Genomic DNA, 57671 nt, shown 5'->3' on the forward strand with positions numbered 1-57671 from the left:
GTAGGACGAGCTAGGCTGGTGAGGGATCACCGCCCCCGCACCGGCAGCAGCGTCGCAATCTGCGTCTGCCAGTCGGCAGCAATCGCGCCTTCGGCGGTCAGGCTGGCTACCGTCACCCCGGCGCGCTGGCGCCCGGCGAGGATCGCCTCGGTGACGGCAGGCGCCAGGAAGGCCAGCCGGAGCACACGCGCGACATAGGAGCTGGTCACGCCTTCGCGCGCGGCAAGCTCGCTCGTGCTGATCTCGCCGCCGCGCAACATGCCCCACCAGCGCCGCGCCTGGACGAGCACGCGTATCAGCGAGCGGTCAGGCACAACCTGCGCGGTAGCACCGCTGTCCTGCACCAGCCGCAATGCGCGACCCGACCGGGTCAGGCGGGCAGCACAGCCGACCTCGATGGTGGCTGGCGCATCGGCCTGCTGATCCATGCCAAGGGCGTGGCCAAGCGCAGCGGTGTCGCAGGTGAGCGTCACCGTGGCGTCGCCGACCTGCACCCTGGTGACGATGGCAAGAAGGGCAGGGGAGCGGCGTGCGCCGAACTGCTCGGCCAGCGCCTCACAGCGTACGTGCAGGTCTGCCACCTGGTGAACCTGCACGTCGAGCGCCGCCAAGGTCGCGAGTTCGAGCGGCTGGTGGACAAGCTGCTGCAACCGCTCGGTGACGAGCGCCTCGATCTCGCGGGCCGGGATGCGCAGGCCGGTGTCGCTGGTCGCCTGTTGGAGCGCCCGGCTGACATAGTAGCGATGGCGCACCTTGTTCTTGGTCGCGTGCGTCGCGACCAGCGGCTCGCCGTTTCCATCGACGATCCTGCCCGCCAGCGGGCTGGTCTCGACGGCACCGGCGCGGGTGCGGTGACCCTGAAGGTGGTCGGCGAGCATGGCTTGCACGGCGGCAAAGGTTGCCTCGTCGATGATCGCCGGGTGCAGCCCCGGATAGATCTTGTCCTTGTGGCCGATCTTGCCGGTGTAGATGACGTTCTTGAGGATCTGGTAGAGCTGGCCGCGGGTGAAAGCGCCGCCGCCGAGTGACTTTCCGCCGATTGTGGTTCTAGCCGGTACCGTCACGCCGCTTCGTGCCAGTTCCTCCATCAGCCGCCGCACGCTGCCGAGCGCCAGATAGCGGGTGAACAGATGTCGCACGAGCGTGGCATGCTCCTCGACGATGACGAGGCTGCGGTCATTGGGGGCGTAGCCCAGTGGCGGCGTCCCGCCCATCCACATGCCGCGTGCTTTCGACGCTGCGATCTTGTCGCGGATGCGCTCAGCGGTGACCTCGCGCTCGAACTGCGCGAACGACAGCAGCATGTTGAGGGTCAACCGCCCCATGCTGGTCGTGGTGTTGAACGACTGGGTGACCGATACGAAGCTCGTGCCCGCGGCATCGAACGTCTCGACGAGCTTGCCAAAGTCGAACAGCGAGCGGGTTAGCCGGTCGACCTTGTAGACGACGATGATGTCGACCCGGCCAGCGGCCACTTCGGCGAGCAGGCGCTTGAGGGCAGGGCGTTCCAGCGTGCCGCCGGATAGACCGCCATCGTCATAGATCTCCGGCAGTGCCGACCAGCCTTCACTCGCCTGGCTGAGGATATAGGCGGCGCAGGCCTCGCGCTGCGCATCGAGGCTGTTGAAGCTCTGCTCCAGTCCCTCGTCCGACGACTTTCTGGTGTAGATCGCGCAGCGTATTGTCTTCATGCTGCTACCGCCTTCTTCTTGAGGCCGAAGAAGGCAGGGCCCGACCAGCGGGTGCCGGTGATTGCGCGGGCAACCTCGCTGAGCGAGCGCCATTCGCGCTCGTCCCAGCGGATCACCTGATCCTCGCCAACGGTGACGACATGAACCCGGCCGTGCCACTCGCGCACCAGCCGCATGCCGGGCGTTGCCGCCTGTGTCCGGGTATGGCCGCGGCCAAGCTGGTCGAGCGTCTGGCCGGTGGTGCGCGCCAGGCCGGCGGAGGCGCGCGCCTGGATCTCCCAGGCGAGCGCCAGCCGCAGCATCTTCGGGCTGATCCTGGGCGCGGGGCTGCCGACAAGACTGCGCCATCGCTGGCGCAGGGCATCAGAGGAGAGCGTATCGAGCTCCGCGAGGGTGGCGGCCACCGCCATCACGCCGCCCCGAGGATGCGGTAGCAGGTCATGCCATCGCGTTTGATCCGCTGGATGCTGTGGCCCTTCTTGCGCAGGCCGGTGATGGCGGCGCGGATGGTATGCGGCAGCCAGCCGGTAGCCGTCATCAACTCAGCGATCGGGACACCATCTTTTCGCGCCAGCAGCGCCAGCACGGTTGCGATCTTGGTCGGGGCTTTCTCGACGTCGACGATCTCGGAAAGCTGCGCAGCGACGGCCTGACACGCATCCTCGTCTTCCGCGCTGACCCCGATTGCAGCCATACCGGCCGCGGTGATGAACACGCCGAAGCGCAGGTCGCCGTCTGTACGGTGCACGGCGGCCTGGTCGGTGGTTTCGCGCTCCACCACCAGCGCCTGCCGCACAAGCCCTGCGATGGCCTTGGTGATGCCGCCGCCGCGCTTGATGCTGGCGTGGAATGGCAGGACGCTGCCGTCGCCACGCTGGCAGGCGGCGGCAAGCAGGATGCGCTGGGTGTCACTCAATGTGGTCATGATGCTGTTCTCCGGCTCGGAGCAGCACCGATGCTGCCCCACCAGCCAGAGCCCCGGTGAGCAGCTCACCTGGGGCGATGCGGGGCGGCATTGTGCCCCGCGGTTCATGTGATGACGCTGTCGCTCTGGTGCGCCATGAAGTCGAATGGAATGTGCAGCGGTCACGCAGATTGTCAGCGGTGAGTGCAGCTGTCCCGCAAGATCAAATCTGCCACGTCGCCTTGCGCACGGTTAGCCGCTAGGTGGCCGCTCCACCTGGAGACATGCACCATGAATAACGCCGAACTCGCTGAAACCCTCGTTGCTGGCCATGCGATGTCCAAGGCCGATGCGCGCAAGGTTGTGGATGATCTGTTCGCTGCCATCGTCGCTGCCGCGCATAAGGGCGATGAAGTGTCGCTCTCGGGCTTCGGCAAGTTCAAGGTGAAGGACAGCCCGGCTCGCGAGGGGCGCAATCCTGCCAATGGCGAGACGATTCAGATCGCCGCATCGCGCAAGCTCGCCTTCGTACCTGCGAAGGCGGTCAAGGACGCCCTGAACGCTTGATGCGATGACCACCGCAAGGCCGGCCTGACGGCCGGTTCTTCATGGCAGCTCGACCTCTCCGCGACGGAGATGTCGAGCCTGGCCTTAGTGCGACCGCATCAAGGATGGTGGATCAAGCCTCGGGATCCCCATGACAGGGAAGGCACCGACCGGTCATCCCATATACATCTGCCGTGACACAGCGTGCTGAGACAGGATCTTAACGACGGGTGGACCAGCAATCATGCAAGAAGCTCTGACGTGTCTACTGACGGCACTCGAACTGCTGGATGCGCATGAGCAGTTTGCGGCTGCAGCGCAGCTTGATCACGTCATCCAGCAGGTTCAGGCAATCCTTCTTGCCCCACCGGGCAGCGTGTAAACCGCCGCCAGCATGGCTTCTACCTTGTCGATGCCGGCCTGGGTCAACAATATGCTGAGCTCGGCGTCGGTCGTAGTTTCGATGATCCCCCGCTGTTGCAGCACCTTCAACCAACGCCGTGCGGTAGATGGCGCGATAGCCGCATAGGTTGCGATTTCGCCAAGCGCGATGTTCCGGCCCTCGGCTTCCGCCAGATAGGTGCCAATAACGATCGTCCCGACAGGGTCTGAACTTAGATCGGGGCCGAATAGCGTCACGCGTGCATCGTGGATATGAGCAACCCTGAGCGCGGCTTCCCACAGCTCCGCCGGCGGCAGCGGGCGTCCATCGTCGTGCCAGAACAGAGTGCTGATAAGCCGATCAGGATTGGAAAAGCGGGTGACAAGAAGGTTTGCCGGAATGCTGGTGCCATCTGGTCGTAGATAGCGCTTCTGCAGCCGAACCGGTGCTGCGCCTTCCTCCAGGGCTGCCAGCATCTGCGCACTTCGGCCCAAGTCGTTCGGATCGGTGATCGTCTTATACGATGCGCCGATCAGTTCGCTCTGCGAACGCTGCAGCATATCCAGAAAGCTCTGATCTGCGTGCAGTATGATCCCCGCCAGCGACGAGACGCAATGAGCTGCTGGCATCGCTCAACCCCTTTTATGCGTCTGTTAATCTAGATCAAAGAAGCGGCCGTGCAAAGGCGTTGACGGCCGTGCGGCGCTGATCCCGCTGGCGCTGGATAAGCTGCTCGATCGTCGGTGCACGTCTGCTGATGCGCTCGTCCGGCAGTGGCACTCAAGCGATTTTGCATTGCGCAGGCGTCACGCCCATGGATGCGTCTATGAAGACGCTTCTCGATCCCGATCGCGCCCTTGCTGATGGGCTCACGCAAATTCGGACCGAGTTCCAGGTCCCCGACGGCTTTCCTCCCGCGGTTCTGGCCGCCGCAGAAGCTGCAGTTCGACGTACACCCACCCAGCATGTCGATCGCACACAGATGCGGTTCGTCACGCTGGATCCTGCCGCTTCTACCGATCTTGATCAGGCATTTGCGATCGAGCAGGCGGGAGCGGACCTGCTGCTGCATTATGCCATCGCCGATGTCGGCTGGTTCGTCGAAGATGGCGATCCACTCGATGTGGAAGCCTGGACTCGCGGCGAGACGCTTTACCTGCCCGATGGCAAGGCGGGTCTCTATCCTTCCATCCTGAGCGAGGGCGCAGCCAGCCTCCTGCCGGAGGTCGAGCGCGCCGCCGTCATTTTCGCCGTCCGCGTCGCGCCCGACGGCAAGGCCCGACTAGATGGCGCCGAGCGGGCGATCATACGGTCGCACGCGAAACTCGGCTATGAGACCGTGCAACCAGCGGATCTGCCAGCACAGTTTGAGGAGCTTGCCCGTCGAACCCAGGCTACCGAGCGCGCCCGTGGCGCTGCACGGGTGGATCCACCTGAACAGGAGGTCGAACGTGAAACTGACGGTCGCCTGCGGCTAGGCTTCCGGCCTCGTCTCGCATCGGAAGCACAGAATGCTGCGCTGTCACTCGCGACCAACCTTGCCGTGGCCGATGCGCTGCAGGCGCATCAGACCGGGCTGTTTCGGGTCATGGACGGACCGGACGATGCCGCAGTTGGTCGGCTTCGCCACATTGCACATGGGCTGGGACTAAGCTGGTCAGCCGATGCTTCGCTCGATCAGTTTTCACGGTCGCGAAATGCAAATGATCCGACGGACGCTGCCTTCATGCTCGCCATTCGCCGAGCCGGAAACGGGGCGTCCTATGCGCCCTACAGAGAGGGCGTGGTGCCATGGCATGCCGCTGTTGCGGCGACCTATGCCCAGGCGACCGCCCCACTCCGCAGGCTTGCCGACCGCTACGTCATCCGGGCTGCCCTCGCAGTTACGACCGGTCAGCCCGTTCCTGAACAGGTGAGCGCGGCATTCGAGGCGCTGCCGAAGGTCATGAGCAGAGCCGATGCTCGCGCCGGTCAGATCAATCGTGCGGTCATTGATGTTGCCGAAGCGGTGCTGCTTTCGGGACGTGAAGGAGAGGTGTTTGCCGCTACGGTGGTTGACGCTGACGAGCGCGGTGCACGCATCCAGCTTGCAAACGTACCGGTGGTGGTACGCCTGGGGGGTACCGGCTACCAGCCGGGTGACACGCTCGACGTTGCTTTGAGCGACGTCGACGTCACTCGCCGAACGATAAAGTTCGTCGCCGCCACCTGATCGCGCTGCACCAGCCGACCGGCGCTTATCATCGGCAGGAGCAACACACGCAAAGCTTGAGAACGGCGCGATTACTAACGCTCCGGTAACCCTCGTCCGGTAGCGATCTCCGGTGATGGAAGCGAACGTCGATAGCGAAATAGAGACAGGGCCCAGTGCTGGCTATTGTCGTGCAGCATGGATGGCGGTCTGCCGCTCACAGGCCGTTGCCGAGTTCGATATGGGCGGGCGGGTGACATGGGCTAACGACCAGTTCCTGCAGCTAGTCGGCTGGCGCTTGTCTGATGTGATGGGCAAGCACCACCGCGTGTTCTGTGACGAGGATTACGCAAGCTCGGATGCATATGTAGAGTTCTGGCAGTCGCTCCAGCACGGCAAGTTCATGCAAGGGGTGTACTCGCGTAAGGACTCCCGCGGGCGGGCCTTATGGCTTCAGGCGACGTATAGCGTCATCTACGATCCAGAGGGCCGACCACAACGCGTGCTGAAGCTTGCAACAGATGTCACGCGCGAGGTTGAACTCGAGCAGGAGCTGCAAAGCCGAGGCCTCTCGTTACAAGGGACCATGGATCAGCTGGGCACGGTCGTCGACTCGATCATGTCGATCGCTGCGATGACCAACCTCCTTGCGCTGAATGCCACGATTGAAGCTGCGCGCGCTGGCGACGCCGGCCGAGGGTTTGCTGTCGTAGCGTCGGAAGTGAAAAAGCTGGCTACCGACACCAAGCAGGCAACGGAACATGCCCGCGCGATGCTCGGGCGTCACGGGCAGGTGCGTTAGCTCCAAGGTTTCCGGGTATTACGTCTGTCGGCTCTGTCCAAACCGGGTGGATATCGGTCAGTCCGCTTTGGGGGCGTCCAGGTGGCGTAAGCAGACGTTCGTTCATGAAGCCAACAGCGGCAGCTATGCGCCTCAATTTCAGACGTCGAGCGCGCGATCTGTGATTCCTGGGAGTGGACGTAGCGCGGTTTACGGATGATGATTATTGGCCAATCCGTGACCCATGCTAAAGTGTCGTATGGCCAACGCCAACGAACAGCCCGAGGCAAAGCCAAACGATGCGGATCCCCGCATCCGGTGCTTCGAACGTCCCGTGGACGATGAAGCTTTTGACAGATCGCTCACCGCGCTTATGGGCAGGCTGCAGGAAAAGACGCGCCAAACATTCGTCAGTGACCACAACGTGCTGCGAATGAACCACGGAAGCAATTGGGTGCATTCGGCACGCGATCCGGAACCCGATACGACGATGCACTCCATCTCGGCAGAATGGACGATACCGTTCAAGGACATCGCCGACAACGATCTCAGTCTGATCGGTCGAACGATCTTCCCCATCAGCGAGGAGATGGACAGGCAGTTCGCGCAGAATATGTATGGTGTAGTGGGGGCGGCAGCGCAGAAGGTCGGCAACGTCGTCGATGCCAAGACCACCGGATCGTTCGCCCAGTCGATGCTGGAGATGTTCCGCAAGCTCGAACTCGGGGTCGATCGCGAAGGGAACGTCAGCATGCCCCAGATGCACGTTGGCCCCGAACTATACGCCCGGCTGCCCGAGGAGATGAGCAAGGTGCCCCCCGAGCTCAACGCCGAAATCGAGCGTGTGAAGGCCGAGAAAATCAAGGACGCGCTGGACCGCGAAGCCGAGCGGAAGGGGAAGTTCAAGCGGGCTGCCGGATGAGTGGACGTGCCCTGCTGGCGATCGGGTGCAACGCCTACGACCATCTCAATAGCCTGACCTGCGCGGAGGCGGATGCCGACGCCCTGTTCAGACTTTTGATCGAACCGAGCATCGGCGACTACGATGCGGCGCGGTCGCGCCTACTCCTGTCGCCGACGCTACAAGACGTTCGTGGCGCACTTGCGACCATGCTCTTCGAAGGCGAGGCGCTGGACACGCTGACCATCACCTTCGCGGGCCATGGCGCGGCAAGCAGCGGCAGCTTCTACATGGCGTTGCGGGATGCGCGGCTGAATGCCCTTTCCGCCACCGCGCTGTCGCTCGCCGACCTGTTCCGGATGATTGCGGAAGCGGCTCCGAAGCAGACGTATCTGGTCATCGACGCATGCCAATCCGGCGGTCTCATCTCGGACCTCAACGTGATCCTCAAATCGGAGGTGATGGGCGAGTTCGGCACACCCGGCGTCACCTTGCTGGCAACCGCGGCATCCAACGAGATCGCGATCGAAACCGGCGGCCACGGAATCGGCACCGCGGCGCTGCTCGATTGCATCCGAGGCGACGTGTTCCTGCAGGATGGCAACCCCGCACTCGACCTCGTCGAGATCGGCCGCGCGGTATCGGAACGCGTCGGGGCCACCGGCGCACAGACGCCGGTGGTCTGGGGCCTCAACCTCTATGGCCCGTCCAGCTTCTGCAAGAATCCGCATGCCGGCAGGGGTGACGCCCCCTTGCGCAGCGTGTTGGCCGGGTGGCCGGACGCCGACACCGCCACCGCGATCGGCGCGGGGTTGCCGCGACTGTGGGAACCCTATGTCTCGGTCCCGACGCGGTGGGATCCGCGCCAGTTCCTCGATCGGCTCGCACCGATGATGGATGCGCTCAAGGGCGAACCCGCCGTCCTGCTCAACCTCATCCAACGTGTATCGGAGACCTTCGCCGCGCGCGCTCGGGCATCGCAGGACCGGTTCCGCGAGATCGAGGTCAGGGCGGCGTGCACCGTAGCACTCCTGCCGTTCTGCGACGAGCCCGCGGTCATTCGGAATCTCTCCGCCCAATGCATCGAGATAGCCGGGTTGGTCGAACTGGCCATCGGCGACGTCGTCGATGCCGTGGACGCCTATCGATACGCGCTCGTCACAGGCGGCCTTGGCGATCTCTACCATCTGCCGATCAGGCTGTCGAAGCTGATCGGATGGGCGGGATTCGCGATCCACACGCCTCGCCTCATGGGTCGGGACACGGATCCGGCCGCAGGCAGGCTCGCTTCGCTCTTCGATCGCATCTTTGACACCTATTCGCTCTCGCTCGTGGCGATGAGTGATTGCCAGGCACCCTACGTCATGTCGGCGATGACGGCGTGCGCGGCGGCGGGGATGACCGATGCCGCCGAACGGGTTCTGGGACACATGTTCGCATCGACGGTCGCCTGCGCAGGACGGGTCGCGCGGTGCGATCTCGATGGCTCGAAGACACTGGCCTATCTGGTCGCGCGGGGAAACCAGCCTAAGCAGCTGACCGCCGAGATGGCCGCGCAACCGACCGAACTGGTCCTCGCGTTGCTGCGCCTTTCCAGCCTGTTCGATCTGGCCGAAGAGTTCGACGCCTCACTCAGTGATCTCGACCACCTCCCGCTGAACGCCTACCTCGCTGACGACTACCGGCAGTTCGGCCAGAATCACATCATGGGCGGCATGAACGCAGTGTTCGTGATCGGCCACGACTTCTGGACGATCGCGGGGCTGGAGGCGGCGTGGCCGAGCCTTCCGGCTCCCGATCAACCGGCGGTAGCGATGACGGTCCTGCTGGCAAGCCTGCTGCTCCCCGACAGATCGCCCTGGTTCCTTCTATCAGCACCGGCGCGGATCGAGGCTCAGACCCGCCAGGCTATCTGAACTGCGGCCCGCCGCCGCTCGTCCCGATGAAGGCGATGCAGCACCACACAAGGGTGGCCGAGTTGACGGTGGACCATCGTGCTCAGGTACCGCAGTATGTCGGAATGAAGATCGATCGACCGCAGAACGTAGTAACGCCTCACGCGTGCGCGCACGCCGTCGTGACTGTCGCGACGCGGCTGGTCGCGGCGGAATGACTTCCCGTCGCTCGTCGTGGGCGGCGTGATGGCGCTCGCGCCGAACGACACTGTCCCGCTGGATCGCCGCTTCGAGCGAGCGACTACCTCCGACTCCGCCGAATACTGGGCGGAGGCGCTGGCGGACAAGCCGCGGGATTGGAAATGGCTGCGTGAGCGCTCTCGCGTCGTGGCGCTTTTGGCCCAGGCGGGGTCGGGCAAGACCGTCGAGTTCATGCGGCAGGTGGACCAAGTCCGCAGCGCGAACCGGGACGCATTCTTCTTCCGGGTCGAACGGCTCTGCTCGGGGCCTTTGGAGGGCGCGCACGAAACGCCGGACTGCAGGGCGCGCTTCGAGGAATGGGTAAAGGCCAACCGTCCGGCGGAATTCTTCCTCGACGCCGTCGATGAGGCGAAACTTCCACAGGCGCGGACAGCCCGCCCACTGCGGGATGCGCTCCGTGCGCTGAGCTTCGCGCTCGGACCGCACTTCGGTCGGATCTCGATCTTCGTGTCGTGCCGGAGTTCCGAATGGTTCGACGACGTCGAGCAGAAAGCTTTGGACGAATTAGCCGCCGCGATGAGCGCGGCGCGGACCGATCCCGAGCCGATCTCCGTGTTCAACGCCACCTTCGCCCCGCTGGACGGCACTCGCGTACGCCTGCTGGCGCAAGACCGCGGCGGCGATGACGCCATCGCCTTGCTTACAGAAAGCGAGGCGATCGCCGACATCGTGACGCCCCTCGACGCGATCCTCTATCTCGACACCTATCTCGAGTTCGAAGGCACGCCCGACCTCGCGGCGCGGTTCTCGTCACGCGGCGGGCTGCTCGACACCTCGGTCCGCCGCCGCCTGGCCGAGCAGGGCGGCGACACGCGTCGGTCGCAGCTGGACCTCAGCACGGGTGTCAGGGCCGCCCGGTTCCTCGCCTTTGCCACGATCGTCGCGCAGACGATGGACATCGCCGTGGGGGCGGCGAGGAAGGACTGCGTCGATCCCCAGGAACTGCTGGCGGGCGGACACGCTGCTCTGTCGCCGGACGGCATCCGTCAGCTGCTGGCCTGTCCATTGTTCGTCCCGGCCGGGCAGGCAAGGGTCCGCTTCTATCGTCGCGAAGCCCGGGACCTGCTGGCAGCGCAGTGGCTGCGCGACCGCATCGACGAGGGCGCGTCGGCGCTGTCGATCACGGATCGCTTCATCAAGAGCGCCTTCGGCGAACCGCGAGTGCCGATCGTCTACGGCAGCATGCTCGCCTGGCTCGCCTCCTATGATCCGACCACGCTCCGCAGGATGATCAACGCGGCGCCGCATTGGATCATCGAGGGCGGCGATCCGAGAAGCCTGGCGCTGGAGGACCGGGTGGCGGCGCTGGAGCAGCACTTACGACTGGGTCCGGGACGCTTCCACGGCGAGTTCATGTTCGAGGTCGGCGAGCTGCGCCGGTTCGCGCGACCCGAACTCGAAGACGCCATCGTCGGGCATCTCGCGGTCCCGCCCGCTGGCGACCTGTTCGACCATCTCATGCAGATGGTCGAGGCGGGCCGCTACGCGTCCGCGGTACCGAAGTTGGTGTCGATGCTCTGTGACTTCTCGCGTAGTTCGGGCGATCGGATGTTCGCGATGCGGGCACTGCTCGCCTGCGGCGGGAGCGACGACCTTCGCGCTTTGGCCAAGCACTTCATCTCCACCGGCGGCCCCACCGTCTCGAGTGACGAGGCATTCGGCAGGAGCCGCAACGATCACTTCCTGCTCGATCTGGTCACCGCCGCCTATCCGAACGCGATCGGCGTCGCCGACGCGCTAACGCTACTGAGCCAGATCCATGGCAAGGATTACAGCCACGAAGCGAAGTCAGTCGCCCGCTGGCTGGCCACAAGCGCGCCATCGGCCGACCTCGCGGACTGGCTGGTCGGCCTAGACCGGCTCTGCTTCGATGTGCCCGATCCGGACTATAGTCCATTCGGGCACGCCATCCCGAAGATGCACCGTCGGGCGACTGTCCTGCTGCGCGGGCTGCTCGAGATCACCGCCCGCTATCTCGCGGAGACTTCCCAGTTCGACATGGAGCGCGATCTGCTCATCTACGATCGCGTCCGCCACGCGAACAAACTGGGTGCGTCGTTCTCGATGTCGCGCCGCGGTTCGCCCGTTCCGGCGGCGTTGACCTCGAACGCCGAATTCCGCCACGCGCTCTATGAACGGCTGGCGACCAAAGAGAGGCGTAAGCATAGCGCCTTTGCCTATATCGAGCACATCGACTGGTCGGTCTACCGCGCGGGCGTGGACCGGGCGGACCTGCGATGGTTCCTGGAACGCTATGGTCAGAGCGACGGCGAGGAGCGACGCGACTACGCCCAGTCTGCCGTCTTCGTCGCCGATCGCTTCGCCAAGGCGGACCGGATCAAGGCACGGCTGACCATCGCGTGGGTGGCGACGAAAGATGGCAAGCGCGACTGGTCCGTCGTCAGGCAGGTGACGACCGACCCGCTGCTAGCGCCGTGGCGCCGATACCGCGCACGCCGATCCTGGAGGAGATACGATCCGGACGCAGGGGGCCGCGGGTTCTTTAACCGAATGTCGGCCGCGATGCGCCTTCGCCTGGACATATGGCTCGGCTGGGCATCGCTGCGCCGAGGCACCGCTTCCGCATTGCTCACCAGCCTCGTTCTGGGCGAGCGCTACGATCCGCCTTTCGAAGCCGATCTCGTCAGACGCTTCGGCGAGCGCCTGGGCGCGGTGCTGATCGACGGTGCGCGCGCATACGCGCGCACCTACCGGCCCGTCGATCGCGGGCGACGAGTCCTCGGAACCGACATTCTCGCGCAGGCAGGCTTCAAGTACGCATGGAACGCGGATCGGTCGATGCCCGGCGTCGACCCCACCGCGGCGATGCGGGCGGCGCTTCTATTCGCGACCGACTGGCCGGAGTGGGCAACCGGGCTGGCGCTCGCAAACCCAGGAGCGTGGAAGGATCTGGTCACGCCGCTTCTGGCCGACGAGATCGCGTCGGCAACCCACAGTGAAGCGGGATCATACAGCCGGTTCCTCTCCACCGTCTCTCACCTGGACGAGGAGATCAGGACGCCTCTATCCGCACCGCTGTTCGCCGCCATCGCGTCATTGCGTGTGATAGATGGCATCGACATCGAGCGGATCGTCCGGATCCTGCGTGCCGACCCTAAGATCGAGGAGCTGCTCCCCGCCTTCGCGGCGCGGCACGCGCGCGAGGCATGGCATGAGGATTCGGTCAAACGCGCACTGAACTGGCTACCCGTCTGGGCAGAGAAGGACGAAGGTGCTCTCCGCTCGCTGCTCTGCTGGATGGCGCTCGATGCGTCGATCGTCGCCGACGGACTCGGGATCTACTCTCGGCTGTTCGACAGGGAAACCAAGGCCGCTCCCGCCTCGCTCGAAATCCGCTACCGCTTTGCCGACCTGGCCTACTCCCATGTCGCACCCGGCGACGACCCTCCCATGAAGGAAGGCCCGCATTCGGTGGGCGAGCGCGACAATCTCCAGCATCTGCGCAGCAGCATCGGCGAACTGCTGAGCGCCGACTTCGACACCGCTGAGCGCGATGCACTGGAGCGACTGCTCGAGGCGCATGTCGTCCCGGAATCGTCCGAATGGGCCGATCGCTGGCGCCACCGTTACGGTCAGCAGGCGGTGAAGCCGCGCCCCTGGACGCACGCCACGATAATCGGAATGGGTGGCGATCTCGCCGAAGCCCCAGCATCCGGCGACGAGCTCCTCGCCCGAATCAGCGCGATGGTCGCCGACCTGGAGCAAGAACTCGCGACCGCGGAGTTCGATCGCCGGGGTCTGTTCCCGACCACCATCCTCGAATCAGACTTCCGGGCCTGGCTGGGCCATGCGCTGGACAGCCGGCGGCGGACCTGGTTCTCGATCGTGCAGGAAGCCGAGACGTCCAGCGCGACCCGAACCGACCTCCGCGTAGAGCTGCGCAGCAATGGCAGCGCGATCGTCGTGATCGAGATCAAGCTGTTACACGGCTGGAAATATGAGGAGCTGCTCGACAAGTTCCGTTCGCAGCTGGTGGACCAGTATCTCCTCACGCCGCGCGTCAGGCACGGCATCTATCTGATCGTCGATCTCGGGAAGAAGGCGAAGGGCGCAATGCCGGACGGCTCCACGCCGACCTGCGAGGACATCGCCACGAGGCTCAACGCGACGTCTGCCGACATCGCGGCAAAGACCGGAGCGATCGTGAAGGCGCAGACCTTCCGGATCGCGCCCAGCAAACGCAATCGTCGTCGGGACCAGTCTCAGTCCACATCACCTAAGCAAGGCCCCATCGCCAAGCACGCAAGCTGAACTAACGCCCCAAGTCGGTTGGCCTGTAAGGAGCCTGAGTATCGGCTTTTGGGTTTTCGCGGCTTCGGGCTACGGGCAGAACATAGGTCCGCTTTCCTGAGATCGACAGCCGAAACCCGCCTGTCGGCAAGCGGCCCACTTTCAGCCGTTCGCGAAGCCCGACGCTACAATAGCAGCTACTGGGCGGGTTGCGGCTTGGCAGCTTCCGGGCGCCAGATCGGACGTAGCGGACGTGGAATCGAAACGCTGATCGAGCGGTTAGGCGCACATCTAGCCGACGCCACGGCGCTCGCCCTCCATACGAGGCGTGGCGCCCGCCAGTGCTTCAGGCTATTCCAGCACGACAGCGAAACAGATTCGCTCTTTCGCAAGACCCGAAAGCGCAACGAGCATGAGACTGCAAAGCCAACCCGTCTATTTCACGCGCTTGGAGCTCGAGAACATCCGCTCGTTCGGCGCGCGTCAGTCTCTCGACTTGCTCGACGACAAAGGCCGCCCTGCGCAATGGACCTTGATCCTCGGCGACAATGGCGTCGGCAAGACGACGTTGCTGCAATGCCTCGCCCGCATGCGCCCAACCGTCAACGAAGCGCCCGATGAGGACGATGGCGCGGTCCCCAATCCGGTCGAACCGGAACTGGTGCGCGAGGAGGATAATGCGATCCTCAAGGCCTATGCCCGCTCGGGCACCGACCGGACCGCTTCGCTCCGCGCCGAGCTGATCGCCGGGGCGACCTTTGACGGCTCGGGGCGCCGCAAGCGCCGCGAGATCTTCACCTCGGTCGAGATCACTCGCTCCAAAGGCCGCATCAAGGACGTCATTCCCGACGCCGGATTTCCCGGCAAGCCCGTCGAGCCGCTGGTCCTGGCCTATGGCGCGGGGCGTCATATGGGCCGCGCCAATCTCGAACGCTCAACAGGAGGCGAAGGCACCGACTCGCTGTTCAATGCCGCCGCTGAATTGTTCGATCCCGAAGAGACGCTGTCGCGGCTCGATTATCTCCGGCTCAAGAACCGCGAGCATGCCAAGGCCAAGCTCGCCAGCCTCAAGACGCTCCTCGTCGAAATCCTGCCCTATCTCGAAAGCCCCGACGATATCGATATCCGTGGGCCGCGGTTGCCCGGAGACGATGATGAGGAAGGCGGGGTGTGGATCAAGACCCCGTTCGGCGTCGTGCCGATCAGCCGGATGAGCCTTGGCTATCAGACCGTCATGGCCTGGACCGCCGATATCGCCTGGCGGTTGCTCAACCATTATCCCGATTGCCCGAACCCGCTGCTCGAGCCGGCGATCGTCATCGTCGACGAAATCGATTTGCATCTCCACCCGCAATGGCAGCGCTCGATCCGCCGCCACCTCACCGCGCATTTTCCCGCCGTCCAGTTCATCGCGACGGCACATAGCCCGCTGATGGCGCAGGACGCGCTCGAAACCAATTTGGCGGTGCTGCACGACAATGACGGCGAAGCCACGATCGTCAGCGATCCGGCGGTCGTCAAGAATTGGCGGCTCGACCAGATCCTGACCAGCGAGCTGTTCGGCCTGGAGTCGGCGCGTCCTCTCTCGGTCGAGCAGGCGATCGAGCGGCGCAACGCCTTGGCGATCAAGTCGCGGCTGAGCGAAGACGAACGCGCCGAGCTGAGCCGGCTCAACGCCTTCGTCCACCAATTGCCCACCGCCGAGCGCGAACAGGATCAGCGGGCGATGGACATCTTGAGACGTGCCGCGGCAGCGATCGGCCAGTCCGGCGCGCAATGATCCGCGTCGTCAAGCCGGATGCGCCGGCCAAGCTTCTCGAAGGGGTCCAGCCGACCGCGGCCGATTGCCTGCTCTATGACGGCGACGCCGCCGCCTTTGATGCCGGCACCGCCAATTTCGAAATCAGCTCGGCAATCTATGGCCATGCCCAGGTCAAGGACGTGCTGCGCGCCGCCCAGCACAGCAAATGCTGCTTTTGCGAGGGCATGTTCGAGGCCAATGCCGCCGCCGATGTCGAGCATTTCCGGCCCAAGAAATACGCGCAGCAAGGCCGGCGCCACGCCAGGCTCTATCCCGGCTATTATTGGCTCAGCTATGTGTGGAGCAACCTCTATTATAGCTGTCAGGTCTGCAACCGCAGCCACAAGAAGAACTTTTTCCCGCTTGGCGACCCGGCGACGCGCGCGCGCAACCATCACGGCGATGTCGCTGCCGAAGCGCCGCTGATCCTCGATCCCGGCGGTCCGCTCGATCCGCGCGAACATATCCGCTTCAAGGACGAAGTAGCGGTCGGTGCGACGCCCCAAGGCAAGGCGACCGTAGACTATGTCGGGCTCAATCGCTTGCCATTGACCGAGGCGCGCTTGGAACGGTTTCAAATTCTCGATCTGATGCGCAGCGCCGCGGCAATCCCTGAGGAAGGCGCTACGCCCGAGACGCTTCAGACCATCGCCGACGCTCGAGCCTTCCTGGCCGAAGCAGTGCTGCCGACCTCGAAGTTCAGCGCGATGGCCGAGGACATGCTGGCAGGCGCCGCATAGCCTGGGCTGCCTGGGCAACGCGGACACCGGCGAGCCAGTCGAATACCAGGCGCTTGCCGGGCGCGGTAAGCGCGGGAGATGCCGCCAGATCGCTGAGGCGTTCGACTTCCTGCCCGATCTCGCTGCGCCGCCGCGCAGCGTAGTGGGCAATGTCCCTATCGTGCGGGTGGTTGGCGCTAAGCGCGCCCAGCCAGTCGAAAATCACTCGGAAGACGAATAGTCCGTGGACCAGTCCGCCGATCGGGCGCTCCGTGTCTTGCCAGGGCGAATAGCCCGTCGCGGCGCGCTCGCCTGGCTGGGGCTGGCGCACCAATGGCTCGTGCGCCTCGACCAGGCTGAGCTGCAGATGCATTGCTTCGTGAAGGATCGATTCCGCCAGCCGCAGCGCCGCCGCTGGTTCCCCGTCCGGGATCGACACGAAGATCGAAAAGGGCAGCTCGGGGTCGGAATGGCTGCTGTCATAGCCGGGGCCGCGCGGCACCAGAGGGTGTGCGCGCTGCACCAGCGCCTCGACCGCTTCGCGCAGGCCGGGGCCGGCTGCCAGCAAGTCGAACGCATCGCCGAAAAGCGCCGCGGCGCCCTCACCAGGGAGGGCCTTGGTCAAAGTGAGTCCAAGCGCTGCATAGCGCTCGCGCGCGCGGCCACGTAGGATTTCGAAGCGCGCATGCGGCAGACCGGGGATCGGGGCGGTACGCGCGTTTGCGGCAGCAACGGCGTTTAGTGCTGCAACGGAGCTGGTTTGCAGCGTCGCGGCGGCGCCGATGTTTAGAGCTGCCGCCGGGTCGCCTTGCTGGCCTGCCGCGCTGTCGAGGCCGAGCCACGCGGCACTGCCATAGTCTGCAGCACGATACGTGGCATGCGCCTGCGCGAACGCGGCCACCAATTCCTTCGCTAGGCCGGGCTGCCATGCCCGGCCGGGGTCAGGGTTACGGGACGTCGGTGGCATGGAATGAATAGACCAGCGTGTAGCGTTCGCCGCCGTGCATGCGCGAAACCGCATGGTGCGAGTGGGGGCCGATCTCGAAGCCGATCCCGGTGCCGCTGACCGGGCGCAGCACCCTGTGGACATCGGCCGCGTCGAAGCTGTTGAACAGCATGAAGAAGCCGCCATCCGCATCGTCGAGCCCGCGATTGAGCTGGACGGTCAGGCGGTGCGTTTCGCCGCCATCGAGAAAATCATTGTGAATGGCGATGCGCTGCCCCGCGACGAGCTTGTGCGCGACCAGCTCGACCCTCGGGCCCAGATGCTTGCCGAAATGGTCGCCGATCGCGAGGCGCAGCGCGCCGAGCGCCTCGGCCGACACCAAAGCCACGGCGATGCCTGGGGGAGGCGCATCGAACAGGCTGAACTCATATTGTTCGTAGAAATCATGCTCGACGAGACGCCAGGGCGCATCGCTTTCGAACCAGTCGAGCAGGGCTGCTTCGACCCCAGGCTCGAGGCACCGTTCGGCGACGAAATAGGGAAAGGGCGTCTTCGCATGCCCGCTGATCGCGAGCGGCGCGGGTGCAGACGCGGCGCCGGTCACTGCATCGCCCTTTAGCGGTTATGCCGGTGATAGGTCCGGTTATAGACCGTGGTCAGCGTCACCGGCGCCTCGTTGCGGACTTCCTCAACGAGGCGGCGCAGCGCCACGCTGTCGGCCAGCACCAGATCGAGCGGTGCGGGCGAGGCGTCGGCCAGGTCACGGGCGGGCGTATCTAACATGAAGGTCCTTTTCAGGCAGCTTGTGCCGCCATGCGCGCCAAGACGCCACGCATTTCGGCAATGAGGTGGCGCTGATCGGCGCAAAAGATCGTCGGATTGTCGAACCCGGCGACCGCACTCCAGCGATGCGCGACCATGCCGCCACCGCAAATGCCAAGATCGGGGCAGGCATGGCATTGATCGGCGAGCGTGCGCTGCTGGCGGTAATATTGGTCGAACGCCTCGCTTTCGAGAAAATCCTCGAGTGGATCGAGGATCGACCATTGCCGCTCGAACCGGTCGGCTCCCGGATGCGCGACCTTGAGCGTATCGTTCTTGTCGATCCGCCCATCGGGTTCGATTACCAGGATCCCATAGTCGGTGTTCCCGACGCCTTCCTTCTGGCTCTGGCCGCCCATCAGCAGCCGCATCATGTCGTCGAGAATGCGAATCCGAGGCGGCGCAGGGTCTGCGAGATAGAGCGCGAGCAGCCTGCTGAGCCAGCCGCCATATTCGATCGAGCCAGGTCCGGCTTTGCCAAAGGGCAATTGGGACCAATTGCCGTCGCGGACGAGGAAGTCGAGACTGGGCGCACCGGTCGCTTTCAACGCGGCGTAGACCTGGGCCGGATCACTGGTCGGATCGATAACTGCGAGCACGCCTGCGAACAGCGGAAGCGCATCGCTTCGCGCGGTCAGCCGCGCGATCCCCGCCGCGACGCGCGCGTGCGAGCCGGCCTGGGCGTGATCGGTACGGAACCGGTCATGGACGCTGGCCGGGCCGTCGATGCTGATCGAAATGCCGACATCATAGGCGACCAGCACATCGATGATCGCATCGCTCAGTAGCACGCCATTGGTCTGAGCATGGATACCGCACGGATGCGGAAGCTCGGCGCGCAGCATGCCGCATAATGTGGCCAGGCGCTCAGGCCCCAGCATCAGCGGCTCGCCGCCATGCAGAACGACACTGAACGGGGTTTGCTGCCGGTGATATTGGGCGCCGAGACTAGCGGCGACCCGCGCGGCGATCTGCTCGGACATCAGCTTGGGCTGGCTGCGCCAGCTATCGTCGCCCATGTGATAGACATAGCAATAGCCGCAATCGAGATTGCAGCGGCTGGCTACTTTGAGAAGGACCGTGTCGACGGTCCTGAGTGATCCGCCGGTCGGCTGCGCCGTCACCGATTATGTCGGTTGTGCGTACGGTTATATCCTCGCACCGCCGACATCGTCCGTCCGCCCGCGACTTCTTCGACCAGCCGCTGGAGCGCGACGCTCGTGACGGGTAGGTCGAGGCTGGCCGGACCAGCCATGCGGGGCTTGATTTGCATCGAAATGCCTCCTGTATCTTAGCGTCTACGATAGCAGCGATCCTAAACGCCTGCTACAAGAAAGATCGGCGTTCCAAGGCTGTCGCCCATTGTCCGGCCAGCAGTCCTCCTAGTGCGATCCGGATTGCTTGGCATAACAGGCAAAATGTTTCGGCTGTGATCTACGCCGGCAGATAGGAAATTATTGATATGTTTCTCGAGCGCTCTTCAAGATATTTTTGGTTGATCGAGACAATCGCGCTACATGAGCGACTAATGGAGCCATCTGAATAGTAATAAACGTGGAATCGTCTGGCCGATACTGGCGAGAAGGGAGATGTTGAATGACTGCGCTTTCGTCTTTTTGTCCCGACTGTGGCGGCAGTGGCCGCTGGTTCGATATGCCAGAAGAGAAGCGCCGCATTGGCTATGGCGAGATGGGCCCTTCGGACTGTACAACCTGCGACGGATGGGGATTAGTGCCGACGTCGGAGGGCAAGCCGTTCTTTGATCTGGTTCTCGCTATGCGCCGGAGCCCTAGGTGGCGGTAGGCGGCGGGCCTCGCATACAGCCGGCTATTCGGGCGCGTAGCTGCCGTATGATGTTGCGATGAACGAACGGCCGCTTCTGGCGCGCGGACATTACGGTCTGAATGGCTGGGTTTGGGTCTTGAGCAGCAGGCAATTTTGAATGAGCCGGAGTATTTACGCCATCGACTTTTTTCCACCGATACATTGAACCAAGGAGCCAAAATGCAGTCTCTAGACATCGCATTGCTCAGGCGCGCCCTCGACGACAACTACGTTCTTGTGCTCACCACCAATTCGAATGAACGCAAGGCGGTCGCGAACGTTCTTAGTCCCTCGGCGAAGGCGATCGTCAGGATCGAGAACGATGGCGCCCGTCTTGGTGTCTGCGGCGAGCAGTTGATCCTTCATTTGACGGGTACCTCAGGTGGTCAGGCCGACAAGGCTGTGGGACGGATCACCCGCCAAATTTTGTCCAATCCTCGCATGCCCAAACCTAAGGCGGTAATCTTATTGGGCATTGCTTGGGGAGCACCAGGTGCCTGCAGCCTTGGAGATGTAATCCTGTCGGGCGAGCTTTTGGCCGTTAATCAACTCCGTTTCGAGGGCGGCCAGATAAGGCACGTACCCATCTCACGCATAAGTCCTTGGCTAACTGAATTGGCCGACCTCAGTGCGGAGGTCTCCCAGCGTTCGAAGGCGCCCAAGGTCGGCGTCCTTGCATCAGGTGAGCAGTTCTTCGCGGCCGACGAGGCGCGCGATGCGCTCTTGGTAGCCTTTCCTCACATTATCGGGGGCGAGATGGAAGGCTGGGACTTGGTCCCGGATCTAAAGGATCTCCCTTGGATTCAGGTTCGAGGCGTCTGTGATTTAGCCAGCACGGGTCTCAGTCGGAATTATCAGATCGCTGCGGCGGAATGCGCAGCGGAGCTGCTCGTCCCTGTCGTATCTGCGCTGCAAGCGCGTGGTCGGCTTCCAGAGATAAGGCGGGATCCCGCTACGGTCGGGCTGCTTGAGGTGCTGGCAGGCGATTCTATGCACATCACCGATCCTGGTGACAACATGAGCTTCGACGATCACCTGAACTACCGGATTGGTCCTTCGCTAATATGGCGGATTGCCCAATATGGCATAGGAGCACCGACGGCTGCGTCATTGCCGCGGCTGTTGACGGATCTGCTGCTAGAAATGGCGCAGAACGCAATAAAGTATGGGGGCGCGACCATCGCAACGCTCCAGTTCGGAGCAACCTCCATGACCTACAGCGACAATGGTCGGGCGTTTGACCTTTTCAGTCTTGCCGATAATCCGAACGGACGTGGTGGCCGCGAGGCGCTCGCGGAGGTTTTGGGCTACCTAGTTGCAAGAAACTACCTCGAACTCCTTGCGGATCCTCAGCACTCATCGAGCGCCAATAGGTACCGCATTTATTTCCCGATGCTTTCAGCGCAGATGCGAGAGACAAGGGAGAAATGCTCGGTCGAGGTCCAGTTTAACGGGCATTCGATGTTTGATGCGTCCGAACGCCTTGTCTACGATAATGACTGCGACATCCTGTTTTTCGATGCCAGTGAGCTTCTAATGTATTCGCGCCGCTTCGATGTCGTGGAAAGCCTTCAAGTAATTGTTGATAGTGGTCGCGACCTGATCATCAAGTGTGACAACGAGCGCGAGAAGGTGTTTTACGAAGATTCCCTCACCATCCCCGATGCCAGAAGGCTCACCGTGATTGTGGCTCCGATGGCGCTGTTTGCCAGCGGATAGGCGTCGTCGCTTACCGCCTTGGACAAGTAGGTTTCGACATGAACGAGTGGCAGGTTGTGGAGCACGCCTGACGATCGCTGAATGTCCGATTGTGGGTCTTGGCGTCAGCTGCCTGGAGCTACACGGCTAACCGCGCGGCCTTTTTCGTCAAGGAAGGTAACCGAAGCGGCACCGGCGGGCTCAACACGCAGCACAAGGCGCTTCCGCCCGTTGGCATCGCGAAGCGATAACTCGGCGCTGCGATCAGCTGCGCTCCCAAGGTAGACCCGCTGCGTGCCGACCATGTTAGCTTGGCGAACCGCCGCGTCTTTCGCGGGGCCCGCCTTCATGGTTCCCAACCTACCAATTTGATCGAAACGCATCGGCTCATCGGGTCGGTCATTGACGATGAAGGCCGCGTGGCGGCGTGCACCGTCCTCCTCCGACGTCATCTGTATGGTCTGATCCTGGTGCCAGCGATCGAACGTCAGGCTGCCGGCATTGACGGGCTTTCCGGCGACGATCTTGCCGTTGAACACCAGACCGCCATTCTCTGCACCCTCGTCATTGAAGAAGATCATGCCTGCCTCCGTGCGGTTCGGATGCGGATACTCGTTTTTGCCGATGACAATGCCGCCGATGTTGTCGCGTCCGGCGATGATCATCCGAAGGGTGCCATCGTCCTCGCGGACATTAATCCGCCGCACATCGATGGTGTTGAACTTCGCTGGAGGAGCGGTCGCGCCACCGAGAACGACGTAACCGGCAATCGCGGTCATGACGGCGGCATAGGCGCCAATCGCACGAGACGGGTCGATCTTAAACATGGCTCAGGCTCCAGGTTTAGACTGCCCCGCAGGTATCAGGCCTGGCGGCCGTCATGTCGAGGCGGGTAGTTCTGAACGAATGTCAGTTGCTGAGCAGCATCGAAGCTACGTCAATGACCGGATATGGGTCACTCGACTTCGGGTCCGTGCGGCCACGATATGCCGCAGCCCGGAAGGTCCCGAGCGGGCGTGAGCACCAAGGGAGCCTCGCCCCTTCGTCAGCGCACCTCGATCGCCCGCCACCGCGCGGGTAGAAGCCATGCCGCGCTAGCCGCGCCTCGACCATACGGCGGGAGAGCGGCAGGTACGCTTTCGCGTTGAAGTCGAAGGCTGGCGCGAGCATGTTGTGGGGGCCACCCCCCAACACGAGGCGCGAGGGACCGCTGGCGAGAAGCCGCGGCATCAGCACCGTCTGCACGACAAGGCCCGTTGAGCCGGCGGTGCCGACCAAAAACCGGTATTCGGCCGCGCCGACCTTTCCCGGACGGAAGGTGATCTCGCGAGCGCCGACCGCCACTCCTTCACCCGCGGCACCCACCCCGATCGCGCAGGCCGCCTTGATCGCGGTGACGTGCTGTCGCATCAGTCCCAACTTCTCGCGCCCGCCGCGAACGTTGACTATGCAGAACGGCGCGCCGGTGACGAGCGACAGACCGACGTCGGTGATAAGCAGCTCGATGCGTGCACCGGACTGCAAGACCTTCAGACCTGCCGCTCCATTAGCTGCACCAATCACAGTGTAGCCCTGCTCGTCCAGCACCTCGTCAATCGGGTATCGGTTGATAGCGTAGTCATCCACTCCGGATTGACCGCACTGATCACCCCATCGAAGCCCGCCACGAGCACGTAGCCGATGTGAGACCCACTGATTGCAGCGGCATCATTTCGCCATTGGTCCAGAAGCGCGTACCGTCCTTCTTCAGGTGCCAGCGTTCATCGGTCGCGCTCTCTTTTGCCAGCGAGCAGCGCATTTCGACACCTGCATGGTCGGCTGGCTGACCGCAGATATCCTCTGCGGTCCATCCAGGGGCCCGTTCGGCACCGCTGTTCCAGTCGGTAATCAGACCATCATTACCAAGGCCGATGATCGCGAAATCAACCGCGCTCCCGAAGATCGCCTGCTATCGAACCCCGTTTCCTGCCGCTTCCTTGATATTAACTCACCTGTCCGACGAGCGTAATAGTGCGCCACTTACATGGATTTAAGCGACGCAGGCTCACTCCGCATTCATTCCCTGCGCGTACCTCGCTCTTCAATGCAGCTGACGATTCCCACTGCCTTCGATCCGCTATGTCGCAGCGTAAGCTTTGGCACGCGCCAGCACGCGCTCGATGGTGCCGCCCTGCACGATGACGGAGAACAGCACGACGATGTAGGTGGCGGCCAGCGCGATCGATCGCGCCGGGCCGTCCGGTAAGCCGAGGGCGAGGGCGACCGATATGCCGCCACGCAGGCCGCCCCAGATCAGCGTCAGGGGCGCAAGGCGTCCAAGCGACAGGATCGGCCGCAGGACGGCGAGGGGCGCGACAACCGCGATCCCGCGGGCGAGCAGCACCAGCGGCACGGCCGCGAGGCCGAGTGCGATCAGCCGCGGGTCCCAGGGGATGGTCACGACCTCGAGCCCGATGAGCAGGAACAGGACGGCGTTGAGGATATCGTCGATCAGCGCCCAGAACTTCAGGAGGTAATCGCGCGTGATGTCGCTCATCGCGTCCGCCACGCCCTTGTTGCCGATCAGCAGGCCGGCGACCGCCATCGCGACCGGGCCGCTGATGTGAAGCTGCGCGGCAAGCGCATAGCCGCCCATCACCACCGCCAGCGAGATCATCACCTCGACATTGTACTCGTCGATCGTGCGCATCGCCCGGTAGCCGATCCAGCCCGCCGCCAGCCCGAGGAGCACGCCTCCGCCGGCCTCCTGGAGGAACAGCGCCGCACCGTGGCCGAACGACAGCGGCTCGGTGCCGAGCGCGGCTTCGAGCAGGATGGCGAAGACGACGACACCGACGCCGTCGTTGAACAGGCTTTCGCCGGCCACCGTCGCCTTCAGCGTCGGCGACACCTCCGCCCGGCCGAGGATGCCCATGACGGCGACGGGGTCGGTCGGGCTGATCAGCGCGCCGAAGACGAGGCACCAGATCAGCGGCACGGCAAGACCGAGCCAGCCGGCGATCAGATGGAAGCCACCGCCGATGATGAGGGTCGAGAGCAGCACGCCAACGGTGCTGAGCACGACGATCGGCCAGCGCCCCCGGCGCATGTCGTCCCACTTCACGTGCAGCGCGCCGGCGAAGAGCAGGAACGACAGCATGCCGTCCATCAGCGTGGTGTGGAAGTCGATGCCGGCGATGAAGCCGACCACCTGTTCGCCGACCTGGCTGCCGGGCAGCAGCTGGTCGATCCCGACGACGAGCAGCGAGGCAACCGCCCCCATGATCGTCAGCCCGATCGACGAGGGCAATCTCAGAACGCGGTGATTGAAATAGCCGAGCACCGCGGCGAGGACGATCAGGATCGCTGCGGCGTCGAACGGGGTCAGCACGATCTGGTCAGTCCTTGCTGTCGCTGGGCGAGATGGTCAGCGCGTTGATGTGGCGCGGTTCGGGAACATTGTCACCTGCCGGCCAGCCTTTGCGCTGGCGTCGACGATCGCCATCGCCTGCCTCTTTCTGATCGTGGAACAGCACCTGCGTTGTGGGGAACGGCAGATCGATCCCGGATCCCGGGCGGGTGGATGGCCTTGGGCGAGGGAGTGTTCATCATGCTGTTCCTCAGGCCGTGCCGGAGAGCCAGGCGGTGCCGTCACGCAGGCGACGCTTGTAGTCGGGTTGGTCGAGCGCGGTGCGGAGCTCGGCCGTGCGGGTTCGGACGCGGGTCAGGTTGAAGCCCTTCAGCGCCTCACCTGCCAGTTCCTCCAGCCTGTCGGCATAGAGCCGGATCGTCGTCAGCCGGTCAGGCTCGTCACAGTCGAGCGACACCTCGCCCAGTGCATTCAGGTAGCGCAGGCTCGCCACCATGTCGGCCGCGCAATATTGCGCGAGAGCGCCGAACGAGCGATCCATCAGCGATGCGAAGGTGGTCGGATGCGCGATGACGCGGAGGGCGCCGTCGTCGTCGACGCGAAGGTGTGACGGAAGCGATCGTCCGGCCAAATCGGACATCGCAGCGCTCAGCCAGTCGAGGCACGTTACGGCCGTGAAGGGATCGTTGACGCCGGGCGACAGCGCCCGTGCCGCGATCTCGACCAGTTCGTCGACGAGGAAGCGCAGGTCCTGCAAGGCCGAGCGCCGCGAGCCGACGGAGAACGCATCGCGCAGATCGTCCGCACAGGCATCGTCGCATTTCTCCGGCGGCCAGACCTCGACCAGAGCGCGGCCGACGTGGACGAAGTCACCTGGCTGGTATTGCAGACGCAGCACGAGGTCATGCCTGGATGCGATACGCAGGACCGCCTCGTCGTCGAGGAACTGGATGTACCCCGTATCCCTGGCCACGACGATACGACGCTGCTCGCCGACGCTCGCACTGGCATCGTCGCGGAAAGTGTCGGGGATGTTCGTAGCCGTCCTGGCATGATCGTCGGGCGCGCTGCCGACGAAGCGCGGGAAGCGATCGTCGATGCCGCGCAGCAGGCGGTCACCGACATCCTCGATCACGCTGTTGATGTGGATTTTGCTGGGTACGTGATGGATGAAGTAGATCAACACCGCGATCGAGCAGAGCGCCAGCAGCACGCCGACCAGCAGCGCAAGATTGGGCACGAACCCGTAGCCGCCCGACTCGTCGGCCGAGTGGATCGTGCGCAGCACCAGCAGGCAGTAGAGGAAGGTGGCGATGAAGGTGCCGAGCGTCACCTGATTGCCGCGGTCGCGCATGAAGTTCGTCAGCAGGCGCGGCCCGTACTGGCCCGAGGCGTACACGACTGCGGCTATGGTCACCGAGAACACCGTGCCGGCCACGGTGATCATCGATCCGCCGACCGACGACAGCACCTGCCGCGCGCCATCCGGTCTCGAGGCGTATAGCCAGACGTAACCGTCCATCCAGGACGAGCCGACGAACGTATCCAGTGCGACCATGCCGCCCGCCAGCAGCACGGCGGCGATGGCCATGATGGTCGGCACAAACCAGTAGCTGGAGCCGAGATAATCGGCGAGGCGGCGGAACCCAGCGGTCATCGGCTAGGGTATCGGACTGGGCGTTGCTGGCATCAATCGATAGCGCTGTCCTGCCGCAGCGGCGGGCACGGGTGTCAGGCCCCGGGCTCGCAAGACGCCGGCGATCGCAAGGGCGCGACGTTGCGTCAGGGAGGGGCGGGCAGGCGCTTCGATGGGAAGACCGGGCACGGCGAGCGACGGGATGTTCCATCGCTTTGCCGCCCAGATCGTCGTCGCCAACGCAGCCTGCGCGGCAGTGTCGAGTGCGTCGACGTTGTCGGCAAACGCAATCTCCGGCAACGGCTCCTGCGGCGGGATCACTGCGACCGACCAACCGTCGGTCTCGTTCGTCGCCCGCGCCTCGAGCATCCGGTAGGTCGACAGAGTCGCGCCCGGTAAGGGGGTGGCTGCGGCCGTAGCACGACGATGGTCACGATCGATCGTCACTTCGTCGGCGGGGATGCCGGTGACCAGCGCAATCATCTTTGCGAGTGCTGCCATGCGCTGCGTTTCGGCGCTTGCACCGTCGCCCGCCTGCCTCAGCTCCTCGCGCTGTACTTCGAGGGCGCCGGCACCGGGGTCGAGCAGGATCTGGTCGAGATCCAGGCGTATCGGCCGCCCCAAGGTCTCTACGAGCACATCCTGGATGGCAGGGGTCTTCTTGGCGGCGGCTCTCGGCGTGATTACGACAGCCCTGACCAGTAGAGGATCGGCTGTGAAGTCGAGGTCGAGCTGCGTCACTCGCGCATCCTCGCCGAATTTCGCGGCAAGAAGAGAACGTGCCTGCGCGGTCGCAACCGCCTCGCGACCGATCCGATTGAGCGAAATCCCAAGCGGCACCGCGAGCGCTACAAAAACAAAGACCAGCACAATGGTCTGCATCCAGCCCTGGCGTCGCGAGAGGTGGTGCCCAAAGCCGTAGAAGCGGGCCATTGCCGTTGCAGAGAGCGCTATCGTGATGAAGTTCGTAACGAAGAGCGCTAAGGCACCCGCCCCAACGGGCAGGTTGCGGGTCGCGATCCCATAGCCGACCACTGCCAAAGGCGGCATGAGCGCGGTGGCGATGGCAACACCGACGATCGTCTCACCGCGCCCGCGTATGATCGCGAAGCTGCCTGCCAGGGCGGCGAACAGCGCAACGGCAAGATCGAATAAATTGGGTCGCGTTCGTGCGACGATCTCTGCGGTTGGTGCCTGCAGCGGTGAGATGGTGACGATCAGGGCAGTAAACGCAACTGCTGCGGCCGCACCGATCGCCAGCGCTTTCAGCGAGCGTCGAAGCTCCGCAAAGTCGAAGAGCGCAAGGCTGAAGCCGAACCCGAGGATCGGACTCATCAGCGGCGAGATCAGCATCGCCCCGATGACCACTGCCGGCGATGACAGGAGCAAGCCGAGGACGGCGATCCCCGCCGACATCATCGTCATGAAGGCGTAACGAGGGGACCAGCCGCTGTCCTCGACGATCCGCGCCACGACTGCTTCGTGATCGACAGGACCGACGATTGACCGACGCCACCATCGATAGAGGGTCAGCCGGGCCAGCCCGGTTCTCAGCCTATCCCGGCCGGCGTCAACGTCGCCCATGCTATCCACCTATGCCTCATCCTCCGACCGGTCGTCCTTGGCGCTGCGCGCGCCGCGACGGGGACGAGGCGGATGGCTGCCGGCCGGCCACCCTTCGCGCTGCCGGGTTCGGTCCCCGTCGCTCTCCTCGGTCTGGTCATGGACCAGGATTTGCTGCGTCGGGAACGGCAGGTCGATGCCGTTGTCGGCTGCCGCCTGCCAGATCGCCAGGATCACGCGCGCGCGCAGGTGAACGAGGTTGGTGCGCTTGGACTGCGACCACCAGCGCGCGCGCAGCGTCACCGAGCTGGCATCGAGGCCCCATGGCAGCACCTCCGGCGCAGGGTCGGCCTCGACGCCGTCTACCCTGGCGATCGCCTCGGTGAACACGACCATCGCGCGATCGGGCTTGTCGCCATAGCCGATGCCGATGTCGAACTGGTCACGCCTTACCGGGAAGGCGGTGTTGACCACGACGGGCGACGTGTAGACGTCGGAATTGGGGATGATGACCCGGCGGCCGTCATAGGTCTTGATGAGCGTCGCGCGGCTCTGGATGTGCTCGACCGTACCCTCGAAATCCTTGACCACGATCTGGTCGCCGCGGCGATAGGGGCGGTTGATGAGCAGCAGGATGCCGGCGAGGAGGTTCTGCAGAATGTCCTTGAAGGCGAAGCCGATCGCGACCGATCCGATGCCGAGGCTGGAGATGATCGTCGCCGGTTTGACGCTCGGAAAGATGATGACCGAGGCGATCAGGACGGACGCCGCGACCACGAGGCCGAAGGTCAGCGATGCGAGTACGCCGCCGAGGTCGACCAGCCCCTTGTGGTGAAACGCCTTGCGAACCCCGTTCGCGATCAGCTTGCCGACGAACCAGGCGACCAGCACAAAGATGATGCCGCCGACGATATTGGGAAGCTGCAGGAAAAAATCGTTCGAAGCGACGTGAAGCTTGGCCATGATGAGGTCGAGCGGGTTCTTCACCGGCGGTGGCGTGACAGGCTGCATCATCGGCGAACGGGCCGTTCTACCGGTTGTTCCGGAGCTGTCATGGATCGCTTCAGTGGATCAGCCAGACGATGGCGAAGCAGGTTGCGATCCCGACCGTGATGTTCATCGGCAATCCGATCTTCACGAAGTCGGAAAAGCGATAGTCGGCCGCGGCATAGACCATCGTGTTGGTCTGGTAGCCGATCGGCGTGGCGAAGCTGGCCGATGCGGCGAACATGACTGCCACGATGAGCGCGCGCGGATCGTTGCCGGTCGCCTGCGCCAGACCGATCGCAACGGGGGTCATGATGACTGCCACCGCATTGTTCGTCACCGTTTCGGTGAGCAGCGAGGTCAGGAAGTAGAGGACGAGGATCAGCATCAGCGGCGACAACGCGCCGAGCCATGGCGCGATCGCATCGACGACGAGGCGGACGGTGCCGATCGCCTCCAGCCCGCTACCGATGCCGAGCATCGCGAAGATCAGGACGAGGACGCTGCCGTCGATCGAGCGCCACGCCTCCTCCGGATCGATGCAGCCCGTGACCAAGACGATGCCGACGCCGATCAGCGACAGCAGCACGACCGGCATGATGCCGAGCGCCGCGAGGATCACGACGCCCACGAGCGTACCCACCGCGATCGGTGCACGACGCCGGCGGAAGCGACGGACCTGGCTGGTATCCTCCGCGATCAGGTTGGTGTTCTCGCGCAAGGCGGCGATCGCCGACGCATCCGCCGCGACGAGGAGGCTGTCGGCCGCGCGCAACCGGACGCTGCCGAGATCGGGACCCGGCAGATGGCGGGCGCGGCCGATCCCCAGCACCCGCGCCGGCAGGTTCGACAGGAACGGGATATCGCGCAATTCCCGCCCCAGCGCGGGATGCGAGGGTGCGATCGTGAGGCCGATCAAGCGGACGTCGTCGGCGCGTTCGTCGTCGGCAAGCCGGATCGCCTGTCCGACGTTTTGCAGGCCGACGATCACGCCCTGGCTGCGGGCCAATCCGTCCAGCTCGTCCGCCGAAGTGGCGACCACCAGACGATCGTCGCGCCTCAGCTGCATCGTCGGCGCCGGATCGCGGAGCAGCTCGCCTCCGCGTTTGACCGCGATAAGCCGAACGGCATCGCGCTTCAGGAAGGACAGGTCTGCGATCGACAGGTTTTTCGCCACCTCCTCATCCGACAGGACCAGCTCGGTCAGGTAGCTCAACTGATGTCGGTCGGCGATATCATTGTCGGGTCGCGACGGCAGCAGCTTCGGCCCAAGCACCAGCATCGTCGCAATGCCCGCTGCCATCGCCATCAGGCCGACGCCGCTGATCTCGAAGATACCGAAGGCCGGCTGGCCGTTGGCCCGCGCGACGCCGTCGACCAGCAGGTTGGTCGACGTGCCGATCAGGGTCAGCGTGCCGCCAAGGATCGACAGATACGATAGCGGAATGAGAAGGCGCGTCGCGGGGATGCCGACCGTCCTGGCCAGCCGCCGCACCAATGGGATCAGCACGATGACGACCGGCGTGTTGTTGATGAAGGCAGGCGCCGTCGCGGCACCAGCCAGCATTTCGGCGACCGTCCGGCGTGGCGCGTTGCCGGCGCGGCGGACGACGATACTGGCAAGCGCCTCGATCGTACCCGTCCGGACCAGCGCCCCCGACAGCACGAAGAACGAGGCGATGGTGATCGGAGCGGAATTGGCAAAGGCGGCGGTGACCAGCGCGGGCGTCAGCCAGCCGCACACGATCATCGCACCGGCGCCGACAACCGCGATCGTTACCGGCGGAAACCGCTCGCTGGCGAACGCGACGAACAACGCGACGATGAAGCCGAGGCCGAGTATCGGCTGATACGCCGCCGCACCTGCGAGAACCCAGTCGAACAAATCGCCTCCTGTCCTTTGCGGACGACGCTGGCAGGAACGCTTGCGGCTGTCCAATTCCCTGATCGACGTTACACCGGTGGCATGTCGCCCCGTGATCGCCGATCTGCCGAACCGCTGCCGATGCTCCGAAAGCGTAGCCGTATGCCTGTCTGGCTGGCGCTGTCGTGGCGGGTGCTGCTGGCGCTCGGCCTGATCGGTATCGCACTTGCCGTGCACTGGTTCGATCGCGAAGGACTGCGCGACAATGCCGACGGGAAAGTCAGCCTGATCGATGTCGTCTATTTCACGATGATCACCGTCACCACCGTCGGCTATGGCGATATCGTGCCCGTGACGGATCGGGCGCGGCTGTTCGATACCTTCGTGGTGACGCCGGTGCGGTTGTTCGTGTGGCTGATCTTCCTCGGCACGGCCTATGATTTTCTGTTTAAGCGGGTTTGGGAGAAATGGCGCATGCGCGTCCTGCAACGCGATCTGTCCGGCCATGTCATCGTCGCCGGCCATGGCACCAGCGGCACCGAAGCGGTGGTGGAGCTGAAGCGGCGCGGGAAGGAAGCGGACGCGATCGTCGTCATCGACCCGCATGCCGATGCGCTGGAGCGCGCGGAGGCGGAGGGAACGGTCGTCCTGGCCGGCGATGCCACCCGCAACGCGACGCTGGAGGCGGTGCAGGTGGCACGAGCGAGCGCGCTGATCGTTGCGGCAGGCCGGGACGACACTTCGATCCTGATCGTACTGACCGCGCGGAGGCTTGCGCCCGACTTGCCGATCAGCGTCGTGATCCGGTCGGAGGACAATGAAGCGCTAGCGACCCAGGCTGGCGCCAACACCGTGATCAATCCGGCGAGCTTTGCCGGCCTGCTACTGGCGGGATCGACCAGCGGGCCGCATCTCGCCGATTACATGATGGACCTCGCCGGCCTGCATGGTGCGGTGTCGTTGCACGAGCGACCCGTTCGACCGGAGGAAGTCGGCAAGCCGCTGGCGGCCATCACCACGGGCATGGGGCTACGAATTTATCGCGACGGGCAGCGCTATGGCTTCTGGCAGTCCGAAGTGCATGGTCTACAGGCGGGTGATCGCATCATCGAAGTGGTGCCGTCCGAACCTTGAAGCGTACATTTTCGCTTTACCAAGGCGATCTCGGCACTCTGCGATTGCCTCAGGTCATATGCTTGGCCGCACCTGGAGAAGAACGATTTGCGTGCTGTCTCCTGAACCTCCGCAGAAGGCAGGGTTGTCCGCCGGCCGGTTCTGGACAGCGGCGGCGAGGAAGTTTTTTCGCAGCTGGTGCACTGAAAGCGCCGGCCCGTCGTTGACCGGCGATGGACAATGACCATTTATCGTCAACCGAGGATCCCAGCGGCACGCTTGTCCATAATGCGAACCGGCTGGAGCACAGCGCCAAACAGCAAGCTGACAGTGCCGATCGCCGCACCGAGCTTGCTGCGGACGGCACCATCATGGCAGCGGAACACACGTACGCAGCCTGGGCCCGTACCGGCCTTGCGGCCCTGGCTTCCGGCATTGGAGCGCGCGCTTTGCTTGAGAATGTCGTGCCCAGCTGGCTGGTTGCCGCTTCGCGGGCTTTAACGACATGACTACGCCGCAACTGATGTCCGTCGGCCTGTTGATTGGCATGATGGGTCTATTTCTCTGGGGTCGTTTCCGTTACGACGTCACGGCGATAATCGCCTTGCTCACCGGGCTGTCGCTGGGGTTGGTGAAGCCCAAAGAGGCTTTTACCGGCTTCTCCGATGACATCGTGATCATCGTCGGATCGGCGCTCGTGATCTCGTCGGCGATGCAGCGTTCCGGTCTGATCGAGAGCGCCCTCGGCATCGTGGCGCGCCGCGTAACGCGAGTCCGATCGCAACTCGTGGTGCTGACTGCGGCAGTCGGAGTGTCGTCCGGGTTGGTCAAGAACGTCGGAGCCTTGGCGATGCTGATGCCGGCAGCCGTGCAGACGGCAAAGAAGTCGGACACCAGCCCCTCGGTTTTCCTGATGCCGATGTCGTTCGCTTCTCTGCTCGGAGGGCTGATGACCCTGGTGGGCACGTCGCCAAACATCATCGTCAGCAGGGTGCGGGAGCAGATGACCGGACAGCCCTTCGGCATGTTTGACTATCTGCCGACGGGGCTGGGCCTGCTCGTTGTCGGCCTCGTATTCCTTCGCTTTGGCTACCGGCTTCTGCCTCGAGAGCGCCGCGCCGCGCCAACGATGGGCGAGGCTCTCAACATCACGGACTACGTGACCGAGGCGACTATCGAAGATGGATCAACCGCCATCGGCGAAGCGGTCGAGGACTTCATCGATCGTCATGATCATGAGGTAACGATCACCAACATAGTCCGGGACGGCGTCCGCACGCGGTTTGCAGCCGACTTTCCTCTGGCGGCAGGCGATACCCTGATCCTTGGCGGCGACCCGGATACGCTCGAACGGGTGATCGCAGGAGATCACCTCGCGCTGGCCGGGCAGGATCGCGACCTGCCGGAGGGCAGCGAAGACGATGAGGTCGGCGTCATCGAGGCGGTCGTCACCAGCGATTCGGTCCTCGTCCGCCAGTCGGCCGGACGTTTGCGGCTCCAGCAACGCTATGGCGTGAACCTCATCGCGGTCTCGCGTGCCGGCAAACGGCTGACCAAGCAGCTCGGCGAAACCGTGCTGCGCGCCGGCGATGTCATCGTTCTCCAGGGGCCGCTCGGGCTCTTGCCGGAACGTATGCGTGATCTCGGGACGTTGCCGCTCGCAGAGCGCGCTTTGCGTCTCGGCAGTTCGAAACGTCGCTTTCTGCCGCTCGTCATACTGGCGGTGGCGATGACTGTGACCGCGAGCGGTTACGTGCCGGTGGCAGTCGCCTTTTTCGCCGCGGCAGGATTGATGATGGCGACTGGCGCCTTGCCGCTGCGTGAGGCGTATGAGGGCGTCGAATGGCCCATCCTGATCATGCTGGGCGCTCTCATCCCGGTCAGCGAAACACTCCGCACCACCGGGGCCTCGGACGTACTCGCGACTTCGCTCGCCCATCTGGCCGCCTCGTTGCCGCCCTGGGGCGCGGTAGCTCTGATCCTCGTCGCGGCAATGGCCGTAACGCCCTTTCTCAACAATGCCGCGACGGTTTTGGTGATGGCGCCGATCGCCGCGGTGTTCGCGCACGACCTGGGATATCGGCCAGAGGCATTCCTGATCGCGACAGCCATCGGGGCAGGGTGCGATTTTCTCACCCCCATCGGGCACCAGTGCAACACGCTGGTTTTCGGTCCCGGTGGCTATCGGTTCAGCGACTACGCCCGGCTGGGAGCTCCCCTGTCGGTGCTGGTGGTATTGGTTGGCACACCGCTGGTGATCTGGACTTGGCCGCTGCATTGATCCTCGGGGATCGAGCCGCGGGGTTAGCGCAGCCTCGAATCCATGTCAGGGACGGTAGGCCCCCCGATCGTGATGTGGTCCACCAGCACGACGTGGCTGCCGCCCGGTTCGGGACATCGTTTCAGGATCCTGACTGCCATGGCTTCAGCACCATCGACCGACCCTTTGACCGACCCATTGACCGACAGTGCAGCGACGCCTTCGGCATCCGGCCGGATGGCGCCGTCGTGGCTGCGCAAGGCGTTCCGCTCCAGCGAAGCTGCACTGATCATTCTGGCGATCGTAATTGGCAGTGCAGCCGGGCTGCTCAGCGTCGCACAGGGTGCTCTGGCGCGCGCGATCCAGCTCTTGCTGTATGCGTTGCCTTCGGACGAACGGCTGAGTGCCGCCACCACGATCCCTTCGCTCGCGCTGATCGCCCTGCCGGCGGGCGGGGCCGTTTTGGCGCTGTTCTCCTGGCTGACACACGCCCGCCGGCGCCGAATGGTCGATGCGGTCGAGGCGAACGCCCTTCACGGTGGCCGCATGTCGTGGTCGGACAGCCTCGTCATCTCCGGACAGACGATACTTTCCAACGGCTTCGGAGCATCGGTGGGGCTTGAAGCGGCCTATGCGCAATTAGGCGGGCTTGTCGCCTCTCTCAGCGGCAACTGGTTCGCGTTGCGCAGGTCCGATTTGCGGATCCTGGTCGGCGCCGGAACCGGTGCCGCTATCGCGGGCGCGTTCGGCGCACCGCTCGCCGGTGCCTTCTACGCGTTCGAGATCGTGATTGGGGCCTATACAATATCGGCGCTGGCACCGGTCGCTGCAGCGTGCCTGTCGAGTGTCCTTGTGGCTCAAGCGTTCGGGGCACAGCCGTATCTGGTCGCTGCCAACGCAGGCGAACGGATCGAGACGTTCCATTACCTTCTCTATGCCGGCCTTGGTGCCTGTGCCGCTGGTGCCGGTATCCTGCTGATGCGTGCCGTCGCGGATATCGAGGCAGCGACACGCAAGCTGCCGATCCCCTCGATCTACCGGCCGATCCTGGGCGGGCTGCTGCTCATCCCGCTTGCGATGCTCACGCCGCAGGTCCTGTCCGCCGGCCACGGAGCCCTTCACCTCAACCTGGAAGGGGACGTCCCGCTGCGCTTTCTCGCGGCCATCTTCATCATGAAGTGCGCGGCATCTATCGTCTCGCTCGGCTTCGGCTTCCGCGGTGGCCTGTTCTTCGCGTCACTGTTTCTGGGCAGCCTGCTCGGCCATCTGTTCGCTGGGTCGCTTGAATGGGTGGCCGGGTCAGTCATCATCGACCCGCACAATGCCGCTCTGGTTGGAATGGCTGCTCTGGCAGTGGCGGTGGTCGGCGGCCCGATGACGATGGCGATGCTGGTCCTTGAGGCGACCCACGATTTCTCGCTGGCCGGCGCCGCCATCGCGGCATCTTTGGTCTCCTCGACCATCGTCCGCGAACTGTTCGGCTATTCCTTCTCGACGTGGCGGCTTCACCTGCGGGGCGAAACCATCAAGAGCGCTCGTGACGTGGGCTGGGTCAGAACACTGACGGCTGGCAAGATGATGCGGCGCGTCGAACGGGCTACACCGTGCAACACGACGATCGCCGAATTCCGTCGGGCATTCCCCCTCGGTTCGACGAGCCGCGTCGTGCTGGTCGACGATCAGGAGAATTATGGCGGCATCGTACAGACCGCCAGTGCTTTTGCCGAGGAGCTGGACCAGAAAGCGCCCGTCGGATCATTGGCGATCCACACGGATCTGGCGCTGATGCCGAATGCGGATATCAGGAGCGTCATGACCACGTTCGACACCGCAAGCGCCGACGAACTTGCAGTGATCGGGAGTGATGGTGCCGTTCTCGGCATCCTCTCCGAGAGCTATGCCCGGCGTCGCTATGCGGAAGAGCTGGATAAGGCGCAGCGGGAATTGTTCGGAGAAAGCTGATTGTAAAAGAGGTTGTGTGTGCCTCGTGCCCTTATCGTAGCTCGGAATGCCCCAATGCCGCTGCGTAGGATCACCTATTCCAAGCCAAGCTAACCGCGGAGCTGTTTGAGCTCAGCAGGGACGGGACACCCGGATGAACGAGCGGCTGGTTTCGGGAGGTGGAAAGGACAGGCTGAACGTCCACTTATGGGTCGATGCTACCATCATCGCGCAATCGAGCCGTGAAGCGGGTGGAGCATCACCTCGTCGCGTCGAGAATGACGGCGACTGTCTCCTCCGGCGTGTCCCACATAGGAAAGTGGCCGCTGCCATCAAACCAGTGGAGCTCGGCGCCGGGAAAGGCTGCCTGCGCGCGCGCAGCCTGTCTGGGGAGGCAGAGCCGGTCGTGTCTGCCCCACCCGATGACGACCCGGCCGGTGCCGGCAGCGGCGGGACCGGACTGCTCAGGTCCCGTGGCAAGGCTCCGGACCAGCGCATCGAACGTCGGCGTTGTACTGAGACCTTCCAGCTCGGTCGCGACGGTCTCCCCGTCAAGCGCCCAAGGACGCGCGGAGAGCTGCGCGAGCAGCGCCGTGCGCGACGCTGCATTCCGGCTCAACGCCGGCAGGCCTGGCCGGATGGCCCGCAGTAAGCGACCGGAGGCGCCGATGGTGGTTTTGAAGAAGGTGCGCTCCCAGCCCCGCCAGAAGCCGCCCGGATCGAGCGAGACGACGTTCCCGACGAGTCCGCGCCGTGCGAGCTCAAGCACGATCCGCGCACCCATGGAACTGCCGACGACATCGACGCCGGACAAGCCAGCCTCCGCGATGTAACGCTCGACGCTGCCGACCAGACCATCGAACGTCCCGCTGTCGGATTCGGCAAGGGTAGCCCCATGGCCGGGAAGGTCGACCGCGATGACCTTTCGCGAGGCGCTGAGTGGGTCCAAGACGGTACTCCACGATTGCCAACTCCCGCCCAGGCCGTGGATCAAAAGCAGCGTGCGGCCAGTGCCGCGCTCAATCGTGTTCATGCCGTCTCCGCCTCGTCGTTGTGAGAAGCTCAACAAGCCCGGTCGCTTCGCGGGCCCGGCTTTTATCGGCCGACGGGCGCTGGAGATCGGCCCATAGGCCCGCGCCGGCAGGCGGTGGGGCCGGGAAAGTCTGCCTGTTCAGAAAAGGGTCATTGAACATGAACGAGCGACCGCTTGCGAGTAAGCGCTACGACTGCACTGAATGGCCGATTTTGGGTCTTAGCCGCCGCTATGGCCACGGCAGACGGTGACTAGACCCGCCGTTCCTGCTATGGAAAACCTCTATAGCCTTCGTGAACCACCGAGGTTGAGTGTTCTAGCGCGTGACCACGTTCGGCTTCATCGCGGCAAGCTTGGCGAGGAAGGCGTTTTGGTCTGAGAATGCTACGCCCTCGCGACGCATAGCGGCTTGAAGGTTTTCGACGAGCGCGTTCATGTCTTTGGCTTGGATTCCGAGGTTCTTGTGCGCAATTGCCATGTCGCGACCGGTGTAGCGGCAGCCGCCGTTCAACAGGAGGCAGAACTGCTCCTTCAGCGTGCGGCGGAGGCGGACGATGTCCTGCCCCTTAAATATGTCGCCGATCCGCGGATCGGCCTGGCTCGTGGTTACAAGATCGTCGACGATCCGGTCGGTGCCGGCCACGCCGTGAAACGCCTCGAGCATGGCAACGCCCTTGAATGGACGGCCGCCGGCATTGGCATCGCTCATCGCATAGGGCGGGACCGGGTCCTCGCCCGGCGGCGCGGGTGCGGTCTGGAGGAGGACGAGCAGGGCAAGCACGAGCATCGCGAAAATTCCCTAGAAGGCAGTCTGGAGCGACAGGAAGGCGCCGCGTTGGCGCTCGGCCGTCGCGATCGATCCGAGATCGACATAGGCCGCGGTCGCAGTCAGGTTCTTGCTGATCGCATAGGCGGCATAGGCGGTCTTCCAGTCATTCTCCCTGGCGAAGCCGAGATTGTCGGGTTTCGACCGGTATTCGCCGCCGACGACCAGCTGGCGCGAGATCTGGTAGCCGATCGTGCTCTCGACCTGGACGGTACGATTTGCGCCGCGATCGCCACCGAACCCGAGCAGGCCGTTCTGGTTGGCCTTTGTGTAGCGGACCATGGTGCCAAGCAGGATGCTCTGCCGTAGCAGGAGCTTGGTGGCGGCCACGTAGATATCGGTACCGCTGTCGTGGCGCCCGCCGACCGCAGCTATGATCGGCGCATCGAGGTTGTGCTTGTACTGCAGGCCGATCGCGATCTGCGGGAGGTAGGCGCTGCCATAGACGGCATCGCCGGCAACCCGCAGCTTGGCACCGAACACATCCTGATTGAGCGTATAGCCGCGGCCGATACCGAGCTTCGCACCGACGTCCCGCGTGTCGAGATTCTGTCGGGCGTAGCTCAGTTCCAGCCGGTCCCGAAAGCCGATAGCCGCGCCGTGGCTTTCCCAGCGATAATCCGGGAGAAGGATGACCGAGACATGCGCGGACCCGCCGATCCCGTCGACGGTCTCGTTGCCGGCGATCAGCGCCCAGGTAGATATGCCGCCGCCCGAACTGCCCTCGATCGTGGTGACGCCGTTGGTCAGCATGAGCTTGCCGCCGGCCCGGCCCTCGCGCGCCGCGGCGGGGGTGGCGGTCATGACGGCGGTCGCCACTACGACCTTGGCGGTACATCCGGCAACGGCCGAAAGCGGAATACGAATCATCCTGCATCTCATGCAGACCATTGGTTAATAGTCGGTCTCCTGCGCCAGGCCATCAACGCGTCGCCCGGCAGAAAAGACAGGGGCAACATCGATGGCGTTTACGGGTTCGCAATTCTCCGACCGCTAGAGGTAGGGCCATGTACGCATCCGTCCTCCGCTTGAGTTTGATGATCGTCGCACTTGCGCTGCCTGTGGCTGGGCAGGCCGCGACGGTGGCGATCGATGTCCGCGGCTTCGACGGAAAGCCGCTGGCGGGCGCGGTGGTCACGATCGAGACGCCCAAGGCGCCGGGAGTGACTGTGCGCGGGCCCTACATGATCGAACAGCGCGACATCTCATTTCAGCCGCACGTACTGATTGTCCCCGTCGGTGCGACGGTCGGCTTCCCCAACCGCGACCGGGTGCGTCACCATGTCTATTCGTTTTCGAAAACCAAAAAGTTCGACTTGAAACTCTACGGGCGGGAGGATGCGCGGACCGTCCTGTTCGATCGTCCGGGCGTGGTCCCGCTCGGCTGCAACATCCATGATTCCATGAGCGGGTTCGTGTTTGTGACCGCCACGCCGTTTGCCGCGCTGACCGACCAGGCTGGGCATGTCAGCATGACCGGCGTGCCCGTAGGGGCGGGGACGGTTCGCGTCTGGCACCCCTCGATCCGCGCGCCCGGCAGCACCGCGTCCCAGCCGATCGACGTCGCCGCCACCGGCTTTGCCACGACCTTCGTGCTGCACCGGTGATGGATCTGCGCCGGCCGCGGTTCCGCCATCTCCGGACCAAGCTGTCGGTGCTGTACGCGAGCCTGTTCGCGGTAACGTTGGTGCTGCTCGCGGTCGTAGCGCAGGCGATGATCTGGACGCACGCGCGGGATTCCGTGCGTCAGGAACTGATCACTAGCGGCAGCGTCTACGACCGGATCTGGTTGCTCAGGTCACAATCGCTGATCGCGTCAGCCGACCTGTTGTCGCGAGACTTCGGGTTCCGCGCGGCAGTCGCCAGCGGCGATCGGCCGACCATTGCGTCCGCGCTAGCCAATATTAGTCACCGAGCAGAGGTTACCGCTGCATTCGTGGTCGAACAGGACGGGCAGGTCACCGGCCCCTCAGGTGCACTGGCGGCGACGGTCGCTCGCTTCCCGTTCGCGGTTCCGAACGGCCGGCGTGACGCGGTCGTGGTGGTGGCGGGGCAGGTGTACCGACTGATCCTTTCACCGGTGATGGCACCGACGCAGGTCGGCTGGGTGGTCTTCGCCGTGCGACTCGACGGTACCGAGATGCACGCGCTCGAACGACTGTCCGCGATCCCGCTGATCGCGACGATCATGCGCAGCGATGGCGCAAAGCGCTGGCATGCGGCGGACAGGTCGGTTGAATCCGACGCCGCGGTTGACGATCTGGTCGAAGCGTCGCGGTCATCCCGGACACTTGCCACACTCAATCTGTCGACCGGCCGCGCGTTCGCGATCGCCAAGCCGCTGGCTGGCCTGACAGATCGGCCGCAGGCGGCGATCCTGATCCGCTATCCGCTCAATGCCGCACTGACGCCGTATCTGCCGTTGCAGGCGGGTATCGCGCTCGCCGGGTTGATTGGCCTGATCCTCGTCGTGCTCGGCAGTCGCCGGCTGGCGCAGGGAATCGCGGGACCGATCGCCAATTTGGACGCCGCGGCGCGGGCGCTGGAGGAGGGTAGTCACGCCCACATCGTCGTGAAGGGCCGCGATGAGATCGGCAGGCTCGCTGCCAGCTTTAACCGGATGTCGGTCGGTATCTTGGAACGCGAGAGCCGCATCACACATCTCGCGCTTCACGACGTCCTAACCGGCCTGCCCAACCGGACGTATTTTCGCGAGTCGCTCGACCAGGCGATCCTTCAGGTGGGGCGGACCGGTGGAGCGATCGCGGTGCTGTGTCTCGATCTCGATCGCTTTAAGGGCGTCAATGACACGCTCGGACATCCGGTTGGCGATGCGTTGCTGAAAGCGATCGGCGCTATGTTGAGCGAAAGCGCGCCAGACGGACTGGTCTCGCGGCTTGGCGGCGACGAATATGCGATAATCTTATCAGGCCAGTTCGATGCCGATCGTCCGCGTGCCCTTGCTCAGAGCATTCTCGACATGATGCGGCAGGCAGTCGTGGCAGATGGCCATCAGATCGCGACAGCGGTCAGCATTGGTATTGCGATTGGCCCGGCCGATGGCAAGGACGCCGACGAACTGCTCAAGAATGCCGATCTCGCTCTGTATCTCGCGAAGGAAGACGGTCGAGGGGTGTTCCGGTTCTTCGAACCCGCGCTCGACGCCGCGGCGCGCTGGCGCCGGCAGGTCGAACTCGACCTTCGCGAGGCAATCCAGGCGGGCCAGTTCGTTCTCAACTACCAGCCGGTGTTCGACCTGAAGGCGGACCGGATCGGCGGGTTTGAAGCGCTTGTGCGGTGGCACCACCCAGAGCGCGGCGTCGTTCCGCCGGTCGAGTTCATCCCGATCGCCGAGGATACCGGGCTTATCATTGCGATCGGCGAATGGGTGATGCAGGAGGCGTGTCGTCAGGCGATGCACTGGCCCGAGCATGTCCGCGTCGCGGTCAACGTGTCGCCGCTGCAGTTCCGTAACACCGGGTTCCCGTCGATCGTTCTCCAAGCGCTTGCGCATAGTGGCCTGGCACCCAGCCGGCTCGAGATCGAGATCACAGAATCGGTCTTCCTCGACGGTGAGGGGCCGGTGATCGCGTTGCTGCACAAACTGCGCGCGATGGGAATCCGCGTGGCGCTCGACGATTTCGGCACCGGCTATTCCTCGCTCAGCTACCTTCGCAGTTTCCCGTTCGACAAGATCAAGATCGACCGCTCGTTCATTACCAGCATCGCTAGCGATCCGAGCGCCGCGGCGATCGTCCGCGCGATCGTCGACCTGGCGACCGCGCTCGACATGGAAACGACCGCCGAGGGCGTCGAGGATACCGGGCAGCTCAACATGCTCCGCGGCGAGGGCTGCGGTAACATACAGGGCTACCTGTTCAGCCGCCCTGTCGAGAGTTGCCGTATCGCCGGGCTGCTTGAGAATGGAACCAGCCAAGCAGCCTAGCGGAGGAGCAAGCATCGTCTCCGAGCGCCGCTCGACGCCTAACGATGGTCGAATAAATTATCTCTAGCTTCGGCGACTACCGCCTATTGAAACGTACTGCTACCTTCGGGGTACATACTTTCTTAACCGTTCAAGAAACTGCTTCGGGTCCGCGAGTTCGATTTTTTAGCGAGATGAACGAACGGCCGGAGTTGGGAAGAGTTCAAGGCCGCCTAAATGTCTGCTTGTGGGTCCAAATGCCTGCCAATCGCGAAGCCGAGATCCTCAGTTAAGCCAAGCCGCAATCACGGCAGAAGGGCACCATCGTCATAACCGAGCATTTGGCATCCGACGCTTATGGCCTCCTCATCCTGGCACCTGAGGTCGCGCTTGGCAGTGGCTGGCTGGGAGGCGACAGGGTCGTCGGTCGGGCAGCTATCCGTGACCTGTTGATCAAAGCCGCTCGTTTCACGAACGATGGACGGCAGAGACTAACTATCCATTTGCCCAGCAGAGCGATCACGCTCCGGTTGGATGAGATCGAACGATACTTCGGAACGTAACACCGCTCCGCGGCGGCTCCGAGCGCGAGCAAAGTCCGACCTAGGCGGAGAAGTTCGAAACGGACCGCGAATGTCTGGGTTGAGCTCGCCAGCCACGATAATAGCGAGTTCGACCCAGAGCCGCTCATGCGGGAAAATGAATCCCACAGAGTTTGTTGCCATCGGGATCGCGGAAATAGGCTAGTTCAATGGCCCCCATGGATGGGCTCATTCGCGGTCCCGGTGGCGCTTCAACGGACGTGCCGCCGTTTGCGATGGCGACGTCATGGAACTCCTTCACCTGCTCGGGCGAATTGCAGGAGAATGCAACGGTGCTGCCGTTCGCCACGGTCGCGGGCTCATCGTTGATAGGCTCGGTGACGATGAAGTTGGTGCCGTTCTCGTTGCGGTAGAACAGGCGCGTATGGCCGCTGCCTGCGATATTGAGGGTGGCCTCGCTCACGCCGAGGACGCTCAGCACTTCGTCGTAGAAGCGCTTGGAGCGCTCGATATCGTTGGAACCCACCATCGTATGAAACAGCATGGTCTCTCTCCTGACAGAAGGCTGCCTGATGCAAGGCGCCTGTAAGTGTCCCATAGCCGAGACAGACGTGCAGTCACGCCTCGTTCGTCATCGACGTCGCCTGAGGGTAGCAGAAAGGCGTGCGGCCAGGCGGGCGAAGCAATAGTAACCAAGCTTCGGCGTTGCCTGAAGACAAATGGCGCACGACGGTGCAGGACATCTTGGCGCGGATATCCTGCTTCGCGCAATCCAGGGATGCGACACAATGACCATGAAGAGCTTCGCGCTGCTCGGTAGCGCAATCGTCGCCTTGGGTGGATGCAGTGGCCCAAGCTCGAACGAGGCAAATGGGACAGCGGCGTCGGGTCCGGCAACGACCGCGACCCGCGTCCGCGGCGTCGTGCAATCCGTTGGTCCAAATGCTCTTGCGGTGCAGACCTATGATGGTCGTGCTGTGTCCGTGCCGCTCGACACCAAGACCGGCTTCGCATGGGTGGTCGGTTCCAGTCTGGCCACGCTGAAGGACGGCGATTTCATCGGCACGGCAACGACAGGGGCCGGAGACACAGTGCGCGCAGTCGAACTGGTCATCTTCCCGGAATCGATGCGCGGGACAGGCGAGGGTCATTATGACTGGGACGTTCCCGGCGTCGTCGCCGCGGCTGGTGGCGATGCGAGCGGATCAAGCACCATGACCAATGGCACGGTTGAGCAGCAAAGCGCCATGACCAACGGCACCGTGGAGCAACAGAGTGCCATGACTAACGGCACGGTGACAGAGGGTGCCGGCAAGTCCGGCGAGACGACGCTGACCGTCTCCTACAAGGGCGGAAAGACCAAGGTTCTCGTGCCGGCCGGCACGCCGGTGGTCCGATTCGAGCCGACGCAGCGGTCAGTGCTGGCGAAAGGTCAAAAGGTTTTCGTCGTCACTGACGCGAGCGCGCCCGGAGCCAAGTTCGTCGCGATCGGCAAGGACGGGATCACGCCGCCCATGTAACCATCCGTTTGTCGCGAGGTCACGGCGTCGGGGTGAAGGTTACTGTGCGGGGCATCTTGGCGGCACGTAGTTCGTCCGCCAAATCCTGCCACTGAATGCCGCTCCTCCCGCCGACGTCGAAGGCGCCGGGTTGACCATCGGCAATAGCTAAAGCTGCATCACCGAACATTGCCCTGAGTGCAGCCGTCATATCAAGGATGCGCCGGTAGCGACCTTCCGAGCCCGCTTCGACCGAAGCTGCAGTATCTGAGGAGAGGTCGGGCTCAGGGTTCATGATCGAGATACGGCGGGTGCAGCGGTTTCGATGCAAAGTCTGCGGGTTCGCTGGTCATGCCGTGGACCATGGCGATGTACCGTCCGCGCCGGCGCCCCGGAGTGGAGACAAGAGCGATCCACAAGGTCGAACATGCGTCCACCCATGTTGATGATCGATCGCATCATTGCAGAGACGGAAAGAGGACGTTGAACAGCATGACCACGACCCTTCGCGCTCGCCTCACGGTCCTGGCGAGCCTCTTCGCCGCTGGCTGCTCGCCGTTAGGCGTGTTCGACACGCTGGTGCCTAAAGATCGAGGTGCGGGAAGGGTCGCAACCGCCGTAGCATACGGTAACGATCCACGTCAGAGGCTGGACGTTTATGCACCGCGGCCGCAACCAATCGGCCGGCGACCGGTGGTGGTGTTCTTCTATGGCGGAAGCTGGAACAGCGGATCGCGCTCAGGTTATGCCTTCGTCGGCAGAGCGTTGGCGGCAAAGGGGTTCGTTGTCGTTATCCCCGACTATAGGCTCGTGCCTACGGTTCGCTATCCATCCTTCGTGGAGGATGGCGCAGCAGCCGTACGCTGGACCGAGGCACATGCTGCAGAGTTCGGCGGGGACCCGGCTCGGCTCATACTGATGGGTCATTCGGCGGGCGCCTATATCGCCGCCATGCTAGCGGTAGACGATCGTTGGCTGAAGGACGATCGGCAGGCGGTGAGAGGCTTCATAGGAATGGCTGGCCCCTATGACTTTGCTCCTTTCGATGTCGACGCCAGTCGTGCCGCATTCGGTGGGTGGCCCCGGCCCAAGGACACGCAGCCCGTCACGTGGGCCGGGACCGGAGATCCACCAGCGTTGCTGCTCGTTGCAGCGGACGACACCATTGTCCGCCCGCGTAACAGTGAGGCGCTCGGCGCAAGATTGCGTGCGGGTGGCGTTTCGGTGAATTTCCGGTCCTATCCGAAAATGGGCCATGTCGGCCTTCTCCTGGCGCTAGCGCGTCCATTTAGGAGCAGGGCACAGGTGCTCGAGGATGTCACCAGCTTCGTACGCGAGGTAAAATGATCGTACGTCTCGGACGGTGCTCGATACAGAGAAAATGCTCAGCCGAAAGGCAGTTTCAAACTCGACGTCCCCTCAGTCGGCGAGAATGCGGGTTCCACTCCTCTGTTGCGCTTTTGCAGCGACATGAACGAATGTCTGAATTTAGAAAGGCGAAGGGTCACCGGGAACGTCTGCTTGTGGGTCATCGCGTAGGGCGTGTAACGACGCTCGAGCTGGCCGTGATCGTCCCCCACCCTAGTGGTCTGCAGACCAAGCTAACGTTCCCAATGGGCACCAAAAAGTCATGCTGCGACCGGCGTCATTGGATGACGGCTCGCGAAGACAACCGCAGTGAGGCCCACCGCCGAAGCTGCTGCCCCGGCTAGCGCAACAGCCGGATAGCCGAGCCCGCCAGCGATGACGCCGCCGCCCAGCGCCGCACCAAATGCATTGCCAAGGTTGAAGGCGCCGATGTTCACGGCTGAAGCCAGGTTCGGCGCGTCGGCAGCCGCGGTCATGACGCGAACCTGCAGCGGTGGAACTAGCGCAAAGCTGGCCACGCCCCACAGGAACACCAACACTGCCGTTGGCGCTGCGTGATCCATCAGCAGCGCGAACGCGACCAAGATGGCTGTCAGCGATGCCAAAGTCACGATCAGGGTGCGATCGACCGACCTGTCGGCGAACTTGCCCCCTAGCCAATTGCCTGCGGTGAGTCCGAGCCCGTAGAGCACCAGCATCGCGGTGATGAAGCCGAGCGACGCATGCGTCGCCTCGCGCAGGATCGGAGTGATGTACGTGAAGACGGTGAACATCGCGCTCGACCCAACCATGGTCAGCGCCAGCGCGCCGAGTACCTTGCTGCGGGTCAGCACCCGCAGTTCGGCCATCGCGTTGCCACCGGTGGACCCAGGCAAAAGCGGCAGTGTCAAACGCAACGCTATCATCGTTACCACGCCGAGCCCGGCAATCCCCCAGAACGACACGCGCCAGCCGAGATGCTCGCCAGCCCAGGTCGCCAGCGGGACGCCGACGACGTTGGCGATCGTCAGCCCCATGAACATCGCGGCGACCGCGCCTGCGCGGCGCTGCGGCGGGACAAGGCTGGCGGCAACGATCGATCCGACGCCGAAGAAAGCACCATGGTTGAAAGAGGTGAGGATGCGCGCCGCCATCAGCATGGCGTAGCCGTCCGAGACAGCGGCGAGCAGGTTGCCCAGTGTGAAAATACCGGCAAGGCCAATCAGTAGCATTCGCCGCGGCACCCGGCCGGTGGTAAGCGTCATCAGCGGCGCACCGATCATTACGCCGAGCGCATAGGCGCTGATTAGCAGGCCCGCCGCGGGGATCGAGACGCCGAGGTCGCCGGCGATGACCGGCAGCATGCCCATCGGCGCGAATTCAGTCACGCCGATGCCGAACGCGCCGACGGACAGGGCCAGCAGGCCCAGGTTGAATTTCATGAACGCGTCTCCTCAGACCAGGGCCGGGTTGAGGCGGGCGAAGCCTTCCTGCTGACGATAGGGGGTATGCGGATAAGGTGGCAGCACCGCGCTCGCCGCATCAAGCGCGGCGATCTGCTCAGGGCTCAACGCCCAGCCGACCGCACCAAGATTCTGGCGCAGCTGCGCTTCATTGCGCGCGCCGATGATGACCGACGCGACGGTCGGCCTCTGCAACAGCCAATTAAGCGCGATCTGCGGCACTGTCCTGTCGGTCTCCGCCGCAACGGCCTCCAGCGCATCGACGACGCGATAGAGCAGCTCGGGCTCGATCGGGGGCGCGAACTGTTCGGTGTCGTGCAGGCGGCTGCCCGCCGGGATCGGACGATCGCGACCGATCCTGCCGGTCAGGCGGCCCCAGCCGAGTGGGCTCCAGACCAGCGCGCCGATGCCTTGGTCGGCGCCGAGCGGCATTAGGTCATCCTCATAGGCGCGGCCGATCAGCGAATAATAGACCTGGTGCGCGACCAGCCGCGGCCAGCCGTGACGGTCGGCGACGGCCTGCGCCTTCATGAGCTGCCAGCCCGGATAGTTGGAGACGCCGGCATATCGGACCTTGCCGGCGGCGATCAGCCGGTCGAGCGTGCCCATCAGTTCCTCGGGTGGAGTATGGGAATCCAGCGCGTGCAGCTGAAGCAGGTCGATATAGTCAGTACCGAGCCGGCAAAGCGCATCGTCGACCGCACGCAGTAGGCGGGCACGCGATGACCCCCAGTCCTGTGGGCCATCGCCCATCGGCAACCCGGTTTTGGTCGAGATCAGCACTGCGTCACGGCGGTCGCGGATCGCCTTGCCCAGTATCTCCTCCGACGCACCGCTGGAATAGACGTCCGCGGTGTCGAACAGCGTCACGCCGGCATCGAGGCAGATGTCGATCAGCCGCCGCGCCTCGGCTGCATCACTCTGCCCCCAAGCGCTGAACAACGGCCCCTGGCCGCCAAAGGTGCCGGTGCCGAAGCTCAGCGCAGGTACCCGCAGGCCGGAGGATCCGAGTTGTCGATAATCCATGGTCGATCGTCCCTTGCTAATCCAACGCATAGATGGGCAGTCCTAGATGGACGGAATAGCCAAGCTGTTCGCAGAGGATCTATGTCATGGACGCAAAGCTGAGCGGCGGAGCCGATCGCGCACGCGCTCTCGCGTTGTTCGCGGCGGTGGTGGAGCATGGCAGCTTTTCCGCTGCCGGACGAATACTCGAGATGAGTCCCTCGGCAGTCAGCCGCGCAGTCGATCGCATCGAAGCACGGCTCGGCGTTCGCCTCCTGTTGCGGTCCACCCGCGCGCTGTCGCTGACTACCGAGGGCCAGTTCTATTTGCAGGCGGCGCGCCGTATTCTCGCTGATCTCGACGACACCGAACAGGAGATCGCCGATCGCGGTGTGCCGCGCGGCCGGCTGCGGATCAGTGCCGCACTGTCGCATGGCCGCATCTGCGTCGTGCCGCTGCTGGGCGAGTTCGCCATGCTCTACCCACACATCTTGGTCGACATCGCGCTAACCGATTCGGTGGTCGACGTGGCGGGCGGGGAGGCGGATGTAGTCATTCGCTTCGGACGGCTCGCAGATAGCGCGCTTACCGCCCGTAAGCTGGGCGAAACCGGGCGGATCATCGTTGCATCCCCCGACTATCTTGCGGCGCACGGGACACCCTGCATCCCGGAGGATCTGCACCGCTTCAACTGCCTCAACTTCAACTTCCGCCGTGTCGAGCCAGTGTGGCCGTTCCACCGCGACGGGCAGGACTTCGCCTTGTCGGTGAAGGGCAGCATAGAGGCGAACAACGGCGAGACGCTTGGCCAACTGGCTGCGGCCGGCGTGGGTGTGGCACGCGTCGGCCGCTTCAGTGTCGCACCGGAACTGGCAGAAGGACGGCTCGTACCGATCCTCGAAGATTTCAATCCCGGTGACGTGGAGCAGATCCACGCCGTCTTCGTCGGCGGTGCCAGTACGCCTGCGCGAGTGCGGGTCTTTATCGATTTCCTGGCCGCCCGACTGCGTTGATGAAGCGGCTAAAGCGTTCTCGGTCTAAGAATCATATGAACGAGCGTCCGAAGCTGGGCAGCGCCCTCAGTGCACTGAACGTCAGCTTTTGGGTCAAGCGAGAGTTCTAGGGGATTGAGGCGCGCCAATTTTCGGCGCTCGTTGATTGCACGTTGCAGCGCGGCTCAGCGCGGGCAGAGGTCGTAGAGGCGCTGTCGCTGGGCACGGTTCATCTGCTCGCGCCGGCCCCACGCTCGGGCGCATTCATCGGCACGTGCGAGAGTAGCCTTCTGCCCCCGTTTACGGGCTCGGGCTCTATCGGCATGACCCTCCATCGTGCCTTGGATCAACGCACCTTGCGCAACGGTCCCGAGATCGATGGCCGGTGCTAAGTCCTGAGCAGCGACTGGCACAGCAAGCGCCATCCCAATTGCGACCGCAGCAGAGTGCCAGAGCTTCATCTTGTTCCCCATGACCGTTGGCGGCAGCGCCCATGCCAGCTCTGCTGTGCAAACGGCTGAACCATCTCGGCGGATCCAAATCCGCTGGTCGGCATAGTACAACAGCAACCTTTTTAGCGAGATGAACAAGGGGCCGAAATTGGGGTCGGCGAAGAGCGCGCAAATGTCGTTTTCTGGGTCCTTGCGACCGCAAAGCTGCCAGTCGGCTAAAGCCCAAATAGCCGACGCTCGCCAGCGCGCATTTTCGGCGGTAACAACGGCGATATTCGCGTTTGGGAGTCGCCGTGATCAAGAGCTTCCGTTCAATAAGCGGAGAACCGCGCCTGTTCGCGGCGATTGCCTTTACGCAGGTGCTTGTCGTGATCGCTGGGTTCGGTTTGGAACCCATCCGCGGCCGCACAAATTACAGTGTGTTGCCACTCACGGTCTACCTGCATGCTACCATCGGCTTAGCCTGGTGCGTTTTGGCGGTCATGCAGCCATGGCTGATCGGCACGCGACAGCGCGAGCTGCACCGGACGTTTGGTTGGATCGGCGCGTTTATCGCGGTCGCGCTGGTGACGACCGGGATCTGGACAACCTTTGGCTCGATTGCCGGTGGCCGCCAGTCAGAACCCGCCTTTACGATCGTGACAAACATCGGCGGATTGATCCCGTTTGCTCTCTTGGTGGTGTTGGCAATCCGTGTGCGGCGGCGCAGCGACTGGCATCGTCGGCTTCTGGCGTGCGCCACGATCATCGCGGTCGCTCCCGCTTGGGCTCGGATCGTGCCGATGGAACAGCTTGGGCCGATCGGTCTGCTGCTGATGGAGGCGGGAATGCTCGCGCCGGTCTTCTGGAGCGCGGTTCACGAACGACGAACGCAGGGGAGTATCCATGTGGCCTGGTACTGGGGCGCAGCGGCAATCCTCTCGCCACTGTTCATGGTGCCGATCGCATTCGTGCCGGGGTTTGCAAACTGGGCGAACGGGTTCGCCCCCGCCGTGAAACCTTGACGATCGACCGTCTGAAGGGGTCTTCCCACGTTGGCTTAGGGACCGACCACATGGATGATCCGGCGCATCTTGGTTGAGGGCCTTGTCGGGGGGCTTGGTGCGGTGCTGCGCTCCAATGGCATGTTGGAGCGCTAGCAGGGGTGACGATTTGTAACTTTATGACCGTTTTCCACCCGATGGCGGTCGTTCGAATGGCAATTTACGGTTGCCGAAAGCTGTCGTCGCTGGACATGAACGAACGTCCGAAGCTGGGTGGTTGCAAACTGCGGGGCGAACGACGGGTTGTGGGTCGTCACGCTGAAAACAGCCTGTCGGCTGGCCTCGCCGTATCGCTCGACGCTGGCCCATCGGCGGAAACACGCTCAAGAGTTTCATGCTTAAGCAAGATGCGACGCCGGTCAAATAGCAGACGGCGGGAGCGGGGTAGCGTCCCCGGTAAAGCTCACCGGGGGCGCTTTACCGTCACAAGTGAGGATATAGATATCGCACTGGGCTGACGTTCTCCAGGAGCGAGGCGACGTGCAGGATAGTGGACTCGGCAAGCCAGCTGCCGACGATCTGCACATTGATGGGCAAGCCGTCCTTGCTCGTACCAAACCGCATCGAAATCCCAGGCAGGCCTGTGACGTTGAGAGGCACGGTTGCGCCCTGAAGGTAGGTGGCGTCGACGGTCTGCCCGTCGATGACGAACTCGTCGACGCCGTGCTTGTGTGCGGGGATCGGCAGAACATGCGTGATGAGCGCGTCGAAATCGCGGAAGTATTTCGCATAGCCGTCGCGGATGCGCTCGGCGGCCTGCTCGGCGTCGATGAAATCCGCTATCGACGTGTCGGGCAGCGACAGCATTGTCTTGGCCATCTTGTACATCTGGTCTTCGTTACCGGCGGTCGCCTCCCGAAAAGCGGGCTTCATCTCCATGACGTGCAGTCGGTTGAAGACGTCCAGCGCGAAGTCGCGCTCCAGCGCCGGGATGCCGACCTGCTCGACTTGGACGCCGAGATCCTTCAGCGCCTCTGCCGCGGCCTTCACCGTAGCAGCCACTTCGGGGTCGACCGGGCCGAAGCCCGGGCCGACCATCCAGCCGACGCGCAGCGGGCGATCAGGCTGGCGCCTGATACCGGCGTCGAACTGCAAGGTGCTGGTCGCGAAGGCGTCGTGTCCATCGGGACCTGCAAGCTGCGCGAAGGCGAGCGCGATGTCATGTACGGACCGCGCCATCGGGCCGACATGCCAGAAGCGACGGGGTGCACGCGGCCAGATGCCGGTCATCGGCACCCGGCCATGCGTCGCCTTCATCGAGGTAATGCCAGTCTGTGCCGCTGGACCGCGAACGGAGATCGCGAGATCGGTGCCGAGCCCGATCGGCGACATCCCAGCGGCGATGGCGGCGGATTCACCACCGCTAGAGCCGCCCGGCGTGCGGGTCACGTCCCACGGATTGTTCGACCGGCCGGAGAGCAGGTTGTCGCTCTCGATCCAGTAGGAGAACTCGGGCAGGTTGGTCTTGCCAAGCAAGATCCCACCGGCGGCCTTCATGCGTGCGACGCTGGTCGCGTCGGCATCGGGGAGCCGGCCCTTGAAGATCGGCGAACCGCGCTGCGTCAGCACGCCCGCCGTGTCGATCGAGTCCTTCACGGTAAACGGCACGCCATGCAGCGGACCGATGTCAGCACCCGCCAGCACCGCCTTCTCTGCTGCCTTTGCTGCGGCAATGGCACCATCGGCAATCGTCACGATGGCATTGATCGTCGGGTTCGCGGCCTCGATCCGGTCGAGGTGCTGCCGCACCACGTCCACGGGAGACACCGCCTTTGTGCGGATCAGCTCGGCAAGTCGGGTTGCGTCGGAAAAGATGATGTCATCGTTCATAATGGTCTTCTACCTAACGTTCGTTAGACTGCGACCTCTATGTCTTCACAATCGGCACGTCAACGGCTAACTAACGATCGTTAGACTAGCATGGAGTGGAGATGATGGCGGCGACGAACGTGAAGGAAGTGATCCTCACGCAAGCCCGGGGGATCGCGCAGGCGCATGGCTATAGCGGCATGAACTTTCGGGAACTGGCCGACCGCGTCGGCATCAAGCCGGCGAGCATCTACCATCATTTCGCCAGCAAGGCCGACTTGGGAGCCGCTGTCGCCAAGCGCTATTGGGAGGATGCCGCAGCCAACCTCGCGGCAATCCAGGCCGAGGAGGAAGACCCGAAGGCCTCGTTGCGGCGATACCCGGAGGTGTTTCGTCGTTCGCTCGAAAGCGAGAACCGGCTATGCCTCGGCAGCTTCATGTCGGCGGAGCATGACGATCTGCCAGAGGCCGTCATGAAGGAAGTCCACGCCTTCACCGACGTCAACACTGCCTGGCTCAGCCGTATGCTTGTGTCCGCGAAGATCTCCAGCTCGACCGTGGCGGCGGAGGCAAAAGCACGTGCGATTTTCGCGTCGATTGCAGGCGCGCAGCTCATGGCCAGAAGCCGCTCCGACATCGCTTTGTTCGATTGCCTTGTCGATGCATACCGAGAGGCAGGTCTTCTGCCCGCGTGACGTCGTGGCCCGGCGTGATGGAACGCCGGACAGCAGCGAGCGCAACGCAGGTCGCTGGAGGGCATGACTCTCCGGCGACCCGCAGTCGCCCGGTCGTCAGCTCAGATGCGAGCGTCGAGTTCTGGAACACCGCTCTGACCATCGGCATAAGCGGCCAGGAAGGCCGGCCGGGTTTGCCAGCGCCGCCAGAAGGCGTCGATATTCTCGAAGCGCTCATCCAGCGGGGTGGCGTTAACCGGGAACTTTGAGAAGGCGATCGCGGTCGCCAGCGTGATGTCCGAGAAGGTCGGCTCGTGTCCACCAAGCAGCCACGAGTGCCCGTCCGAGAGATGCCGGTCCACCAAGGCGGCATGCGCCAGCGCCACCTTGCGCGAATGCTCGCCCCAGGCAGGGTTGTGCGTCAGCTCGAGCTTGGGACCGAGACCCTGGTGCAGGACGTGGAAGGCGGTGACGATCGGGTAGAGGATGTGCACCCAGACCCGGTTGTCCCACATCTGGTCGAGGCCACGCTCGTGCGCCGTCTCGCCCATGATCTTGCGACCCTCGAAGCTGTCGTCGAGGTAGCGTGCGATGGCGGACGTTTCGCTCAGGAACGAGCCGTCGGCCAGCGCCAGCGTCGGCGTCTCGCCCCAGGGGTTCATCTTCAGGTGCCGCCACCCGCGCTGCTCGCCGACCGGCGACATGTCGTACACCGTCTCGGCGAAGCGATCGGCAATGCCCTTCTCGTGCATGAAGATGCGCAGGCGCTGTGGATTGGGGAAGGCTGAGGGAGAGGTGAAGAGCGTCAGCTTGTCGACCATCGGATGTCTCGCTTTCGTCGCGTCAGCCACCTGCCTGCCAGATGACAGGTAATCATTTGGGTTCAGGAGCTTGCGATGTCAACCCCTGTCTGCCATATGACAGGTGGAGGCTCGACGATGGCGACGACCAAGGAAAATGCGCGGGAAGCGATCCTGTTGGCTGCGCGCGAGGCGGCGATGGCTCGCGGCTATGGCGGCATCAACTTCCGCGATCTGGCGGCGACGGTCGGCATCAAGGCGGCCAGCATCAACTATTACTTCGCCAACAAGGCGCTGCTCGGCGAGGCGGTTGCACGTCGCTATTGGGAAGACATCGCCCGTGATCTCGAGGTGATTTCGGCGAAGGCCAAGTCACCTGCCGAGGCGCTGCGGCAATATCCGAGCATCTTTCGAGCATCGCTGGAGCGCGACAACCGGATGTGCCTGAGCAGCTTCATGGCGGCGGAGCATGACGAGCTCCCCGCGCCGGTGCTGAAGGAGGTGCAGGCCTTCGCCGACGTCAACGTCGCATGGCTAAGTCGTCAACTCGTCGCCACAGGACTCGGTGATCCCGACAGCATGGATGCTAGAGCCTGCGCGATCTACGGTGCGGTTGCTGGCGCCCAGATCTTGGCCCGAAGCAGGTCTGACGTGGCCGTCTTTGATTCCCTGATCGAAAGCTATCGTACGTCTGGACCGCTTCCAAGCTAGAGGATTCTGGAGGCTCCGGACTGCGACGCAATAGCTCAGCTCTAGAAGAGGTCGCTTTGAATAGCTGGGAACGCCTCCAAGCAATCTGGACAGGTGTCCGCAGGTGGTTTTGGGGAATGGCTTCCCGGTGGCCGAATGTGGGTCAATCCGCTGTCAGCAGATTACCAAGTGCGCAGATGAGGACGAGCTAATGTGGGAATGCGTTATGCTGGCGCGACCCCGTCAGCACTGACCAGATCGGCGCCGACGATTGTACCGACAAGTCTTACCCGCTTCTCCACCAGATCCACAGGCGTACGCTGCAGTTCGAGCTGGTAGCGTCCTCCTGCGTCTCGACGCAGGTAAAAGGCGCCACCATCGCGCAACAATATGCCAGTCTCGTCGACGCGGGTGCCGATCACCATAACGAGCGTTCCGATCCTGCTGCTATGATGCGGGGGTGATCACCGGTCGCGTTCCTGACGCTTGCGATCGGCCTTGCGAGCACGGCTGACGGCGGCCGCATGTTCGCGCGCCCGCTTCTCCGATGGTTTTTCATAATGACGACGGAGCTTCATCTCGCGATACACTCCCTCTCGCTGCAGCTTCTTCTTCAAAGCGCGCAGCGCCTGATCAACATTGTTGTCGCGTACGGTGATCAACATACTTGTGAGCCTCAGGCTTTCGATAGTGTCGTTTGCGGCAGTTACCGCCGCGAGGATTGGCTGCCAAGTGACGTCGCGGGGCGGCGGCAATCGACACCTGTGCGCCGACCTGAACGAAGGTCCGCTTCGGGGAAGCGGCGCCGTCGTACTTTATGGCTGCTTGTGGGGTCTGCCCGGCCGCGAAGCTGCCAGTCGGGTTGCGACCCATTCCCGGCCGTTCGGTAGATCGGCTGGGCATCCCGAAACCGGCCGTTCCACCAACTCGCATCAGTCCCGTTTCTCCATGTCCGACGAACCGTTTTGGGAAAACGCAATCGGGAACGAGTTTTGGGAAAATGCCCTACCCGGAAGCATCGGGAGACCGATCGTGCCTTGGCTGCCCCGCCACACCTTCGTTTGTGGGAAGCGTCAGCAGCTCCGATCACTACTTGAGCACCGAATGATGCTGGCATCGTGCGAGAGCAGCGATCGAACCAGAATCGCGACGACTCATGATCGTAGATCACTGCAATCGCTGTATCGCTGATGCCGAAGATCATGGCCGGCCTGTTGTATCAGGCTTGGTAGGCGTCGCGAGGTCATGCATACCGCCACCGTAAACGCACTTGGCTCTGGGGACGTGTAAATGCAGGCTCCGATGGCGGTTCGTGTGCTTGCCCTGATCGTAGGACTGGCGATCCTCGCGGGTGTCTGGACAATCGTGACCTACGTAGTCTGGCTGTTCTTCGCGTTGTTCGGCAGGATCGGTCGAAGCGGATCGATTGTCATTATTGTTCTCGGCATCCTGTCATGGGCGTATGTAGCGTCGCTCCTGTTCGGGCTGAATTTGGGCAGGCGTCAGAAGCAGGACGAGTAAGGGCGAACCATGAAACAAGCGGTTTTTTTGGCGGGCGCGGCGCTTCTTCTCTGCTCTGGCGGCCAGGCGCTGTTGGCTGTGGGGAGCCCAGACGCCATGACGGGGCAGGCATTGCCGATATCCCCGCGGCTTGGCGGCTACGGTCCAGTCCGCTTGGGAATGACCCAGGCGGACGCCAAACGAGCTTTGAACAGCATTGCGCGTGATGTGGTGTTTCTACCCACATCTGCGGATCACCCGCTCAACGACATGGCGAACAACAGGTTGGACCGAATGGCCGTGATGACGCCCTGGGAAGATGTTTACGTCGGCCGGCTCGACACAAACACGCGGATCCAGGTCGGAACGCACGTTGGTCGCGTCGTCTCGGTGATGCTGCGCACGAGGCTCGTGGCGCAAGATCGCGCATGTCGCTCCGCCTTCACGTTTATCGTCAAGCGCAATGAAGCCGAGTTCGGTCCTGTGCCGGTCGCCGACATGCCCGGCGACCCTGAATACCTCAGCAACGGCAAGGTCGATTACGACGGGTGGAAACTTCGCCTCTCGCGCATCCAGACAGGCACTACGTGCAACCTGACGGCTGACTATACCTCCTACTCCGTTAGTAAGATCGAGGCGAGCTGGCGAGCCCGCCTGCCGTGATCCGGTTAGCGTATGCGGAGAACGCGAGGAATCCTAGCAAGGATGCCGTACCGGGATCGCGGCGCCTCAGCGGGTCATCACCAACTTTCCGCCGATCAGGCTGAACTGCATGTTGACTGGGCTCGGCGGCACACCGCGGCTGGCGATGGTCAGGGCTCCCTCACCGGCAACGTTGGTCCAATCCATCAGGCGACCGCCCGCCATCGTCCGGAAGCGCGCGTTGTTGCGAGGCAGGAGCGTCACAGTGAAGCCCGGTTCAGAGTACATCATCTTGATCTGCTGGAGATCGTGCGCCCGTGCGGCCTCCACGTTCGGACCGAGCGGGTAACTGCGCGCCATATGCTCGCGGCGTACCGCGCCTGCATTCTCATAGGCCTCGAGGTCGCCATTGCGCAGCATTCCGGCGAGTTCAACCATGCGGGCATAGACTGCCTCGGCGGTACCCTCGGGTACGTCGCGCGTGGCTTGCGCCCAAGGCGGCGCCACGACTGGGGACAGCGGCGCGAACGTCAATGTAAGACGATGCGGCAATGAAACCGGGCCATCCTCATCCGCCGGAGGCCAGACTATCTGATCGACATCACGGGTGGTGATCTCCACAGTATCGTCGGCGCGGTGCGGTTCGTCCATCTGCAGCACAAGTCGAGCTGTGGCAGCGGCCGGCAATGTGCCGGAGATCGGCGCGGGGGGCTGTTCCAGATTCATGCCGGCGAGCCCGATCCGCACTTCGGCCTGATTCCTTCCTGGCATCATGTCGTGCTGGATGGCGAGCGACGGCGCGCCGATCTCGCCCGGCTCGGTTCGTGCGAGCAGGATGCCGTTCAACCAAGTCTCGGAACGCACGCCCGCGCCCACGCTCACGCTCAAACCATGCACCGCGCTGCCAGTGGTCGCCGTCGCGCTTCTCTTTCCATGGCCGTTCGCCTGCGCAAACACGGCTGTCGGGGCGGCAGCGGTAGCGAGCGTGAAAGCGGCGGCATCAAACCCCAAATCGAGGAACCGACGCCGTGACATGCTGGTGCCGTCCATATTGCTTCTCCTTTGTCGGTCACGGCGTTTCTAGGTCTCGTTATGGCAGTAGC

Annotated in this window: 52 protein-coding genes and 2 pseudogenes; 25 read left to right on the forward strand and 29 right to left on the reverse strand. The window is 63.7% G+C overall.

What is annotated here, in order from left to right; all coding sequences use genetic code 11:
• Positions 1-26: 26 nt before the first annotated feature.
• From NF699_13855 to NF699_13865, 3 genes are read right to left on the reverse strand one after another with little or no spacing between them, the layout of a single operon-like run.
• Positions 27-1691 carry a recombinase family protein gene (locus NF699_13855; protein ID USU04126.1) on the reverse strand — a complete coding sequence of 555 codons (1665 nt, stop codon included), beginning with the start codon at positions 1689-1691 and terminating at the stop codon, positions 27-29.
• Complete coding sequence (locus NF699_13860; protein ID USU04127.1) at positions 1688-2101, reverse strand: DUF2924 domain-containing protein; 414 nt, start codon at positions 2099-2101, stop codon at positions 1688-1690. The genes NF699_13855 and NF699_13860 overlap by 4 nt, the downstream gene beginning before the upstream one ends.
• Complete coding sequence (locus tag NF699_13865; GenBank protein ID USU04128.1) at positions 2101-2616, reverse strand: DUF3489 domain-containing protein; 516 nt, start codon at positions 2614-2616, stop codon at positions 2101-2103. The genes NF699_13860 and NF699_13865 overlap by 1 nt, the downstream gene beginning before the upstream one ends.
• Before the next feature lie 270 nt (positions 2617-2886).
• Between NF699_13865 and NF699_13870 the strand changes: the two genes are divergently transcribed.
• Positions 2887-3162, forward strand: a complete 276-nt coding sequence (locus NF699_13870) for an HU family DNA-binding protein (protein ID USU04129.1) — start codon at positions 2887-2889, stop codon at positions 3160-3162.
• A gap of 324 nt (positions 3163-3486) precedes the next feature.
• On the opposite strand, the gene NF699_13875 is transcribed toward NF699_13870, so the two are convergent.
• Positions 3487-4152 (reverse strand): PAS domain S-box protein, encoded by a 666-nt coding sequence (locus NF699_13875; GenBank protein USU04130.1) that lies wholly within the window; start codon positions 4150-4152, stop codon positions 3487-3489.
• Between the two features lie 197 nt (positions 4153-4349).
• On the opposite strand from NF699_13875, the gene NF699_13880 reads away from it, so the two are divergent.
• From NF699_13880 to NF699_13915, 8 genes and pseudogenes are all read left to right on the forward strand, one after another.
• Positions 4350-5735, forward strand: a complete 1386-nt coding sequence (locus NF699_13880; protein USU04131.1) for an RNB domain-containing ribonuclease — start codon at positions 4350-4352, stop codon at positions 5733-5735.
• A 220-nt stretch (positions 5736-5955) separates the two neighbouring features.
• Positions 5956-6210, forward strand: a pseudogene (locus NF699_13885) (PAS domain-containing protein).
• Positions 6211-6306: 96 nt separating this feature from the next.
• Positions 6307-6471, forward strand: a pseudogene (locus NF699_13890) (methyl-accepting chemotaxis protein).
• A gap of 283 nt (positions 6472-6754) precedes the next feature.
• A complete protein-coding gene (locus NF699_13895; protein USU04132.1) occupies positions 6755-7417 on the forward strand; it encodes a hypothetical protein in 663 nt (220 codons plus the stop codon).
• Complete coding sequence (locus NF699_13900; GenBank protein ID USU04133.1) at positions 7414-9312, forward strand: caspase family protein; 1899 nt, start codon at positions 7414-7416, stop codon at positions 9310-9312. Before NF699_13895 ends, NF699_13900 begins: the two co-directional genes overlap by 4 nt.
• A 225-nt stretch (positions 9313-9537) precedes the next feature.
• A complete protein-coding gene (locus tag NF699_13905) occupies positions 9538-13824 on the forward strand; it encodes a hypothetical protein (GenBank protein USU04134.1) in 4287 nt (1428 codons plus the stop codon).
• Positions 13825-14215: 391 nt separating this feature from the next.
• Positions 14216-15583 (forward strand): AAA family ATPase, encoded by a 1368-nt coding sequence (locus NF699_13910; GenBank protein USU04135.1) that lies wholly within the window; start codon positions 14216-14218, stop codon positions 15581-15583.
• Positions 15580-16344 carry a hypothetical protein gene (locus NF699_13915; protein ID USU04136.1) on the forward strand — a complete coding sequence of 255 codons (765 nt, stop codon included), beginning with the start codon at positions 15580-15582 and terminating at the stop codon, positions 16342-16344. Before NF699_13910 ends, NF699_13915 begins: the two co-directional genes overlap by 4 nt.
• On the opposite strand, the gene NF699_13920 is transcribed toward NF699_13915, so the two are convergent.
• The 5 genes from NF699_13920 to NF699_13940 all read right to left on the reverse strand — a co-directional run bounded on the left by NF699_13920 (position 16304) and on the right by NF699_13940 (position 19364).
• Entirely contained in the window at positions 16304-17224 is a 921-nt protein-coding gene (locus NF699_13920; protein ID USU04137.1) for an HEXXH motif-containing putative peptide modification protein, read from the reverse strand. The two genes, NF699_13915 and NF699_13920, sit on opposite strands and share 41 nt — an antisense overlap.
• A gap of 46 nt (positions 17225-17270) precedes the next feature.
• Positions 17271-17873, reverse strand: a complete 603-nt coding sequence (locus tag NF699_13925; GenBank protein ID USU04138.1) for a 2OG-Fe(II) oxygenase — start codon at positions 17871-17873, stop codon at positions 17271-17273.
• Positions 17874-17884: 11 nt separating this feature from the next.
• Positions 17885-18052 carry a hypothetical protein gene (locus tag NF699_13930; GenBank protein USU04139.1) on the reverse strand — a complete coding sequence of 56 codons (168 nt, stop codon included), beginning with the start codon at positions 18050-18052 and terminating at the stop codon, positions 17885-17887.
• An 11-nt stretch (positions 18053-18063) separates the two neighbouring features.
• Positions 18064-19110, reverse strand: coding sequence for a radical SAM protein (locus NF699_13935; GenBank protein USU04140.1), 1047 nt, complete (start codon positions 19108-19110; stop codon positions 18064-18066).
• A 101-nt stretch (positions 19111-19211) separates the two neighbouring features.
• Positions 19212-19364 carry a hypothetical protein gene (locus tag NF699_13940; protein ID USU04141.1) on the reverse strand — a complete coding sequence of 51 codons (153 nt, stop codon included), beginning with the start codon at positions 19362-19364 and terminating at the stop codon, positions 19212-19214.
• 641 nt (positions 19365-20005) lie between these two features.
• On the opposite strand from NF699_13940, the gene NF699_13945 reads away from it, so the two are divergent.
• Positions 20006-21634 (forward strand): hypothetical protein, encoded by a 1629-nt coding sequence (locus tag NF699_13945; protein USU04142.1) that lies wholly within the window; start codon positions 20006-20008, stop codon positions 21632-21634.
• 104 nt (positions 21635-21738) lie between these two features.
• Here NF699_13945 and NF699_13950 read toward each other — a convergent pair whose 3' ends face one another.
• A complete protein-coding gene (locus NF699_13950; GenBank protein ID USU04143.1) occupies positions 21739-22440 on the reverse strand; it encodes a hypothetical protein in 702 nt (233 codons plus the stop codon).
• A gap of 82 nt (positions 22441-22522) precedes the next feature.
• Positions 22523-23239, reverse strand: coding sequence for a hypothetical protein (locus NF699_13955; protein USU04144.1), 717 nt, complete (start codon positions 23237-23239; stop codon positions 22523-22525).
• Between the two features lie 70 nt (positions 23240-23309).
• Between NF699_13955 and NF699_13960 the strand changes: the two genes are divergently transcribed.
• Positions 23310-23621 carry a hypothetical protein gene (locus NF699_13960; protein USU04145.1) on the forward strand — a complete coding sequence of 104 codons (312 nt, stop codon included), beginning with the start codon at positions 23310-23312 and terminating at the stop codon, positions 23619-23621.
• Between the two features lie 108 nt (positions 23622-23729).
• Here the strand turns inward: NF699_13960 and NF699_13965 are convergent, their stop codons facing one another.
• The 6 genes from NF699_13965 to NF699_13990 form a co-directional block, all read right to left on the reverse strand.
• Positions 23730-24983, reverse strand: coding sequence for a sodium:proton antiporter (locus tag NF699_13965; protein USU04146.1), 1254 nt, complete (start codon positions 24981-24983; stop codon positions 23730-23732).
• A gap of 7 nt (positions 24984-24990) precedes the next feature.
• The gene (locus NF699_13970) at positions 24991-25128 is read right to left on the reverse strand and encodes a hypothetical protein (GenBank protein ID USU04147.1); all 138 of its coding nucleotides are present in this window, start codon (positions 25126-25128) and stop codon (positions 24991-24993) included.
• Positions 25129-25212: 84 nt separating this feature from the next.
• Positions 25213-26619, reverse strand: a complete 1407-nt coding sequence (locus NF699_13975) for a DUF2254 domain-containing protein (GenBank protein ID USU04148.1) — start codon at positions 26617-26619, stop codon at positions 25213-25215.
• A 3-nt stretch (positions 26620-26622) separates the two neighbouring features.
• On the reverse strand, positions 26623-28071 hold the full coding sequence (locus NF699_13980) for a DUF389 domain-containing protein (GenBank protein ID USU04149.1): 1449 nt from the start codon (positions 28069-28071) through the stop codon (positions 26623-26625).
• Between the two features lie 120 nt (positions 28072-28191).
• Positions 28192-29175: a mechanosensitive ion channel family protein gene (locus tag NF699_13985; GenBank protein ID USU04150.1), complete on the reverse strand. Its 984-nt coding sequence runs from the start codon at positions 29173-29175 to the stop codon at positions 28192-28194.
• 49 nt (positions 29176-29224) lie between these two features.
• Positions 29225-31033, reverse strand: a complete 1809-nt coding sequence (locus NF699_13990) for an SLC13 family permease (GenBank protein USU04151.1) — start codon at positions 31031-31033, stop codon at positions 29225-29227.
• Between the two features lie 141 nt (positions 31034-31174).
• On the opposite strand from NF699_13990, the gene NF699_13995 reads away from it, so the two are divergent.
• The 4 genes from NF699_13995 to NF699_14010 all read left to right on the forward strand — a co-directional run bounded on the left by NF699_13995 (position 31175) and on the right by NF699_14010 (position 36347).
• Positions 31175-32146 carry a potassium channel family protein gene (locus tag NF699_13995; GenBank protein ID USU04152.1) on the forward strand — a complete coding sequence of 324 codons (972 nt, stop codon included), beginning with the start codon at positions 31175-31177 and terminating at the stop codon, positions 32144-32146.
• 212 nt (positions 32147-32358) lie between these two features.
• A complete protein-coding gene (locus NF699_14000) occupies positions 32359-32634 on the forward strand; it encodes a hypothetical protein (GenBank protein ID USU04153.1) in 276 nt (91 codons plus the stop codon).
• A gap of 14 nt (positions 32635-32648) precedes the next feature.
• Positions 32649-34406, forward strand: coding sequence for an SLC13 family permease (locus NF699_14005; GenBank protein ID USU04154.1), 1758 nt, complete (start codon positions 32649-32651; stop codon positions 34404-34406).
• Between the two features lie 216 nt (positions 34407-34622).
• Positions 34623-36347, forward strand: a complete 1725-nt coding sequence (locus NF699_14010) for a chloride channel protein (GenBank protein ID USU07101.1) — start codon at positions 34623-34625, stop codon at positions 36345-36347.
• 238 nt (positions 36348-36585) lie between these two features.
• Here the strand turns inward: NF699_14010 and NF699_14015 are convergent, their stop codons facing one another.
• The 3 genes from NF699_14015 to NF699_14025 all read right to left on the reverse strand — a co-directional run bounded on the left by NF699_14015 (position 36586) and on the right by NF699_14025 (position 39055).
• A complete protein-coding gene (locus tag NF699_14015; GenBank protein USU04155.1) occupies positions 36586-37359 on the reverse strand; it encodes an alpha/beta fold hydrolase in 774 nt (257 codons plus the stop codon).
• Positions 37360-37675: 316 nt separating this feature from the next.
• A complete protein-coding gene (locus tag NF699_14020; GenBank protein ID USU04156.1) occupies positions 37676-38146 on the reverse strand; it encodes a group 1 truncated hemoglobin in 471 nt (156 codons plus the stop codon).
• 12 nt (positions 38147-38158) lie between these two features.
• Entirely contained in the window at positions 38159-39055 is an 897-nt protein-coding gene (locus NF699_14025; GenBank protein ID USU04157.1) for a DUF3034 family protein, read from the reverse strand.
• Positions 39056-39192: 137 nt separating this feature from the next.
• Between NF699_14025 and NF699_14030 the strand changes: the two genes are divergently transcribed.
• Both NF699_14030 and NF699_14035 read left to right on the forward strand, forming a co-directional pair.
• Complete coding sequence (locus tag NF699_14030) at positions 39193-39792, forward strand: methylamine utilization protein (protein ID USU04158.1); 600 nt, start codon at positions 39193-39195, stop codon at positions 39790-39792.
• Positions 39792-42131 carry an EAL domain-containing protein gene (locus tag NF699_14035; GenBank protein USU04159.1) on the forward strand — a complete coding sequence of 780 codons (2340 nt, stop codon included), beginning with the start codon at positions 39792-39794 and terminating at the stop codon, positions 42129-42131. Before NF699_14030 ends, NF699_14035 begins: the two co-directional genes overlap by 1 nt.
• A gap of 666 nt (positions 42132-42797) precedes the next feature.
• On the opposite strand, the gene NF699_14040 is transcribed toward NF699_14035, so the two are convergent.
• Positions 42798-43196: a VOC family protein gene (locus NF699_14040; protein USU04160.1), complete on the reverse strand. Its 399-nt coding sequence runs from the start codon at positions 43194-43196 to the stop codon at positions 42798-42800.
• A 244-nt stretch (positions 43197-43440) separates the two neighbouring features.
• Here NF699_14040 and NF699_14045 point away from each other — a divergent pair, with 244 nt between their 5' ends.
• Positions 43441-44172, forward strand: a complete 732-nt coding sequence (locus NF699_14045; GenBank protein ID USU04161.1) for a hypothetical protein — start codon at positions 43441-43443, stop codon at positions 44170-44172.
• Positions 44173-44191: 19 nt separating this feature from the next.
• On the opposite strand, the gene NF699_14050 is transcribed toward NF699_14045, so the two are convergent.
• Positions 44192-44446 carry a hypothetical protein gene (locus NF699_14050; protein USU04162.1) on the reverse strand — a complete coding sequence of 85 codons (255 nt, stop codon included), beginning with the start codon at positions 44444-44446 and terminating at the stop codon, positions 44192-44194.
• Positions 44447-44643: 197 nt separating this feature from the next.
• On the opposite strand from NF699_14050, the gene NF699_14055 reads away from it, so the two are divergent.
• Positions 44644-45498 carry an alpha/beta hydrolase gene (locus tag NF699_14055; protein ID USU07102.1) on the forward strand — a complete coding sequence of 285 codons (855 nt, stop codon included), beginning with the start codon at positions 44644-44646 and terminating at the stop codon, positions 45496-45498.
• Between the two features lie 281 nt (positions 45499-45779).
• Here the strand turns inward: NF699_14055 and NF699_14060 are convergent, their stop codons facing one another.
• Entirely contained in the window at positions 45780-46940 is a 1161-nt protein-coding gene (locus NF699_14060) for an MFS transporter (protein ID USU04163.1), read from the reverse strand.
• A gap of 12 nt (positions 46941-46952) precedes the next feature.
• A complete protein-coding gene (locus NF699_14065) occupies positions 46953-47987 on the reverse strand; it encodes an aldo/keto reductase (protein USU04164.1) in 1035 nt (344 codons plus the stop codon).
• Between the two features lie 86 nt (positions 47988-48073).
• On the opposite strand from NF699_14065, the gene NF699_14070 reads away from it, so the two are divergent.
• Entirely contained in the window at positions 48074-48979 is a 906-nt protein-coding gene (locus NF699_14070; GenBank protein USU04165.1) for a LysR family transcriptional regulator, read from the forward strand.
• 724 nt (positions 48980-49703) lie between these two features.
• Positions 49704-50414, forward strand: a complete 711-nt coding sequence (locus tag NF699_14075; protein ID USU04166.1) for a hypothetical protein — start codon at positions 49704-49706, stop codon at positions 50412-50414.
• Between the two features lie 462 nt (positions 50415-50876).
• Here the strand turns inward: NF699_14075 and NF699_14080 are convergent, their stop codons facing one another.
• Positions 50877-52283 (reverse strand): amidase, encoded by a 1407-nt coding sequence (locus tag NF699_14080; GenBank protein ID USU04167.1) that lies wholly within the window; start codon positions 52281-52283, stop codon positions 50877-50879.
• Between the two features lie 104 nt (positions 52284-52387).
• Here NF699_14080 and NF699_14085 point away from each other — a divergent pair, with 104 nt between their 5' ends.
• A complete protein-coding gene (locus NF699_14085) occupies positions 52388-52957 on the forward strand; it encodes a TetR/AcrR family transcriptional regulator (GenBank protein ID USU04168.1) in 570 nt (189 codons plus the stop codon).
• A gap of 101 nt (positions 52958-53058) precedes the next feature.
• Here NF699_14085 and NF699_14090 read toward each other — a convergent pair whose 3' ends face one another.
• On the reverse strand, positions 53059-53757 hold the full coding sequence (locus NF699_14090; GenBank protein USU04169.1) for a glutathione S-transferase N-terminal domain-containing protein: 699 nt from the start codon (positions 53755-53757) through the stop codon (positions 53059-53061).
• Between the two features lie 117 nt (positions 53758-53874).
• Between NF699_14090 and NF699_14095 the strand changes: the two genes are divergently transcribed.
• Positions 53875-54447 carry a TetR/AcrR family transcriptional regulator gene (locus tag NF699_14095; GenBank protein ID USU04170.1) on the forward strand — a complete coding sequence of 191 codons (573 nt, stop codon included), beginning with the start codon at positions 53875-53877 and terminating at the stop codon, positions 54445-54447.
• A gap of 203 nt (positions 54448-54650) precedes the next feature.
• Here the strand turns inward: NF699_14095 and NF699_14100 are convergent, their stop codons facing one another.
• Together NF699_14100 and rpsU are read right to left on the reverse strand one after the other, a co-directional pair.
• Positions 54651-54851, reverse strand: a complete 201-nt coding sequence (locus NF699_14100) for a DUF5818 domain-containing protein (GenBank protein USU04171.1) — start codon at positions 54849-54851, stop codon at positions 54651-54653.
• A 39-nt stretch (positions 54852-54890) separates the two neighbouring features.
• Entirely contained in the window at positions 54891-55091 is a 201-nt protein-coding gene (rpsU, locus tag NF699_14105; GenBank protein USU07103.1) for a 30S ribosomal protein S21, read from the reverse strand.
• Between the two features lie 625 nt (positions 55092-55716).
• Here rpsU and NF699_14110 point away from each other — a divergent pair.
• Together NF699_14110 and NF699_14115 are read left to right on the forward strand one after the other, a co-directional pair.
• Positions 55717-55947, forward strand: coding sequence for a hypothetical protein (locus tag NF699_14110; GenBank protein ID USU04172.1), 231 nt, complete (start codon positions 55717-55719; stop codon positions 55945-55947).
• Between the two features lie 9 nt (positions 55948-55956).
• Positions 55957-56589 carry a hypothetical protein gene (locus NF699_14115; GenBank protein ID USU04173.1) on the forward strand — a complete coding sequence of 211 codons (633 nt, stop codon included), beginning with the start codon at positions 55957-55959 and terminating at the stop codon, positions 56587-56589.
• Between the two features lie 66 nt (positions 56590-56655).
• On the opposite strand, the gene NF699_14120 is transcribed toward NF699_14115, so the two are convergent.
• Entirely contained in the window at positions 56656-57618 is a 963-nt protein-coding gene (locus NF699_14120; GenBank protein ID USU04174.1) for a hypothetical protein, read from the reverse strand.
• Positions 57619-57671 lie beyond the last annotated feature (53 nt).

The sequence above is a fragment of the Sphingomonadaceae bacterium OTU29LAMAA1 genome, from assembly GCA_024072375.1.
In the GTDB taxonomy this organism is placed as follows: Bacteria; Pseudomonadota; Alphaproteobacteria; order Sphingomonadales; family Sphingomonadaceae; genus Sphingomonas.

Bases quoted from the DNA above. Each gene is read 5' to 3' on its own strand.
- NF699_13855 (USU04126.1), bottom strand. From the start codon at position 1,691: ATGAAGACAATACGCTGCGCGATCTACACCAGAAAGTCGTCGGACGAG.
- NF699_13860 (USU04127.1), bottom strand. From the start codon at position 2,101: ATGGCGGTGGCCGCCACCCTCGCGGAGCTCGATACGCTCTCCTCTGAT.
- NF699_13865 (USU04128.1), bottom strand. From the start codon at position 2,616: ATGACCACATTGAGTGACACCCAGCGCATCCTGCTTGCCGCCGCCTGC.
- NF699_13870 (USU04129.1), top strand. From the start codon at position 2,887: ATGAATAACGCCGAACTCGCTGAAACCCTCGTTGCTGGCCATGCGATG.
- NF699_13875 (USU04130.1), bottom strand. From the start codon at position 4,152: ATGCCAGCAGCTCATTGCGTCTCGTCGCTGGCGGGGATCATACTGCAC.
- NF699_13880 (USU04131.1), top strand. From the start codon at position 4,350: ATGAAGACGCTTCTCGATCCCGATCGCGCCCTTGCTGATGGGCTCACG.
- NF699_13895 (USU04132.1), top strand. From the start codon at position 6,755: ATGGCCAACGCCAACGAACAGCCCGAGGCAAAGCCAAACGATGCGGAT.
- NF699_13900 (USU04133.1), top strand. From the start codon at position 7,414: ATGAGTGGACGTGCCCTGCTGGCGATCGGGTGCAACGCCTACGACCAT.
- NF699_13905 (USU04134.1), top strand. From the start codon at position 9,538: ATGGCGCTCGCGCCGAACGACACTGTCCCGCTGGATCGCCGCTTCGAG.
- NF699_13910 (USU04135.1), top strand. From the start codon at position 14,216: ATGAGACTGCAAAGCCAACCCGTCTATTTCACGCGCTTGGAGCTCGAG.
- NF699_13915 (USU04136.1), top strand. From the start codon at position 15,580: ATGATCCGCGTCGTCAAGCCGGATGCGCCGGCCAAGCTTCTCGAAGGG.
- NF699_13930 (USU04139.1), bottom strand. From the start codon at position 18,052: ATGTTAGATACGCCCGCCCGTGACCTGGCCGACGCCTCGCCCGCACCG.
- NF699_13935 (USU04140.1), bottom strand. From the start codon at position 19,110: ATGGGCGACGATAGCTGGCGCAGCCAGCCCAAGCTGATGTCCGAGCAG.
- NF699_13940 (USU04141.1), bottom strand. From the start codon at position 19,364: ATGCAAATCAAGCCCCGCATGGCTGGTCCGGCCAGCCTCGACCTACCC.
- NF699_13950 (USU04143.1), bottom strand. From the start codon at position 22,440: ATGTTTAAGATCGACCCGTCTCGTGCGATTGGCGCCTATGCCGCCGTC.
- NF699_13975 (USU04148.1), bottom strand. From the start codon at position 26,619: ATGACCGCTGGGTTCCGCCGCCTCGCCGATTATCTCGGCTCCAGCTAC.
- NF699_13985 (USU04150.1), bottom strand. From the start codon at position 29,175: ATGATGCAGCCTGTCACGCCACCGCCGGTGAAGAACCCGCTCGACCTC.
- NF699_13995 (USU04152.1), top strand. From the start codon at position 31,175: ATGCCTGTCTGGCTGGCGCTGTCGTGGCGGGTGCTGCTGGCGCTCGGC.
- NF699_14000 (USU04153.1), top strand. From the start codon at position 32,359: ATGGACAATGACCATTTATCGTCAACCGAGGATCCCAGCGGCACGCTT.
- NF699_14005 (USU04154.1), top strand. From the start codon at position 32,649: ATGTCCGTCGGCCTGTTGATTGGCATGATGGGTCTATTTCTCTGGGGT.
- NF699_14010 (USU07101.1), top strand. From the start codon at position 34,623: ATGGCGCCGTCGTGGCTGCGCAAGGCGTTCCGCTCCAGCGAAGCTGCA.
- NF699_14015 (USU04155.1), bottom strand. From the start codon at position 37,359: ATGAACACGATTGAGCGCGGCACTGGCCGCACGCTGCTTTTGATCCAC.
- NF699_14020 (USU04156.1), bottom strand. From the start codon at position 38,146: ATGCTCGTGCTTGCCCTGCTCGTCCTCCTCCAGACCGCACCCGCGCCG.
- NF699_14025 (USU04157.1), bottom strand. From the start codon at position 39,055: ATGATTCGTATTCCGCTTTCGGCCGTTGCCGGATGTACCGCCAAGGTC.
- NF699_14030 (USU04158.1), top strand. From the start codon at position 39,193: ATGTACGCATCCGTCCTCCGCTTGAGTTTGATGATCGTCGCACTTGCG.
- NF699_14035 (USU04159.1), top strand. From the start codon at position 39,792: ATGGATCTGCGCCGGCCGCGGTTCCGCCATCTCCGGACCAAGCTGTCG.
- NF699_14040 (USU04160.1), bottom strand. From the start codon at position 43,196: ATGCTGTTTCATACGATGGTGGGTTCCAACGATATCGAGCGCTCCAAG.
- NF699_14045 (USU04161.1), top strand. From the start codon at position 43,441: ATGACCATGAAGAGCTTCGCGCTGCTCGGTAGCGCAATCGTCGCCTTG.
- NF699_14050 (USU04162.1), bottom strand. From the start codon at position 44,446: ATGAACCCTGAGCCCGACCTCTCCTCAGATACTGCAGCTTCGGTCGAA.
- NF699_14055 (USU07102.1), top strand. From the start codon at position 44,644: ATGACCACGACCCTTCGCGCTCGCCTCACGGTCCTGGCGAGCCTCTTC.
- NF699_14060 (USU04163.1), bottom strand. From the start codon at position 46,940: ATGAAATTCAACCTGGGCCTGCTGGCCCTGTCCGTCGGCGCGTTCGGC.
- NF699_14065 (USU04164.1), bottom strand. From the start codon at position 47,987: ATGGATTATCGACAACTCGGATCCTCCGGCCTGCGGGTACCTGCGCTG.
- NF699_14070 (USU04165.1), top strand. From the start codon at position 48,074: ATGGACGCAAAGCTGAGCGGCGGAGCCGATCGCGCACGCGCTCTCGCG.
- NF699_14080 (USU04167.1), bottom strand. From the start codon at position 52,283: ATGAACGATGACATCATCTTTTCCGACGCAACCCGACTTGCCGAGCTG.
- NF699_14085 (USU04168.1), top strand. From the start codon at position 52,388: ATGGCGGCGACGAACGTGAAGGAAGTGATCCTCACGCAAGCCCGGGGG.
- NF699_14090 (USU04169.1), bottom strand. From the start codon at position 53,757: ATGGTCGACAAGCTGACGCTCTTCACCTCTCCCTCAGCCTTCCCCAAT.
- NF699_14095 (USU04170.1), top strand. From the start codon at position 53,875: ATGGCGACGACCAAGGAAAATGCGCGGGAAGCGATCCTGTTGGCTGCG.
- NF699_14100 (USU04171.1), bottom strand. From the start codon at position 54,851: ATGGTGATCGGCACCCGCGTCGACGAGACTGGCATATTGTTGCGCGAT.
- rpsU (USU07103.1), bottom strand. From the start codon at position 55,091: ATGTTGATCACCGTACGCGACAACAATGTTGATCAGGCGCTGCGCGCT.
- NF699_14110 (USU04172.1), top strand. From the start codon at position 55,717: ATGCAGGCTCCGATGGCGGTTCGTGTGCTTGCCCTGATCGTAGGACTG.
- NF699_14115 (USU04173.1), top strand. From the start codon at position 55,957: ATGAAACAAGCGGTTTTTTTGGCGGGCGCGGCGCTTCTTCTCTGCTCT.
- NF699_14120 (USU04174.1), bottom strand. From the start codon at position 57,618: ATGGACGGCACCAGCATGTCACGGCGTCGGTTCCTCGATTTGGGGTTT.